The sequence below is a fragment of the Pseudomonas sp. JAI111 genome (genome assembly GCF_024809425.1).
Classification (GTDB): domain Bacteria; phylum Pseudomonadota; class Gammaproteobacteria; order Pseudomonadales; family Pseudomonadaceae; genus Aquipseudomonas.
In genome coordinates this window covers 1-54,438 of sequence record NZ_JANUCB010000012.1, presented here as the reverse complement: position 1 = coordinate 54,438, position 54,438 = coordinate 1, and the positions used below count along the sequence as shown (strand labels likewise).

Here is a 54,438-nt window from a genome sequence, read left to right as displayed (position 1 = left end):
GGCCTGTAAACACATTGATCGTTCCCACGCTCCGCGTGGGAATGCCTCACTGGACGCTCCGCGTCCGCTCTTGGGACGCGGAGCGTCCCCGGCTGCATTCCTACGCGGAGCGTGGGAACGATCAGTGAAAGGACGAAATATCGATTGTTATCGGGTTTAAGTGCTTAATTTTAGACGGTAGGCGTGGTTATCGCTTTTAAAGTCGATTTTTATCGGCTATAAAGTCGCCATTGCTCGCGGCGTGACTCATCACGCCTGTGCTACCCGTTCTGTCATTGGTCGATGTCACCTTCGACCTGAAAGCACTTGCCCGGAGATGATTCATGAGTCGTATCGTTACCGTTGCCGCCACTCAGATGGCCTGTTCCTGGGACCTCGAAGCCAATATCGAGACCGCTGAAAGACTGGTCCGAGAGGCAGCAGCCAAAGGCGCGCAGATCATCCTGATCCAGGAGCTGTTCGAGGCCCCGTACTTCTGCCAGAAGCCGAACCCGGATTACCTGCAGTTGGCCACGACGGTGGAAGACAACGTCGCCATCAAGCATTTCCAGAAAGTCGCCAAAGAACTGCAAGTCGTGCTGCCGATCAGCTTTTACGAGCTGGCCGGTCGTGCCCGTTTCAACAGCATCGCGATCATCGATGCCGATGGCAGCAACCTCGGGATTTATCGTAAAAGCCACATCCCTGACGGCCCTGGCTATCACGAGAAGTATTATTTCAACCCAGGCGATACCGGCTTCAAAGTCTGGAACACCCGTTACGCGAAAATCGGCGTGGGTATCTGCTGGGACCAGTGGTTCCCTGAATGCGCCCGCAGCATGGCGTTGCTCGGCGCGGAAATCCTCTTCTACCCGACTGCGATCGGCAGCGAGCCGCACGACAAGACCATTTCGTCCCGTGACCACTGGCAGCGCGTACAACAAGGCCATGCCGGCGCCAATTTGATGCCGCTGGTCGCCAGCAATCGCATCGGCAATGAAGAGCAGGACGGCTACGACATCACGTTCTACGGCTCGTCGTTCATCGCCAACCAGTTCGGCGAGAAAGTCCAGGAGCTCGACAAGACCGAAGAAGGCGTGCTCGTTCAGAGCTTCGACCTCGACGAACTGGAGCACATTCGCAGCGCGTGGGGTTCGTTCCGCGATCGTCGCCCGAACCTGTATGGCACACTAAAGACCCTCGACGGTTCCCTGGAGTCCTGACCGCATGACCACTTTAAACAGCACCCCTCGCGCCGACGGCTTCTACATGCCCGCCGAGTGGGCAGCGCAAACCCAGACCTGGATGGTCTGGCCCGAGCGTCCGGACAACTGGCGCCTGGGTGGCAAACCCGCGCAAGCCGCTCACGTGGCGGTGGCCAAGGCCATCGCGCGTTTCGAGCCGGTGACCGTGGCGGTTTCCGCCGGCCAGTACGAAAACGCTCGCGCCCGTCTCGACGTGCCGAATATTCGTGTGGTTGAAATGTCCAGCGACGATGCCTGGGTTCGCGACACCGGCCCGACCTTCGTCATCAATAACAGTGGCGAAGTCCGTGGCGTGAATTGGGACTTCAACGCGTGGGGCGGTTTTGACGGCGGCTTGTATTCGCCGTGGAATCGCGACTCGCAAGTGGGCGGCAAGATCCTTGAGATCGAACGCAGCCCGCGCTATCGCACCGAGGGTTTTGTGCTCGAAGGCGGTTCGATTCACGTCGACGGTGAAGGCACCTTGATCACCACCGAAGAATGCCTGCTCAACCGCAATCGCAACCCGCACATGAACCGTGCAGAAATCGAAGCGGTGCTCAGCGCGAATCTGGCTGTGGATAAAATCATCTGGCTGCCGGACGGTTTGTTCAACGACGAAACCGACGGTCATGTGGATAACTTCTGCTGCTACGTGCGCCCAGGCGAAGTATTACTGGCCTGGACCGATGACCCACAAGACCCGAACTACCCGCGCTGCCAGGCCGCGATGAAGGTGCTGGAAAGCAGCACCGACGCCAAGGGTCGCCCATTTACGGTGCACAAAATGCCGATTCCGGGTCCGCTGTACGCGACCGAGGAAGAGTGCGCCGGTGTCGATCCGGTGGACGGCACTCAGGAGCGCAATCCGAGCGTTCGTCTGGCCGGTTCCTACGTGAACTTCCTGATCGTCAACGGCGGCATCATCGCGCCGAGTTTTGATGATCCGATGGACGGTCCAGCCAAGGAAATTTTGCAGACGCTTTTCCCGCAGCACGAGGTGGTGATGGTGCCGGGCCGCGAACTGTTACTGGGCGGCGGTAACATCCACTGCCTTACCCAACAACAGCCAGCACCGCACAAGGAGTGAGTGGGGTTGTAACAGCTTGAGTCGATTGAAAAACCGCTCACAGACAGCTTAAGCAACGGCGTTCATCAGCAAGCCCGCAGCCCGAAAGGACTGCGGGCTTCTTTGTATCCACTTGTCGACACCTCAGAAACATTGGCACAGCTCTTGTATCTCCCACGATGTGAAACAGGGAGGGGGAGAACTGCGATGTTCTGTCATAAACCTTGGATAAGTTAGCCGCTCACGAACCAGGAGAGAGCGCTGAAATGAACGCCGAAATGAACGTAGTGAGCGAGCGGGCGTTGCATCCCCTGGCAATTAATAGCGAATCGCTCCAGGTTCTGGCGCACTGGTTGAAGTCCAATGGAACGCGTCAGATCAGAAAACCTGATCCGCGCCGGATGATGATCGAGCGCTACCCTGCTGGTTTATTCAGCGAGGCAGAACTGGACGCGTTGTGGGATGTGATGGAAGGATAAGAAGAATAAACAAAGGATTGCTAAAAGCGCTGCCGGGAAGGCGGCGCTTTTTTATGGGCGAAGGTTTTTAGTGATCACCGCAGATTACTTTGTGGGAGTGAACTCGGTATTTCTGGCCGCGCCAGGTCTGCGATATTCAGAGTCTGCAGGTCGCCGTCTATAGGCCATTCATCAAATTGACACAGTGTTCGAGGCGCGGCTACGATCGCGCCCAACGCCTGTGGCTAACCGCCATGACTGACAAAACAATAAGAAGGCCGCCCCGATTTACTCGTGGGCGGCCTTTTTGTTTTGGGGTGAAAAAAGAGTGCGATAGCGCCGTTTCAGCCGTTCGACACAGCGCGTATCAATCGGTCTTAAGGAAAAAAAACAAAATGTTGAACAAGCGAATCAGCCTGATCGCTCTGGGGATGTTGAGCGCTACACAGGCCTTGGCGGACGATCAGTCCCAATCCAAGGGCTTCGTTGAAGACAGCAGCCTCAACGTGCTGCTGCGCAATGCCTACATTAATCGTGACTACAAAGACGGTCGTGCGGACAAAGCCGAGTGGGGCCAAGCGGCCATCGGCACGTTCTCGTCCGGCTTCACCCAAGGCACCGTCGGTGTGGGTGTGGGCGCCTTCGGTCTGTACGCGCTGCGCCTGGATGGCGGCAAAGGTCGCACCGGCGCTCAAGGTATCGATTTCTTTAAAAAGGGCGACAGCGGTAACGCAGCTGACGACCTGTCCAAGGGCGGCGCAGCGGTCAAATTCCGTCTCTCCAGCACCACGCTGACCTACGGCGACCAGATGCCGGTCCTGCCGGTTCTGAACTACGACAACTCGCGCCTGTTGCCGGAAAGCTACACCGGCACATTGATCACCTCCCGGGAGATCAAAGGCCTGGAACTGAATGCCGGTCGCTTCACCGCCGAATCGCGCAAAAGCGCTGAAGGCCGTGACAGCGGTGGCCTGAAGTCGATCAACGTGTTGGGCGGCAGCTACCAGTTCACCGAACAGTTCAAGGCTGCGCTGTACGCCTCCGATGTCGAAGACGTGCTGAAGAAGCAATACGTGAACGCCAACTACGTGTTCCCGATCGACAAGGATCAATCCCTGACCCTGGACTTCAACGGCTACCGCACCAAGCTGGACGATTCCTACGTCCGCGAGAGCGGCGCGACCGGTGACGACAACAAGATCTGGAGCCTGGCAGCAACCTTCGTCACCGGCCCGCACTCGTTCACGCTCGCTCACCAGCGCAGCACCGGCGACAGCAACCTGGGCTACCCGTATGGCGGTTACCAGAAAGACCAAGGCCGCGTCGGCGACGGTGGCAATACGATCTTGCTGGCGAACTCCTACTGGTCCGACTTCAACGCCGAAGACGAACGCAGCTGGCAACTGGGCTACGGCCTGGACTTCGGCACCTTCGGTGTTCCAGGGTTGAGCTATAACGTCGCCTACGTGCGCGGTGACAACATCACCACCTCCACCAGCGACGGTGGCACCGAGCGCGAAATCTTCAACCAGTTCAAGTACGTCGTTCAGAGCGGTCCTGCCAAAGACCTGAGCGTGAAACTGCGCAGCTCGATCCTGCGCGTGTCGCAGAAATCCAGCGAGTACAACGTCAGCGGTAATGAAGTGCGTGTGTTCGTGGATTACCCGATCAACATCTTCTGATGATCGATTGAGTTTTTCACTCAAAAAACCCCGACTGGTTCGGGGTTTTTTTTTGACTGAGAACCGTCGAAAAACGCATAAAACGGCCATTTTCGATCATGAAAAGTCGAATTCGAGCAACGTCATGCTCCGTTTCAAGCAGCGCTTGATATGCCTCAAATTCTTTCTCATGGACGTAAATCCTGTGCTCTCTAGATTAGGCAGCTAAATGCACGGAGATTTTTAAAATGATCGTTTTGAACAAAGAAGTGGGCGAATTTCTACGGCGTGACAAATATGCCAATGTCCGGGGTGCTGACTTCAATCTTTACGGTCATTTCAATGATTTCGTCAGACTGACCAGAAGTTGGGAAAACATGGAGCCGGACAGCTACTACGGTCAGTCCGAGGCGGGCATGCGCTATCGCCGCTACAGCGATTTTGAATACAACCCGGTCACCCGCGACCTGAAGCAACTTGAGCACCGCGCCTATATCCAGTCCAAAGCCAACAACAGCTACGTTGGCGGAATGGTTCGGCACTTCCAGGACTTCTCCGAAGAAATCATTAATTCGCCGGTGATGCGCAGCCTGATCGACACGGATTTCGAAGTGTACAAAAACGTCTTGCCGCCGGAGTTGCACGACGAAATCTGGCAATGCCAGATTCATCAGATCCGCATCGAGATCAAGCCAGGCAAACAAGTGGAAATCACCCCGGAAGGGATTCACTGCGACGGTTATCCGTTCAGCGGCGTGCACTTCTGGGGACGCAATAACGTTGACGGCGCGGAGAGTCGTTTGTACGACACCGATAATCAAGAGCACCTGGCCTCGACGACTTATCAGGAAATCCTCGACACCACCTACTTTCTCGATCGCGACATGCGTCACTACGTGACCCCTGCCCGCAATACCCATTCTCACGACATGGCGTACCGGCAGATTCTGGCGATCTCTTTCTCGCGGCCCGGGACCGCTTTCGACATTGTTCGCTGAACAGTACAACACCGTGACCAGCCTCGCCGAGTGCCCCGCACCGGTGATGCTGCGGCGCACCACGGCAAAGGATGCACAGCGCCTGGAACGCTTCTTTCGGCAATTCGAAGAAGTCTCTTTCTGTGAATGGCAGGACGCCAAATGCCTGCGCGGTGTGCTGGTGCAGAAGACCACCACCGCGTTTATCGCACTGGATGTCAGTGGCGAAATCGTCGGCGCGGTGCTGGGCGGAATGCTCGGCAGCCGCGGCACGATCAACCACTTGGCAGTGAGCCCCGAGTATCGCAGCCAGGGCGTTGGTCAACGACTGGTCGAAGCCGCCTCGGCCGACATGAAACGCGTGGGCGTGCTGCGCATGTTCCTGTTTGTCGACGATGCCAACCTTGCCGGCCAACGCTTTTGGAGTGCCCAGGGTTTTTGCGAACCGCGCGGCGAAAGAACATTTGAGAGGGACCTATGAATGAGACGTCCAGCAGCCCGCCGCTGATGGTCGAGCCGCACGCTTCGCGCACCTTCGCCGAAGCAAGCCCTGTGGTTGCGGGATACTTTACGGTGTCGTTTGTCTTCGGTTTGATGGCGGTGAATGCCGGGTTGCCCGTGTGGCTTCCCGTTGCCATGTGCCTGTTTGTCTACGCCGGCGCTTCGCAGTTCGCCGCCCTGGCACTGATTTCCAGTGGTGCTTCGCTGACCACCATCATCCTCACCACGTTTCTGATCAACGCGCGGCACATGCTGATGTCGGTCTACATGGCCAAGGCGTTGCAGGCGATGGGGCTCAGCCGGCTTGAGCGCTGGTGTTACGCGGGCGGGCTGACCGATGAATCGTTCGCTTTCCACAGCGTCAAACTGGGCAAGGGCGCGCCGGTCAACGTGCGTTACCTGATCGGTTTCAATCTGTATTGCCACACCTCGTGGGTGCTCGGCGGTTTGCTGGGAGCGATTTGCGCGCAGTACGCGGCGCACTTGATCAAATATCAACTCGACTATGCGCTGACCGCGATGATGCTCTACGTGCTGGTGTCGCTGTGCAACACGCGCAACAAACTCATCGCCGCACTGGCCGCCGTCGCCTGCATGGGTGCGCTGAGCCTGGTCGGCAGTTCGCCGTTTAACGTGTTTACCGCCACTTTCGTCGGCTGTGGAGTGGGCGTATGCCTGACCAAACGTTCCTGATTCTGGTCGTCGTGCTGATGATGGCGGTGACCTTCTTGCCGCGCGCATTGCCGCTGCAAGTGAACACCGACCATTGGCCGCCCTTCGTCGCCCGGGCGCTGGAATACCTGCCGGTGGCGATCGTCGCTGCAATCAGCGTCACGCCGTTGTTGATCAAGGATCAGCACGTGCAGCTCGATCGCCCGGAATTCTATGCCGCGATTCCGACGTTGTTATGTGCGTATTTCAGCAAAAACCTCTTTCTCTCCGTTGCGCTGGGAACGGCTGCGTACATTGCGCTCGGCTCGTTCATGTAGCGGCAGGTCGACCACATCGTGCAAGGCCTGGCCCGACAACTCAGGATTATTGATCGCCAGCCGAACTTCGAGGGCATCCTCGAAACCGGGGAAAATGGTCAAGCCGTTACGTTGTGCCGCATCACGCGAGACCATGCCGAGGCCATCCATTTGCGTAATCAACGACAATGTCAGGGTTTCGCTGCAGGAATAGACCATCCGCTTGCCCGACTCGTAATTGCCAAGACCGGCGTCGAGAAAGCGCAAGAAGCTGTGGGAATACGGACAATCGTCTGCCGGACGCACCTGAAACTTGTTGCCAAGCAACACCAGCGGGTCATTTTCCTGACCGCAATGCGCACCGACAACCTGCACCTGGACCTCGGGCAGGATAATGCTCGGCAACCCCGGCTGCTGCGGGCCGATCAACACGGCCAGGTCGAAGTCTTCGTTCTTCAGCTTGCTGAGGTTCTCCATCGACTCGGCGTAGCTGAATTCCAGCTGATAGTCGGGAAACACCTCGATCAGGCGTCCGATCATGCGTCGATTGAAGTCTCCCGACAGCGTGGTGTTCAGCGCCACCTTGAGCGTGCGCTGCCCAGGCACCTTCAACGCCGCCACTTTTTCCTCAAGTTGCCGCGTGGCAACCAACACCTTGTCCATATAAGGCGTGAGTTCCGTGCCTTGCGTGGTCAAGGTCAATCCCTTGTTGGAGCGACGAAATAACCTGAAACCAAACTGTTCTTCGACCTTGTTCAACTGTGCAGCCAATGCCTGCACGGTTAAACACGAATGCTCTGCTGCCGCCGACAAGGAGCCGGTTTGAACAATGCGCATAAGGTTGCGTAGGGTTCTGCTATCCATTGGGTAATGCCCTCTAATGTGGGCTGGCTATTGTTGAGTACCTGACCGCCGGTTGGGCGATACGTGCTGGCTATAATCCTGCACATGAACACGCTTGTCCCGAGTTTAGTAGCGAAATGATTCTGCGTCCGATGGCTGGAGGCTGACATAGAGTCGGGGTTTTTCGGGAAGGGTGGGTGATCAGGGTCAAAAAAATGCTCGGACCGAGAGGTTTGGGCATTTTTTTTGGGGTTCGAAACTCACAGCGCAGGGGATTATTTCCTGCGTTGTCTTCGGACGTATCTCTAAAAAAATGGGGATCGGGCTGATAGTTAGCCTCTGCGGAAACAGCTGAAATAGCACATGACAATCCAGTCTATAACTCCGCTTATCAACTCGACATTGACCGAAAACGGTACGCTCGACCACAATGCAGAGGTAGCGCCAATGTAGCTACAAAATCACGGTGAGGACGTTTTTATGGGTGTATTGCTGAAAACCACTGATGTGCGTTGCCGCATTGATGAGGATTTGAAGATGCGTGCAACTGAAGTCTTGAGCGCGTGCGGCCTGAGCATCAGTGATGCCATGCGTCTCTTTCTCCGTCAGGTTGTTGCGACTCAGGGGCTCCCTTTTGAGGTACGCGTCCCATCGGAGAAGACAGCCCGCGCCATGATGGAAGCACGAAATATTCGCCAGCAGTTCGATTCGATAGACGAAATGCTGAGGGATGCTGATGGCGAAACCGGCGAACAAGCAAAAGCGCGCTGAACTACCTAAACAATGTGCACAAACATCGGTATTTAAGAAGTCGTGGGAACGTTACAAGCGAGCTGGACGTCGTGATATGAATGAGGTCCGGCAAGTGATGATCATGCTGTTTCTGGGGGAGGCTTTACCTCCCGAGTACCTTGACCATGCTTTGACGGGTGATTGGATCGGTTTCCGAGAATGTCATATTGGCGGTGATTTTTTGATGATCTATGAGCACACACGTTCCGACCTGATCACATTTGTTGATCTCGGAAGTCATTCAGAACTATTCAAGTAGAGCGCTCTAGGCGTTTGCAGCGTCCTTGTAGATGACGCTGGCAACATACAGAAAAAGCCCCGACTGATTGGGGCTTTTTTTCGCCAATAAAAAAGCAGCCTTAAAGGCTGCTTTTCAAAGAGGTCTCACCCTAGCGCTGATATTCAAGTCATCAACGAGGTCCCTAACGCCGACTTTCGCCACCTGAAGGCAGTCGGTTTCGCGCTCTTGGGTCGATTCTCTGTATCGATGATGCTTGTTTCAATGCGCTTCCTATAAAGGGAGGGAATGAGCAGCTTGTCACATTAGTTCTTCCACAAATGATCAAAACGATCATTTGAATGATTGATTTGCGCAATTCGTAACCAGGGCCTAAGATAAATTTGACTGAATCAATCACGAAATGATCGGTTCAGTCAGTTTCGAGGTGACAAACGTCTTACCAAACAATTATAAAAGGAGACCCTCGTGGCCCAGATCCCTATCAAGCGCACCATTGAACGCATCCCTGGCGGGATGATGATTGTCCCGCTGCTGATCGGTTCGCTGGTGGCTACCTTCCTTCCCGACACACCAAAGTTTTTCGGCTCTTTCACCAATGCACTGTTCACCGGGGCATTACCTATCCTCGCGGTGTTCTATGTCTGCATGGGCGCGAGCATCAATATCAAGGCCACGCCTTACCTGCTCAAGAAGGGCGGCACACTGTTGGCGACGAAGGTAGGCATCGCCGTTCTGATTGGTATTGTGCTTGGGCACTTTTTGGGCGAGCAGCCGATTTCGTCGGGCCTCTTCGCCGGTGTATCGACCCTGGCGGTTGTTGCCGCGATGAACGACACCAACGGCGGCTTGTACATGGCGCTGATGGGGCAATACGGTCGATCCGAAGACGTCGGCGCCTATTCGGTGATGTCGCTGGAGTCCGGGCCCTTTCTGACGATGGTCACCCTGGGTATCGCCGGCCTGTCGGCGTTCCCGTGGCCGACGCTGGTGGGCAGTATCCTGCCGCTTGCCTTCGGCATGCTGTTGGGCAATCTCGACCGTGACATGCGCGATTTCCTGGCCAAGGCTGTTCCGGTCATGATTCCGTTTTTCGCCCTGGCATTGGGCGCCAGCCTGGATCTGCATAATGTCTGGCAGGCCGGTTTGCTGGGTCTGGGCATGGGCGTGGCGGTGGTCGTAGTGACCGGTATCCCGCTGTTCTTCGCTGACCGCCTGACCGGTGGCACGGGCGTCGCCGGTGTTGCCGCAGCCACTACCGCCGGGAACGCGGCCGCCGTGCCCGCGCTGATCGCCGCAGCCAACCCGGTGTACGCCGAAGCGGCCAAGAGCGCGACCATTCTGGTGGCCGCCTGCGTCGTGGTCACCGCGATTCTCGCGCCGCTGCTCACAGCCGCCGTCGCCAAGCGCGTGCAGCAGCGCAAGTCTGTCGTCATCCCTGATCCCGCGCTCGAACCAAAGCAGGAGATCTTGCGATGAGGCTGCTGATCATCGCCGACGATCTGTCCGGCGCAGCGGATTGCGCCATCGGCTTTGCCAGCATGGGCATGGAAACCGTCGTCACCCTCGACCCCTTGAATGACAAGGCTGACGCCCAAGTGATTGCCGCCGACACGGACACCCGGCGCCTTTCACCGGCGCGGGCCGCCGAACGTACCGTCGCCGCGTTCAAAGTGCTGCATCAACCCGGGCAACGGCTGTACAAAAAAATCGATTCGACGCTGCGCGGCAATTGGGCGGCTGAAGTCGCCGCTCTGCAACCGCTGGCGGGCCTGGCTATCGTTGCCCCGGCGTTTCCCGCCACCGGGCGTACGTTGCTCGGTGGCCGGGTGTTTGTGAACGGTCAACCGCTGGAAACCACCGATACCTGGAAACTGGAAAACGCCGACCGCCCGGCCGATGTTGAAGCGATGCTGGTCGCTGCAGGCCTGAGCACGGCGAAACTGAACCTCGACACCCTGCGCGGCGATGAACATGCCTTGACCCGACACATTGCCGAAGTCGCCCGCAGCGGCACGCAAGCGTTGATCGTCGATGCACAAACAGAAGACGACCTGCTGACTCTCGCTCGCCTGACCGCGTCGATGGATCAGCCGCTGTTCTGGATCGGCTCAGGTGGCCTTGCACGGGAAATCGCCAGTCTTCCGGACTTCTGCGAAGCACGGTTCACGGCCGTCGAACCCGCAGCCCTGGAAAAAAGCCAGGCGCCGATCCTGATTCTCGTCGGCAGCCTTTCCGGTGTCTGCGAGCGCCAGTGCGCGTTGCTCAAAGAACGTGGCGGCGTCAGCGAATTGGTTGTCCCGCCAGAAGTCCTTCGCCAGGGCACAACCCATGGCGATTGGTCGATGTGGCAATCACGCATCGGCGAACAACTGGACGGCTGGAGTGATCTGCTGTTGCGCATCGGCCGCGATGAAGCGTTCGATCCCCAGGAAGGCGCGCAACTCTCGACCATGCTGGCTGTGCTGGTCGAACCGCACTTCGCCAAGGTCGGCGGCCTGATCGCCACCGGCGGCGAAACCGCGCGAGCAATATTGACTACCGTCGGCATCGACAGCCTGCAACTGCTCACGGAAATCGAAGCCGGCGTCGCCTTCGCCCGCCCGACCGTTTCCCGGCAGGGGCATCGTCCCGGCATCGTTACCAAGGCAGGCGCGTTCGGCACCGATCACGCCTTGTATGCGGCATGGCAACACCTGAGCGACTGCGCCGATCGCTCCCCGCCCACACGCACACGAATCCAAGGACTCCAATGAACACTATGACTAACTACCTGCCCATCATCGGCATCACCATGGGCGACGCCACCGGTGTTGGCCCGGAAATCATCGTCAAGAGCCTCACTCATGACATCGTCTACCAACAATGCCGGCCACTGGTGATCGGCGATGCCCGTCGCCTCGAACAAGCCAACGTCATCGTCGGCGGCAGCGCCAAAGTGCGCCGCATTGAAGACGCCTCCCAAGCCTTGTACGAAGCCGGCACCATTGACTGCATCGACCTCGATCTGATTCCCGACGACCTGCCGTTCGGCGTGCTGTCGCCCATCGCCGGCGACGCTGCTTATCAATACATCGCCCGCGCCGTGCAACTCGCCGAGGCTGGCCAGATCGATGCGATCTGCACCGCGCCGCTGAACAAGGAAGCGCTGCACGCCGGCGGCCACAAATACCCCGGCCACACCGAAATGCTCGCGCACCTGACCAACGTCGATGAAGTCTCAATGATGCTCGTGGCGCCGCAACTGCGCGTTATTCACGTTACGACTCACATCGGCATCATCGACGCGATCCGCAAGATCGAGCCGGGCCTGGTCCAGCGCACCATCGAGCGCGGCAACGAGACACTGATCAAGGCTGGCATCGCCAAGCCACGTATCGGCGTGTGCGGGATCAATCCGCATGCCGGTGAAAACGGCTTGTTCGGTTATGGCGAAGAAGAAGAAAAAATCATCCCGGCGGTGAAGCTGTTGCAGGAACGCGGCCTCGACGTCACCGGCCCATTGCCTGCCGACACGCTGTTCTTCCGCGCCGGACGCGGCGACTTCGATCTGGTGGTGGCGATGTATCACGACCAGGGTCACGGCCCGGTCAAAGTGCTCGGTCTGGAAGCGGGCGTAAACGTCACCGTGGGTCTGGACGTGATCCGCACCTCGGTCGACCACGGCACTGCATTTGATATCGCCGGCAAAGGCATCGCCGATGAACGCAGCCTGCTCGAAGCACTGCGCCAGGGCGCCGAGCTTGCCACGCGACGGGGATGAGGCGCAGGCGCGTGGTCGTGTAAGATCGACCACCGTCCACACAACGAGACCCGCCATGAAAGCCTCCGAACGCCACCGCGCCATCCTCGATCTCGTACGCATTGGCGATGCCAACGTCGAGCAATTGAGCGCGGCGCTCGGAGTCTCGGAAGCCACGGTACGGCGCGACCTGACCATGCTCGCCAAACAGCGGCACCTGGTGCGCACCTATGGCGGCGCGACTGCGGTGATCGGCGTACATGAGCCGGAAGCCTCGCTCGAAGAACGCAAAACGTCCCAGTGGGAACAGAAAGACGCCATCGCCCTGGCGGCGGCGGCGCACGTCCAGGACGGCGATACCGTCCTGCTCGACGGCGGCACCACATGCGCTGCGCTGGCCCATCATTTGTGCTCGCGACAAGACGTGCATGTGGTGACCAACAACCTGCTGGCCGTAATGACCCTGGCCAATGCGCCGGGTATTCGGTTGACGTTGATCGGCGGCGACTTGCGCGGTTCGAGCATGAGCACGCTGGGACCGTTGGCGGAACTGACGTTGAGCCGGTTGAGTGTCGACAAGGCCTTTTTGGGTGCGGATGGTGTTGTTGCGGAGTTTGGTTTGTGTGAAGCGAGTGCGCAGCAGGCTTATCTCAAGGAATGCATCATCAAGCGAGCGGCGCAGATTGTTGTGCTTGCTGACACTGACAAGCTGGGGCGTGCAAGGCAACAGCATTGGACGCCGATTGAGCGGGAGTGGCGGTTGATTACCGGTGCTTCGGCGGATGAGGCAGCGCTTGCGCCGTTTTATGCGCTGAAACAGATCACTGTGGAAACGGTGAGCGTCGATAACGCTTAAGGTTGTGATCGTTTTTGTGCAAAAGGCCCATTTAATGATCGTTTTTATGCACGTGGATTCGTTTTTGCGCACAAGGCATATGCCAACGCCCTCTCATTGATGCAAAAAGCCCCGATTGATTCGGGGCTTTTTCATGCGTGCGATTCAGATCACGGTACGACGTTAGTGGCTTGGTTGTTACACGGTGCATCGAGCACCTTCACCACATCATCGATGATCGCCTTGCTCATATCCTGCAAATAATGCGATGCCCAGGCATGCCGGTCGGTGTCGCGAACCATGGCCGCGTCTGAGGCGAGCAGTTTGGCGACGTGGAGCAGATCGGAGGCGTGGGACAGGGCTTCGATCACCGGGACGCCGGCGTTGATGCGGAAGAGCGGTTCGTTGGCGTGGTAGGAGAAGGGAGTGAGGCCGATGGTTTTGAGGTCTTTGGGGTTGGTCATTGGGCACCTCCGGTTTTTGGGCGGTGGTGGGCGTGGAGCGGGGGAGACGTAGCGCAAATTTTGAACGGAACGATAGCGGGCATCAGCAAAAACTCCTGAATCAAGTTAGAGCTACCACGTTCGTTCTCAGGCGAATGGGTGGCAGCTATGCGCGGGCTGAGAAACCGGAGATACAGGAACCCGGCAGACCCGAAGGTCTCCCACGCACAGCCGCCATTACACGGAAATGCAGGCACAAAAAAACGCCAACAATCGTGATTATGGGCGCTTGTGCGCCTGTATCTTACTCGGGTTCTCAGGCCCGGTCGCTGAATTGGCAGCGACGGTCTGAAGGTAGCTTGAGGGCGGCGGATGCGCAATCGTGGCTAGGTGGTGGCGTGGGGGGAGAACTTCAGTGATTCACTGGTCTTGAGGTTTGGGAATCCGTGAGTGACCCACATCCCAACTGCCAGCCTCATTCTCTTCGACGCCAGGCTTTTGGGGGCAATCAGTGACTATCGACAGCTCCACGTCCCCTACCATTTTGTTGGCGATTTCCTCATCGTGCGTGACATGGAACGGACTGTCGAAAAATTGAATTGTCATGAATGTTGCTCCATTTTTTGGCGGTATCTAAACGTTGCGGTAAATGGGAGTTGGCCGATCATTCATTTTTGATGCAAACAGTTTTAGTGCCTTCCCAGCGAGGAAATCATTACACCAAGTAACTAATGATGTTCCCGCCCCCACCTTTATCCCCTCCAGCGAACTCCCTACATTGAGCTCCAACGCCGACCCATTCATTCCGAAGGGAAGGTCACTTGGAGATTCCTCATGCCTTTCGTAAGCGTACGCATCACCCGCGATGGCGTTACCTCTGAGCAGAAAGCTCAGGTGATCGCCGAAATCACTGAAACCCTGGAACGCGTCCTGAAGAAGGATCCGCACCTGACCCACATCGTGATCGAAGAAGTCGACACCGATAACTGGGGCTACGCCGGCATCACCACCACCAAGTACCGCAAGCAGCTGGCAGAGGCGGAGGGCAAGTCATGACCGCGTCCGTCTCCATCGATTTCATCTCCGACGTGGTGTGCCCGTGGTGCGCATTGGGCGCGACGGCGTTGGAGCAAGCGATCGAGAACGTGGCTGGCGAAATTTCGGTGGAGCTGACCTACAAGCCTTTCGAGTTGAACCCGGACATGCCGGCGGTCGGTGAGAAAGCGGTCGAGCATTTGATGCGCAAATATGGACGAACCGCCCAAGACGTCGCCGCCGGCAAAGCGATGCAGATCGAACGTGGCGCGGCCATCGGTTTCAAGTTCGATCTGGAGAAGCGCACCCACTTCTACAACACGTTTGATGCGCATCGGCTGCTGTTGTGGGCGTTGCAGGAAGGGCGGCAGGTCGCTCTCAAGAAAATCCTGCTCCGCGCTTACTTCACCGACGGCCAGAACCCGAGCGATCGCGAGACGCTGGTTCGTCTGGCGGCTGAAGCGGGATTGGATGCGGCGGCTGCTCAAGAGGTGTTGGCGTCCGGCGCGTTTGCCAAAGAAGTGCGTGAGCTTGAAGAGTTTTACCGCCAGCGCGGCATCAATTCGGTCCCGGCCATGGTGCTGAACGGTCGCCACCTGGTGTCCGGTTCGCAGTCGGTCGAGTACTACGAGCAAATGTTGAGACAAATGGCCGCGGCCCCCGCCGAAGCCTGATTAATTACTTTTTCAAACCATTCTTAATTAGTAGAGGTTCATCATGAGCAATTCGAAAAAAGTCATCGTTATCACTGGCGCATCCCAAGGCCTCGGCGCCGGCATGGTCAAAGCCTTCCGCGAGCTGGATTACAAAGTTGTCGCCACTTCGCGTTCGATCAAACCGTCCACCGACCCGGACATCCTCACCGTGGCGGGCGACATCGGCAACCCGGAAGTCGCACAGCAAGTCATCCGTGAAGCCATCGCACGTTTTGGCCGCATCGACACCCTGGTCAACAACGCCGGTATCTTCATCGCCAAACCGTTCACCGCGTATACCGCCGAGGACTACGCCAACGTGCTGTCGGTGAACCTGAACGGCTTCTTCTACATCACCCAACTCGCGATCAACGAGATGGAAAAACAAGGCAAAGGCCACGTCGTCAACATCACCACCAGCCTGACAGACCACGCAATTGACGGTGTGCCGTCGGTACTGGCCTCGCTGACCAAAGGTGGTTTGAACGCAGCGACCAAATCCCTGGCGATTGAGTACGCCAAGCGCGGGATTCGGGTGAACGCGGTTTCCCCTGGCATCATCAAGACCCCGATGCACGGCGAAGAAACCCACGCAGCGCTGGGCAACCTGCACCCGGTCGGCCACATGGGCGAAATCAGCGACATCGCTCAGGCGGTTGTGTATCTGGACAACGCCAACTTCGTCACCGGCGAAATTCTGCACGTCGACGGCGGCCAGAGCGCCGGTCACTAAGACAAGAGTTAGCTTGTCCACAACGCCGTCGATCACTATCGACGGCGTTTTTATTGGAGAACGCAGCATGAACACCCACGTTCACAAGGTTTTCCTGATCACCGGCGTCAGTTCAGGTTTCGGCCTGGCCTTTTCTCAAGCAGCGCTGGCGGCAGGGCACACGGTGGTTGGCACGGTGCGGCGCGAATCCGAACGTGCCGCATTCGAAGCGCTGGACGCCCGTCGTGCTAAAGCGTTCGTGCTCGACGTCACCGATTTCCCGGCAATCGAACCGCTGGTGGCTGACATCCTGCGCGAAGTGGGGCAGATCGACGTACTGGTGAACAACGCCGGCTATGGTCACGAAGGCATTCTCGAGGAATCGCCGCTGGCTGAAATGCAGCACCAGTTCGACGTCAACGTGTTTGGCGCGGTGGCAATGATCAAAGCAGTGTTGCCCGGCATGCGTGAACGGCGCAGCGGGCATATCGTCAACATCACCTCCATGGCCGGCTTCATCACCTTACCGGGCATCGCTTACTACAGCGGCAGCAAATTCGCCCTGGAAGGCATCAGCGAAGCGCTGGCCAAAGAAGTCGAAAACCTGGGCATCCATGTGACCGCCGTGGCACCGGGCTCATTTCGTACCGAATGGGCGGGGCGCTCGATGATCCGCTCCGGCCGCACCTTGGGTGACTATGATGCGGTGTTCGATCCAGTGCGCAAGGCGCGGGAAGAGAAGAGTGGCAGGCAGGCTGGAGATCCGCACAAGGCTGCGCAGGCGTTGCTGACTCTGGTGGCTGCGGAAGAGCCGCCGGTTCATTTGTTGCTGGGTGAGGATGCGGTGAGGTTGGTGCGGGAGAAGATTGCGCGGTTGCAGGGGGAGATTGGTGCTTGGGAGGGGCTTTCGGGTTCTACGGGGTTTGATTGATTGCTCCCTGCTTTATAAAAAAGCAAAACACAGGAAACAACAAAGCCCTCATATTTTTACGAGGGCATTGTTTTATTGCGCCGGCACCGGCAGTCGACACCCGTAAAAATAAATCTGTCCCCTTTTTTACTTGCAGTTCCGGCAGTCGCGATAAGGGTAGAGCGGGGCGATGTACCACCCGCGGGGCTTTGATCGAGCCTTCGAGATCGTAAGCAGGGTTTATGGTGATAAGCCGGAGGCGCTTTGCCTCGCGCATGATGCTCTGCAGGTAGTTTTGTACCCTTAAAGCAACGTCGATCGTTCCGCGCTTCTTGATCGCTTCCAAGGGCTGCATAAGGTCATGGGTGTCGAGATCAACAATGGCGCTTGCGCCGATCAGCGGGAATACGTGGGTTTTGAGGCGGCTCATCACTGTCTTGGAATGGCCTGGTGCCCACTTGGCCGACATTTCCGTATGCCAGTCGAGCGCAACGCTTTCAAAGGTTCTGCCTTTGATTACGGCTTCCGCCTTGGCTTGGTGCTTGGTCTCTATAGGATCAACGCCATCCGCCAGCATTCGCTTAACTTCCAAGCGCTTGCGGCGCGCATCGGCGAGGCCAATGACGGGGTAGTTGCCGAACGAGGTCAGTCCTTCGCGTCCGTCAGGTTTGACGTAACGGAGCCGCCAGCCTTTGCGGCCATTGGGTTGGACTAGGAGGTAGAGGCCATCGCCGTCGAAAAGCTTGTAGGCGCGGTCTGTAGGTTTTGCCAAGCGGCAAGCTGCGTCGGAGAGCGGAGCTGTGGTGCGCGACATAAGGGTACTCCCTTTTATCGAAGTGACCTGTATCCCAAACTCTACCCTTAAAACGGTTGGAATCCACCAGTTTCTGACGGAAACCGATGGAACGCTAAAACGAAAAAACCCGCCAGAAGGCGGGTTTTTCGGGGGTTCCAGAGATTTTGAAAGCCTTCTCTGGAACCTTGTATGGTGCCGGCACCAGGAGTCGAACCCGGGACCTACTGATTACAAGTCAGTTGCTCTACCAACTGAGCTATACCGGCGTGTTAGGGCGACGATTATAGCGATTGGATTGGTTCTGTAAACCCCTGAATTCAGACTATTTTTACGCAGCCTTCAAGTCAGGCGCCAAGCAGGGTTTTCTTGAGTTTCTGGATGGCTTTCCAGGCTCGGCTATTTTGCATCGCGCGCAGCTGCGCTTCGGCCTGTTCGGCGCGTTGCAGGGCGGCGGCGAGCTGGTGTTCGGCGTCGCTGACGGGGTGACTGAAGTTGTGGCCTTTGCAGAACTGGAACTCGTCCAGGTTGCACGGCGGGATGTCGAAGGCGGGTTTGAGGTTCAGGTGTTCTTCGGCGAGGTAGTAGGTGTTGATGCCGTCGAACAGGATGGAGTGGTAGCCGGCACCGGTGACGAGGGTTTCCCAGGTCTGGTCGCGGTCCCATGGGGTTTCGATGAGGATGACCCACGGTCGCCACTGGGTGAAGTCCATGCCGCGCAGCACGGTTTCTTCGTGGCCTTCGACGTCGATTTTCAGAAAATGAATCGGGCGGCCCTGGGCGTGTTCTTCGCAGATGGAGGTCAGGGTGCGGGACTGGACGGTTTGGCTGCGCACGTCCATGCCGGCGTCTTTGTGCATTTGCGCAATTGCCGGGTCGAGCGTTGAGAGGCCGGTGCCGGCGATGCCGTAGAAGGTCAGGTCGTTGGCGCTTGCGCCAGCCACGCATTGCAGGTTGGTGTCTTTGGGACGTTCCTGGCGCAGGGCTTCGTAGTAATTGGGCATCGGTTCGACGTTGATGCCGGTCCAGCCACGGTCGTAGAAGGCTTTGGTCACGGAGTCGTGGGTGGGGTGGTTGGCGCCGACGTCGATATAGAAGCCGTTTTCAACGGTTTTGAGGGCGCGCCACAGGCGTATGTCTTCGAAATTCTGTGCGTAGGAAATAAACGTCACTGTCGCATCCTGTCGGTCGGATTTTCTTGTTCGTGGCCGCGCTGTCGGCGCCGTTGGCTGTTTGTATAACAAGAGTGGGGAAGCGGCGCAATTTTCCGCCAGTGACGTCCCGGATTAGGCACTTATGTCCTTTGCAATGAATGCTTATGCACAACAGGTGCGGTGGCTTGCTGCCTTCATTAGGCTTTTTGTGGACCCGTTCTCATTTATCCGCAAATACCTGTTTTTTCGGTTTTTTTAACGAGTGTACGAAAATTGAACAGTTGCGTTTCAGCCTTGAAACAGGCGGCTATATTGGATCCACGATAATTTCATCAACAGACTTATCCACAGGCTGAGACTGTTTAAGGACGTTCCGCCAGCAGCAGGAAATTGCGCGGCGTGAGCGGGGTTTCGCAGAAGGTGCCGAGACGAACGGTATAGCCCTGGTCACTTAGGAAAAGTGCCCGATCAAGCACTAGCCAAAGCTCCAGCGGGCGTCGGAAAAGGCCACGCAACAGCTCCAGATTGCGCACTTCGGCCAGGCGTTGCCAGCCAGCGGCTTCCAGTCCTGACCAATCTTGCGGGCCGATTGTGGATAACTCTTTGAGTGCGGCCAGATGATGGCAGTAATCGGCAAAGGATTTATCCAGCCAGGCGCTGGGCAGGGAAGGGGTTGGCAGATATTCGTCAATGCCGCGCAGTTGCCGTTGCAGCAGGTCGAAACCCAGGCGCCGGGCCATGGAGCTGTCGCGCTGACGTCTGACACGTGCACCGGCGGTGACGGTTTCGCTCATCGGCAGTGAGAGATCGTCGAGGGATAGTTGTAGGTCGGATCGCGAACCGACCGAGGAAAGTGGCTGGTAAGCAGCAAGACTGATTCGGTTATAGCAACACGGCGCGATGGCCAGTTGTTTACAACCTACTGCGCTGGCGAGCTGGATCAACCGTACGTGCAAATCTCCACAGGCATGCAGTGCAACGGGGGTGTGATCAGCCTTCAATAAAGAAGCTGCGTCAGGTGCGAGCACATCCTGTTCGACATGCAGCGCATGAAGGTGATGGCGTTGGCTGAGTGCTTCGCCGCTGGAAACCAGCGCCGGGTCGTATTCGAGGCAGGTCAGTTGTTGCCCTGTTTGCAGCAGGCGTCGGCCCAAGTGTCCCTTGCCCGAGCACCAATCCAGCCAATGCTTCGGTGGCGCGGTAAATGACAGGCGACTGGCGAAGGCTTCGATCTGCTGCCACTTACGGCCGGGCACATCGACATTTAATCGGTGTCCGGCGGCTTCCAGCGCGTGTGCTGGCAGTGCCCCCACCGCACTCAACTCAAGGGACATCGCCGCCAACGATGCAAACGGCTGCGGCGCATCGAGCAAACAAGGTTGGTTATGACTGCTTTCCGCGTCCTCAAGCGACCGACCGCGTAGCCAAAGCGCCAACTCCGGGTAGGACGCTTCCCAAGGAAGGTGCAGATAAGTAAACGGTCGAGGTTTCCACAGCGCCTGATGCTCAATCAGAAAAGCATCCAGCGCAGCGAAGCGGGCGAGTAGGGCCTCGCCCGTCAGCACGTGGGAATCAGCGCCCTTGGCAGGCATCGACGCGCAACCAGCGCTCCAGCAGCTTGAAGCCGCGCACCAGCACGTAAGCCATCAGCAGATAGAACATGCCCGCGGCGAAGAAGATCTCCACTGGCAGGTAGGTCCGGGCAATGATGGTGCGAGCCATGCCGGTGAGTTCCAGCAGGGTCACGGTGCTGGCCAGAGCGCTGGCCTTGAGCATCAGGATCACTTCGTTGCTGTAGGCCGGCAGGCCGATGCGCGCCGCACGCGGCAGGATAATGTAGAACAGCGCTTTGGCCCGGGACATGCCCAGCGCCCGCGCCGCTTCGATTTCACCCGGTGGAATCGCCTGGATCGCGCCGCGCAGGATCTCGGCGATGTAGGCCGCGGTGTGCAGGGTCATGGTCGCGGTGGCGCACCAGAACGGATCGCGCAGGTACGGCCACATCGAGCTGTTACGGATCGCATCGAACTGCGCCAGGCCGTAGTAGACCAGGAACAGTTGAACCAGCAACGGCGTGCCACGGAAAAAAAAGATGTAGCCGTAGGGAAATGCCCGCACCCACCACAGGCGCGACGAGCGCGCGATGCCCAGTGGAATCGCCAGCAACAAACCGGCGATTACGGCGATGGCCACCAGTTCCAGGGTCAGCGTTGCACCTTGGGCCAGTTTCGGCAGCCATTTGATGATGATTTCCCAGTTCATTGGGTGCTCCTCGCGAAGCCGCGAGCGGCGCGTTTTTCCATCAAGTGCATGCCGCTCATGGCGAGTACGGTCAGGCCCAGGTACATGAACGCGGCCACCATATAGAAGGTGAACGGTTGCTTGGACACGGTCACGCCGATTTGCGCGTGACGCATGATTTCTTCCAGGCCGATCACCGACACCAGCGCGGTGTCCTTCATCAGGATCATGAACAGGTTACCGAGGCCCGGCAGGGCGATGCGCCACATCTGCGGCATGATCAGTCGGGTGAAAATGCGAAATTTCGACAAGCCCAGGGCCACGCCGGCTTCACGGTGACCTTTGGGAATCGCCAGAATCGCGCCACGAAACACTTCCGTGGCGTACGCGCCAAAGCACAGCCCCAGCGCAATCACGCCGGCGGCGAAAGCATTCAGTTCGAGGTCGGGATTGCCGAAGAACTCGCCCAGGGCACGCATCAGGTTGACCGTGCCGAAGTAGATCAACAGCACCCAGAGCAACTCGGGGATACCGCGAACCAATGTCGAATAAGTGCCGCCAAGCCATTGCAACGGCTTGTACGGGGAGGTCTTGGCCAAGGCGCCGAGCAGACCGAGCACCAGCCCCAGGCACAGGGCCGAGAGTGCCAGTTTCACAGTCATCAGCGCGCCAGCGGCGAGCGCCGGGCCGAATCCGTAGAGATCGATAGTCATGGATTTCTTTTCAATCGCGGCAGGCAATGCCGGGGACTGGCGCCGTTAAAGTACGGCGCCGGTCCGGCAGGTCAGAATCAATAGATGCTGAACGGGAAGTACTTGTCGTTGATCTTCTTGTAAGTGCCGTCTTCAACGATTTCTTTCAGGGCCAGGTTCAGCTTCGTACGCAGGGTGTCGCCTTTACGTACAGCGATACCGATCTTGTCGCTTTCTTCCACCGGGTCGCCCTTGAACTCATACGAACGACCCGCGTCGCTTTTCAGCCACTCGTAGTTGACGTATTTGTCCGCCAGGATGCCGTCCAGACGACCGGAGGTCAGGTCCAGATAAGCGTTTTCCTGGGTGTCGTAGAGTTTGACTTCAACGCCAGGCATGTGGTCTTCCATCCAGGTGCCGGCGAGGGTCGCACGTTGTGCGCCAATCACTTTGCCTTGCAGGGATTCCTTGTCGGTCTTGAACTCTTTGTCCTTCGGCGCGATGAATTGCAGCTTGTTGGAGTAGTACGGGTCGGTGAAGTCCACCGCTTGCTTGCGCTCGTCGGTGATCGACATCGAGGAGATCAGGAAATCGAACTTCTTGGCGTTCAGGGCCGGGATGATGCCGTCCCAGTCAGACGTGACCACGGTGCACTCGACTTTCATCTTGGCGCAGAGGGCGTCGCCGATTTCTTTGTCGAAGCCGACGACATTGCCACTGGCATCTTTGTTGTTGAACGGCGGGTAGGCCGCTTCGATGCCCATCTTCAAGGTTTCGGCCATGGCACCGGCGCTGAAGGCCAGGGTGACGGCGGCGGCCAGGAAGACCTTTTTGTAGTTCTGCATGCGGTTAGCTCCGTTAGCGGTTGCTGGACATGAATTGTTTGCAGCGCGCCGAAAGCGGGTTGTCGAACACCTGCTGTGGCGATCCTTGCTCTTCTACCAGGCCCTGGTGGAGGAACACCACCTCGCTGGAGACCTGACGGGCAAAACCCATTTCATGGGTGACCAGCAGCATGGTGCGGCCTTCTTCGGCCAGTGCGCGGATGACATTAAGTACTTCCTGGACCATTTCCGGGTCAAGGGCGGAGGTGGGTTCGTCGAACAGGATCACCTTGGGCTGCATCGCCAGTGTGCGGGCGATGGCGGCGCGTTGCTGCTGGCCGCCGGACAGTTGCGCCGGATAGGCGTGGCGTTTGTCAGCGATGCCGACCTTGGCCAGCAAGGCTTCGGCGACTTCGATGGCTTCGGCTTTGCTTTGACCGAGTACGCGGCGCGGCGCTTCGATGATGTTGTCGAGCACGCTCATGTGCGGCCAGAGATTGAAGTTTTGAAATACAAAACCGATCTCGCTGCGCAGGCGATTGATCTGCTTGCCGTCGGCTGCGACCAGTTCGCCGTTCTTGGCGGCTTTGAGCTTGAGTTCTTCGCCGGCCACCAGGATCTGGCCCTGATGCGGATTTTCCAGCAGGTTGATGCAACGCAGGAACGTGGACTTGCCGGAACCGGAAGAACCCAGGATCGAGATCACGTCGCCGTCGCGGGCGGTCAGCGAGATGCCTTTGAGCACCTCAAGCTGTCCGTAGCGTTTGTGCAAGTTGCGGATTTCAAGCGCGGGCGTGGCCTCAGCCATGTGCGTTCCTCATAGTGTTTCGCTCCTGCTGTTGGTGGCCTTCCTGGCGAGGCGGCCAAGCTAGCATAGCGTCTGAATGGCAGCCAACAGCGCTTCGGGCGGTAAACGGGTGGCGTGTGGCAGGTTGTCGCATCGGTACAGCAGACTGTCGCGCTGCTATCAACCGAACAGCCGTTTGAACCCTGCCTGTTGATAAAAAGGGCGGGGCTGTCCCAAAAAAGGGCGCGATGTTGCCAGCTTTGGCGGGGTGTTGGAAGCGCTAACCGGCCAAACGTTCCTCTTGCGCACTTTTATTGTGCGTCAGCAGATTTTCAGGTGTGTTTCCGGTGCGCCGGCTCTTCTTTAAAGTGGGTCGCAGGGTAACGCTCTGGCGAATTGCCAGTATTCTCAATGACTTGCGATGACTGTCCGGTCAAGACGAGATCACCGAGGTAGAGGGTTTTGAAACATTTTGGCGCAAATATTGCGTGCAGATTTCGAAACGCCCCGTTGGTTTCTTTTTACGAGAAGGATCACCGAGCGGGATGGATGCAAATCGCTTTCCCTTACAAAGGTAGTTTCAATGAGCAGTATCCAAAGCTCTAATGGCCTCGAACAGGGGCTCAAACCGCGTCATGTGACCATGTTGTCGATCGCCGGGGTTATCGGCGCCGGCCTGTTCGTCGGCTCTGGCCACGCTATCGCCGCCGCAGGCCCAGCCGTGCTGTTGGCTTACGCTGCCGCCGGTGCCCTGGTAGTGCTGGTAATGCGCATGCTCGGCGAAATGGCCGTAGCTTCGCCGGACACCGGCTCCTTCTCGACCTACGCCGATCGCGCGATCGGTCACTGGGCCGGCTTTACCATTGGCTGGCTCTACTGGTGGTTCTGGGTTCTGGTCATCCCGCTGGAGGCCAACGCCGCCGCGACTATCCTGCATGCCTGGTTCCCGAACGTGGCCATCTGGGCATTCACGTTGATCATTACTTTGCTGCTGACGGTGACCAACCTGTTCAGCGTGAAAAACTACGGTGAGTTCGAATTCTGGTTCGCCCTGGTCAAAGTCATCGCGATTATCGGTTTCATCGGCCTGGGCATCATGGCGATCTTCGGCTTCCTGCCGAACAGCCAGGTCAGCGGCGTTTCGCATCTGTTCGACACCCAGGGCTTCCTGCCAAACGGCATGGGCGCGGTGTTGGGCGCGATCCTGACGACCATGTTCTCTTTCATGGGCACCGAGATCGTGACCATCGCGGCCGCCGAATCGAAGAACCCTGGCCAGCAAATCTCCAAGGCCACCAACTCGGTGATCTGGCGGATCGGCTTGTTCTACCTCGTGTCGATCTTCATCGTTGTGGCCCTGGTGCCATGGAACGACCCGATTCTGGCCAGCGTCGGTTCGTACCAGACCGTGCTTGAGCGCATGGGCATCCCGAACGCCAAGCTGATCGTCGACATCGTCGTTCTCGTTGCTGTGACCAGCTGCCTGAACTCGGCGCTGTACACCGCTTCGCGCATGATGTTCTCCCTGGGTAAGCGCGGTGATGCACCGGCCATTTCCCAACGCACCAACAACAGCGGCACGCCGTACTGGGCCGTCATGTTGTCCACCGGCGCAGCCTTCCTGGCCGTGTTTGCGAACTACGTGGCCCCGGCTGCCGTGTTCGAATTCCTGCTGGCCAGCTCCGGCGCAATCGCGCTGCTGGTGTACCTGGTGATCGCCTTCTCGCAACTGCGCATGCGCAAGCAGCGTATGGCGCGCGGCGAGAAAATCGCCTTCAGCATGTGGCTGTTCCCGGGCCTGACCTATGCGGTGATCGTGTTCATCGTTGGCGCACTGACCATCATGCTGTTCCAGGAGGCCCATCGCGTGGAAATCCTCGCGACCGGCCTGCTGAGCTTGCTGGTCGTGGCTGCGGGCTTGTTTGTCGCCCGCCGTCGTCGCAACGAACAGTTGATCGCAGCGGTAGTTCGCTGAGTGATCTGACACAGGCCCAATGCGGGTGAAACATCAAAAACGACCGCCTTCAGCAATGATCGCGGTCGTTTTTGCTTTCATTCAGTCGATTGATCGTCTGGCGATCTGATGGACACGATGATGGCGAGATAGTAGCCTTCTCGTCGAATGTGTATCTCGCTGTTGCGGGATGCGATGGAGTTTCAGGACATGGATTGTTCGACACCACCAGCCTTTCCTGGCTAAAGCCCTCGACCCTTCCTTGCCTGCTCCTCTCATCTGACGTCAGTCACGATGCATTTGCGTGTGTTTGCCGTTTAAAGAGCTGCATGGAGCTAGCCCGGTCATTCAGCCAACCCATCGGGGCATCAAGGAGTCAGGCATGGCGTTTACATCGGTTGTATTCAAAAACCCTCAAACCGGAGCCATGAAAGAAGCGCCAATCGGCTTCTCGTGGACCGTGTTTTTCTTCGGCTTTTTCCCGGCATTGTTCCGTGGTGACATCAAGTGGGCGGCGATCATGTTCGTCATTGCCTGCTTCACGTTCAGCCTCAGCAATCTCGTTTTCATGTTCATCTACAACAGGCTGTATGTGCAGGACCTGATCGCTGCAGGCTTCAAGGCTCAGTCCATCGCCAAAGGCGAGCTGGGTTATGCCAGCGCCAAACTGGGTTTTGAAATCCCGCGCCTGGAAGGTGTTGCTGCCTGATTGTGGTGTTAAAAGAAAAAAAACGGCCGCTGTCAGTGATGACTAGCGGCCGTTTTTGTTTGTGAAGGCGATTATTTACTCGGCCTTTTCTTCCTGCGCATCCAGCGCCTGGCGATAGCTGTCCAGCGCATCGCCGAAGTCGGTGATGAATTGTGGATCGGTCAGCCAGGCCTGTGCGGTATCGCGGTCCATGCCATCGGTCCACATGCGGTAGTCGATCAGCATGTCGGCGGCCAGGTGAGTGGCGGCCATGGCTTCGTTGTCGGCATTTTCCATGTCCAGCAGTTCCGGATGGTCGCTGATGATCCCGGCGAGGTCCGACAGCAGGATATTCAGCATGTCGCCACGGCTGGTGGCTTCCGCGTCGCGCATTTTGCTGAACATCGCCAGGGTGTATTCCGGGATCGGCTCGCCGATTTCCCCCAGGTCATCGTCCAGTGCGGCAGGTTTGCGGCCGTGGATATTGATTTGCTTGGCTTTGATCTTGGCGCGTTTGGCGCGTTTTTGCTGTTTGTTCAGGGAGGCCATGGGAACTCAGTTCGGTTTCTGTTGGGTTTGGGCTGCGATGGCGTCGGACGCCGCCACGTAGTCAGCCTGGAAGGCTGGTGATTCGATCCACGCCAGGGCGCCGGCTTCGTCGACTTCGGTGGACCATTGGCGATATTCGATCAGCGCCGCGAGGATGAAGTCCATCGCACCTTCTTCTCCTTCCTGTTCGTACACCAGTTCCAGCAGCGGATCTTCGAGGAAGGCCACGCACATCGCTTGCTGGCTGGTTTTTTCGGCGTCGATCATTATCTTGAACAGTTCGGTCAGGTCCACCGATTCGAAGTCGATGCGATCATCGTTCGGATCCAGCTCGACCGGTGCGGCAGCCCGTTGGGTGCGGTTCTGCTTGGCCTTGGCTTTGGCGCGGGTGGCGCGTTTGTTCTGCTTGTTGGCGGAGGCCATGAGCGTCGTTCCGTAATTCGTTGAGTGGGCACAGCGTCAGCTGCGTGGCACTCGCCGCCCGGGTGTATCGGGGGCCAGTTCGCCGGTCTGCAGCCAGGACAATGCAATGGGCCATAGTGTGGCTTGGTATGCGCTGCGAAAAAAGGCGAAATGTCCGACTTCTTGTTCGCCGATGTCCTGCGGCTCGATTCGCAAGTGTGTGTTTGTGCTGTGGGTGAAGTAGCCAAGCAGGCGTTCGATGGCCGCAATGGTGCCGTAAGGATCGTCGCTAATGCTGATGGCGAGGGTTTTTGCGCTGACCCTGGCGAACGGCAGTTGGCCGTGTGTTGCGTGGGCTACGCGCCCGCTGGGGCGCTTCTCGTAGCGATCGGTGGGCGTGCTCCAGTCACGGACGACGCCAGCGGGCGTATCTTCCAGCCAGCCGAGGCGTTTGCCGGGGAAATAGCCATAGATCATCGTGACGAGCGGCATTACCAGGTGCCATTTGCCAAACATTCGCCAGCGATGGGCGGGCGCATAGTCGCGCCAGTAAGCGAACTGAGCACCCACGGTGACCAAATGCCGGATCACATGCCCGGAGGCTCCCAGGCCTGCTGCGCAGCCGCCAAAGCTGTGGCCGACGACATCGATGGGTTGTCCGGGGAATTCACGCTGAGCGCGTCTGAGCATCGCTTCAAAGTCCAGCGATCCCCAGTCGGTCCATGAGGCGTCGAGTTCCTTGAGCGATGCCGGGCGTGATTCACCGATGCCTCGGTAGTCAAACGTGATCACGTCGAAGCCGTTGGCAAACAGGTAATCAGCGAAGCGCGAGTAGTGACGGCAACGCACGGAAGTGGCGGCGTTGATGATGACTACCGGGCGGGTTGTGTCCGGCAAGACGTGCTGCCAGGTAAAACCGCCAAGGATGAAACCGTCAGCGGCCGCTTCCTTGAAGGGTTCGCCGGGAGTGGCCGTAGGCAATGGCGACTCGATCTGAGCGGACGGCAGTGCGGACGTGTCCTGCAGATTCATCTTTTTCGGACCTTTGCGGGTAGCTGCTAACGATAGTCTTCGCCTCGCTAATGGACAATTCTCGCGTATTCATCGGAGCTTCTGATTCGACAGTCGCTCCTCTAAAGCTGCTCGTTCCCGATCCAATTCCGCACGAAGTTCTTCCTCGCTCGGTAGCACCAGTTTGTATTTGCTGGCGAACAGCTGTTCATTCCCCTCTAGCACCGAATACCGCACCACGGAGTCGTCCTTCTGCGCACAAAGGATGATGCCGACGGTCGGGCCATCTTCCGGCCCGCGTTTGAGGTCGTCGTACATGCGCACGTACATGTCCATCTGCCCTACATCCTGGTGAGTCAGTTCGCCGCGTTTGAGATCGAAGATGACGAAGCATTTGAGCAGGTAGTTGTAGAACACCAGGTCGATGTAGAAATCTTTGCTTTCGGTGCTGATGCGTTGTTGGCGGGCAATGAAGGCGAAGCCTTTGCCCAGTTCAAGCAGGAACGCTTGAAGCTGATGGATCAGTGCTTGTTCGAGATCGGTTTCCTGGGTCAGTCCCGCATTGGGTAATCCAAGAAACTCCAGCATCACCGGATCCCTGATGAAGTCCCGAGGATGCGCGTTGATGTTTTGAAGGTTGGTTGCCGCTTCCTGTTTGACAGCGGGGCGATCACGACTTGCCAGCAGGCGTTCGTAATACAAGGTATTGATCTGGCGCTCCAGGGCGCGGCTTGACCAGTTCTGGATGGCTGATTCGTTCATGTACCAGTGACGTGCGTGTTCGTTATCGACACGCAGTAGCCTGCGGTAGTGGGTCCAGCTCAATTCGTGACGCAGTGCGTCACACTTTGGGAATGCTTGATAGAACAGGCGCATGTAACGAAGGTTGGATGCGTCAAAGCCTTTCCCAAATTCCGCCGTCAATACTTTCGCTAACGTCGGCAGTAACTGCTTGCCGTACTCGGCCCGCCGAGCCCCCTCCTGCTCGAATTCGACAATATGTCGCCCGATCTGCCAGCAGGTGTGCACTTGAGCGGTATCAACCGCTCGCAGCACCGTAAGACGTGCCTGGCGTATCAGTTCGCCGAGATTGCCCACCAGTGAAGTGAGTTGTGGATCTTGAGTGTTATCGGGTTTGACGAGGCTCATGAGGTCTTCCGCAGCTGGGGAGTCAGGCGAAAGAGAATGACAAGTGAGCACTCGTCGGCGATGCAGGGCGCTGCTGGAAAAGCGGAAGGAATTAACGGATTCGTTTTGCAGGAACCAACCCACTGCAGCACGTGATTCAGGAATACAACGTGTAGTCCGATTCGCAGTCAGCCCAAGCACCAATCAATCTAAAACTTGAGCATTCAACAAGAAATCTAAATGGATTAAAGATTGGGTTCCGTGGAGCCCGGGAGTCGCCATCATGAAGTCCATCCATTCCCTCATTGTGCCCATCGCCGCCGTCGGTGTGCTGATGTTTCCCGCCATGACCTGGCCCGCCAGTCTCGAGCCCGTCGACAGCACAGGCGTGCAAATTCAGCGGCAGGAACAGAACGGGATTGCCTATCTGTCCGGCGGTATTGGCGAGGATGAAGCGAAGGCCATTCAGCAAACGACCGGCTACAACCTGCACATGACTTTTTCCATTGGGCCCGAAGGCAAATATGTGCCGGATGTCGAATTGGTTATCCAGAGTACTCAAGGTCAATCAGTGCTGACACTCAGTCAGGCAGGGCCTCTGGTTTATGTCCAGTTACCTGCTGGCAAGTACACCGTGGTCGCCACCCGTCACGGTGAGGCAAAGCGCGACACGACAGATGTCGGCAAGGATAACGTGCGTAATCTGGTGTTCAACTGGAAGGGAGATCAGTGACGGTGGCAGTCCGTCGGGACTGCCTCTGGCCAGTTGATCAGGCTTGCGTCGTTTGGCCATGCAGCATGAGTTGCCTCTAGGCGCGTTCCCTTTGGAATACATCGTGTAGTCCTATTCGCGGCTCATCACAGTACTAATCGATATAAAACTTGAGCGTCCCGTCAGAAATCTAAATGACGTAACGAAAGGGTTCTGTAGAACCCGGGAGTCGTCATCATGAAACACATCCATTCATTGATGCTGCCCATCGCTGCTGTCGGTGTGTTGATGTTTCCCGCCATGGCTCATGCAATAACTCCGGGACCTGTCGACACAGCCGGTGTGCAGATTCAGCCAGAACAGCAGAATGGAATCAGATACCTGTCAGGAGGCATTGGTGAGGATGAGGCACGCTTTGTTCAACAATCTCATGGGTACAACTTGCACATGAGTTTCTCTATCGGACCTGCAAACGAATTTCTGCCCGACGTGAATGTGGTCGTTCAGAACGCACAAGGACATCCTGTGTTCAGCCTGGATCAGGCCGGTCCCTTGGTGTACGTGCAACTTCCTCCGGGCAAGTACACGGTAGTCACCACGCGTAACGGCCAGGAACGGCGCAATACCGTGGACATCGGAAGCGGTCCAGCCCGTGACCTGAACCTTCACTGGACAGGCCAGCAATATGTCTCGGGCTAATAACTTCAAAAATGCAGTCATACAAAAAAACCGCAGGAAGCGGTTTTTTTTGTAGGTGTCAGATGCGTCTGCCGATTTCCGCAGGGGATGGCGGTTCGGCGCAAAACCCGGGCCCCATCAAATCCCGGGCATAAAAAAACCCTGAATCTTGCGATTCAGGGTTTTCGGTATTTGGTGCCCAGAGACGGAATCGAACCGCCGACACGGGGATTTTCAATCCCCTGCTCTACCGACTGAGCTATCTGGGCAACGGGGCGCATTAAACGGGTTTTTCAGGGGGTCGTCAAGCAAGTTTTCAAAAAATATTTAATTATTACCGTCGCTTACGTGTCGACCCCGGATTTTGATCAATTATTGAGCAGGTGGAACGTAGCCGTCAGCCTTGGCGTAATCCTCGCCGGAAAAGAACTTGTCCATCTCGCCCTGAAGGTATTTGCGGTCTTCGGCGTTCATCATGTTCAGGCGTTTTTCGTTGATCAGCAGGGTCTGGTGCTTTTGCCAGTCTGCCCAGGCCTTGGCCGAGACATGGTCAAAAATGTCCTGACCTTTTGCGCCCGGGAAGGGGGCTTTCTCCAGAGCGGGCAATTCTTCTTTGTACTTGCGGCACATGATGGTGCGGGTCATGACGACTCTCCTGCGTTCAATACGGCGGCCGCGCGTTCGAGCAAGGTTTTGACCGGGGCGGCAAGGCCCAGGCGCGGCGGGGTGGCGAGGTTATACCAGAGCCAGTCGGCCTCGGCCACGTGATGGCCGGCCTCCTGGACCTGAACCAGCCAGGGTTCGATGGATAACTGAAAATGGCTGAAGGTGTGCACCAGGCTTGGCAGTGCCTGTTGGGTGCCCAGTTCGAGCGAGTGCTGGGAGGCCAGGTGTTGCAGATCGTCGAGGTCGTCGAGCTCCGGCAAGCTCCAGAGACCGCCCCACAAGCCCGTGGAAGGGCGACGGTAAAGCAGAATCGCGCCTTCGCCGTTGGCAAGCATGGGCATCAGCGTGCGCTTCTGTGGCACTGCTTTGCGTGGCTTGGGGATCGGGTAGCGGGTTTCCAGGCCGAGCGTGTGCGCCTCGCAGCCCTTTTGCAGCGGGCAGAGCAGGCAGCTCGGTTTGCTGCGGGTGCAGAGCGTGGCGCCCAGGTCCATCATCGCCTGGGTGTAGGCGTTGACCCGATCATGCGGCGTAAAGCGCTCAGCGTTCGCCCATAGCTGTTTGGCGACCTTCGGCTCGCCTGGATAACCCTCTTGCGCCGTAAACCGCGCCAGCACCCGTTTGACGTTGCCGTCGAGGATCGGCGCCCGCAGGCCCATGCTCAGGCTGGCGATCGCGCCCGCCGTGGACAAGCCAATGCCCGGCAGCTCAACCAGCTTTTCAACATCGCGCGGAAACTCGCCACCGTGCTCGGCTACAACAATCTTCGCGGTCTTCTGCAAATTGCGCGCGCGAGTGTAATAACCCAGGCCGGTCCACAGGTGCAGCACTTCGTCTTCCGGTGCGGCGGCCAGGGCTTCGACCGTTGGCAGCGAAGCCATGAAACGGTCGAAGTAGTTCAGCACGGTGCTTACCTGGGTTTGCTGCAGCATGATTTCCGAGACCCACACCCGATACGGCGTGATCCCCTGTTGCCAGGGCAAATCGTGGCGGCCGTGGCGGTCGTACCAGTCCAGCACCGCCGATGAAAACTGCTCGGCTTTCATCGCTTGAACAACCCCTTCAACGCGTTTTTCAGTTCAGGGCTGACTTTGTCGCCAAGCTTCTCGTCGATTTTGTCACTGAGCTTTTCTCCAGCCAGTTTGGCGGCGACCTGGCCCATGCGTTCGTTGTCCACGCGGCAGGCCTTGGCACCCAGTTCCAGCGGACCACGGCAGCGCAGCGGCCACTCGATGCCGACGTACTTTTCACCCACCTGGCATGCCGGATCGGGCATGGCGCTGGTGTCGCCTTCGACGACGATGCCCACGCGATAATCCATACCCAGCACTCGCAGGTCGACGTCGCCATTGCCGTTGACGGTCATGCCCGGGATGCGCACTTTCAGGTCCGGGTTGCTGGCCACGCCGTTATGCAAGGTCAGGTTGCCTTTGAGTTCCTGGAAGGGAGTGTCCTTGCCCTTCGGCTCGCCGCTGAGGGTTTTACGGTTCAGGGTGGCGATGCCTTTGCACAGTTGTTGCTCAAGGTTGGCGTTGAGCAATACGCCATTGTTGATGACAAAACCGGCGTTGCCGTTGAGGCTGTCGATCAGCGCTTTCTGGCTATTGCCGCTGGCGGTCAAAGCACTGTTGAGCGTCACCAGGCCCTTGACCGGTGGCTTCTTGCCTTGGCTTTCGAGGATTTGTTCCACCGGCACCCGGGTGATACGCGTCTGCATGGCCAGCGCCGGCACTTCCTGACGCACGTCCAGGGTGCCCTTGGTTTCGAAGTTGCCGTCGTACAGGTCGCCGCGCAGGTTCTCCAGCGTCAGCAAGCCGCCCTGGCCGGTGGCCTTGAGCGCTGCGTTGTGGATCGGCAGTTTGTCGAGGGTCAACTCGCCGAAGGTCAGGTCAGCGTCCACGTCGAGTTTGCTCAAGCGTTCTACCGGCAACAGGCGTTCGGTGCTCCACGCGGTTTTGGTCGGTGCGTCGGGCAGCGGCGTGCTGCCGGCACCGGCCATGGCGCTGGCTTCGGTGTTGGCCACTTCAGCCTGACGCACCTGCGTTGCGCTGTTGGCTTCGGCGGATTTTGGTGGCAGGTAGCGGTCGGCGTTGAAGGTGTCAGCCTTGAGCACTGCGCGCAGTGATTGCTTGGCGAAATCCTCGACGGCGATGCGGCCACTGAAGCTGCTGTCATCGACTTTCAGGTTGATATTGTCGAAGGACACGCTCGTCGGCGTACCCGCCACGCGGCTGACCAGCTCGACTTTGCTCAGGCTGCCTTCGGCCATGGCCGGGAGTTTCTGGCCGATGCTGTCGACGAATTTTGCCAGGTCGAATTGGGCAATCGAGATGGCGCCGTTGATCTGCGGCGTCTTGTCGAGGTCGTTGACCTTCAACTCACCCAGCGCTCGCAACTGGTTGGCGGAAATCTTGATGCCGGTCCACTCGGCGACGTTCGCGGCTTTGTCCAGCAGCAACTGGCCCTGCGCGGCGAAGGTCATGGTTTTGCCTTGCAATGGATCGCCGGCGACTTCGCCGGAGAGTTTCATGTCTTCGAATTTGTAGCGTTGCAGTGCGCGCTCGAAGCGCAACTCGCCGTTGAGCTCGGTACGGACACGCAAGACTGGCTGATTAGTGCCCAGGAACGCGGTGAGCTTGACCGGGATGTTGGTCGAGTCATGGACCGGGCCGGTGCTCAACTGGATGCTTTCGGCGCTGAACTGCTTGCCGGTTTTCTCATCGTTGTATTCAACACGGGCGTTGTTTACGGTCAGGCTGTCGATGTCCAGGCGCGCCGGCTGCGGTGGCTTTTCTACCTGGACGGTGGTTTGCGGGGCCGGGGCCGACAGGTCAGAGGTGACTGGTGGTGTGGCCGGCGCTGCGGAAGGGACCTTGCCAATGTCTTCCCAGTTGCCATGACCGTCCTTGTCGCGGTTCAGGCGCAGGTTCAGGCCTTCGACGCGCACATCGCTCATCTGCACCTCACGGCGCAGCAGCGGCAAAACCCGGACAGAGAGACCCAGCATCTGCAGGTCAGCGAACGGCTCGGTGGGCTTGGCCAGGGTCGCGACACTGGCTTCGTGCAGTTCAAGGCCCAGCCACGGGAACAGGCTCCAGCCGATATCGCCATTGAGCGTCAGCTCGATGTGGGCCTTGTCGCGGGCAATCTGGCGAATCTCGTCTTTGTAGTCGTTGGGATCGAAGAGGTGGGTCAGGGCGAAGCCCAGCGCCACAATGATCAGCAACAGCCCGAGAAGTACCAGACCCAGGATTTTGCCGAACGCTTTCATGGGCGAGTCCTTGTATTTAGTCGAATTCGAAATTTAGCCGGGGAGTATAGCGCTCCAAAGTGCACGACCGGTCAGCGATCACGCCGGCAATTCATCGAGCGCCACCTTCAGCTTGGCGGCCAGCGCTTGTGCTTCAAGATGCCCCGCCGGTGCCAGCAAACGCAGGACCGCGCCCGATTGCGCCGCCATTTTCTGTGCTTCATTCACCAGGCGCTCAGCCACACCGCGACGACGGGTGATTTTTCGTACGCATATTTGGGACAAGTGCCAGACACCAGGGTGCCGTTGCAAACGAGCCGCGCCGAGCAGTCGATCATTGAAGCGTCCGGCGATCAGCGAACCGTCGCGCAGGCAGCCTTCAATCAGCTGCACGTCCCCTGAAAACGGGGCAAACAGCCAATCCGGGGCATCGCGATAGATCTTCTGCAGATCTTGCTGGTCCTGATAAGTGGCTTCGTTCAGCGGCTCGACAATGATCGGCATGGTGGTTCCTTCAGTGGTACGAGAACAGATGACAGACAAAAGGTGATATCACTTTGGTTTTTCTGTCACGTACAGATGTTAACCTCTGTCAGTTCGTCCGTCCTTCTGCGGCGTGATGTCGCACCAAAAGGGAGCTTCCCCTAAAAAACAGCCATGCGTGCGCATAAAGGCTGAGGGGGAAGAATGGCTGGCGAACTCTACTAATAATTGGGGGATACATAATGACAACGAGCATCACGGCGGACGGCCTCAGCGCCGATCAGCCCGCGTTCCTGTCCAAGGAACGTATCATCGCCAAGCCCGGTTTCAACCGTTGGCTGGTGCCACCGGCCGCGTTGGCCATCCACCTCTGCATCGGCATGGCCTATGGCTTTTCGGTGTTCTGGTTGCCACTGTCCAAAGCGCTGGGTGTGACCGCTCCAGTGGCTTGCGCGCCGGACATGAGCTTCATCTCGCAGGTTTTCTCGTCGCAATGCGACTGGCCGATCTCGATGCTCGGCTGGATTTACACCCTGTTTTTCATCTTCCTCGGCTGCTCGGCAGCGATCTGGGGCGGTTGGCTGGAACATGCCGGGCCGCGCAAGGCTGGCGTTGTGTCGGCGCTGTGCTGGTGTGGCGGTCTGCTGATATCCGCGCTGGGGGTGTATACCCACCAGATCTGGCTGATGTGGATCGGCTCCGGGGTCATTGGCGGTATCGGCCTGGGCCTGGGTTACATCTCGCCGGTCTCGACCTTGATCAAGTGGTTCCCAGACAAGCGTGGCATGGCCACCGGCATGGCGATCATGGGGTTTGGTGGTGGCGCGATGGTCGGTGCTCCGCTGGCCGCTGCCCTGATGGGCCACTTCGCTTCGCCAACCAGCGTCGGCGTGTGGCAGAGCTTCCTGGTGATGGCCGCGATCTACTTCGTGTTCATGATCGGTGGCGCACTGTCGTACCGCGTTCCGCCTACCGGCTGGAAGCCTGAAGGCTGGACCGCCCCGGCGAAAAAAGCTTCGAACGCGATGATTACTCATCGTCACGTCCACGTGAATGTGGCGTGGAAAACCCCGCAATTCCGTCTGGTGTGGCTGGTGTTGTGCCTGAACGTATCCGCCGGTATCGGCATCCTTGGCATGGCGTCGCCGCTGTTGCAGGAAGTGTTTGCTGGCAAATTGCTGGGCAACAACCTTACGTTCGGTCAGCTGGACGCTTCGCAACTGGCCTCGATTGCGGCGATTGCTGCCGGTTTCACCGGTTTGCTGAGCCTGTTCAACATCGGTGGCCGGTTCTTCTGGGCTTCGTTCTCGGACTACCTGGGTCGCAAAAACACCTACTTCGTGTTCTTCGCCCTCGGCTTCGCGCTGTATGCGCTGATCCCGAACCTCGGTCACCTGGGCAACGTTGCGCTGTTCGTGGCGGCGTTCTGCATCATCCTGTCGATGTACGGCGGTGGTTTTGCGACGGTGCCGGCTTACCTGGCGGACCTGTTCGGTACGCAAATGGTCGGCGCGATCCACGGTCGTCTGTTGACCGCGTGGGCTGCGGCGGGCGTGTTGGGTCCGGTGTTGGTGAACTACCTGCGTGAATATCAGCTGAGCATCGGCGTTGAACGTGCCGCGGCTTATGACATCACCTTGTACATCCTCGCTGGCCTGCTGGTGCTGGGTTTCCTGTGCAACCTGATGGTGCGTCCGGTAGCCGACAAGTACTTCATGACCGACGCCGAACTCGCTGCCGAACAGGCGCTGGGTCACGACAAAGGTGCCGATGCGACCACCGTTCTTGAATGGAAAGCCGCGCCGGGCACCAAGCCGCTTGCGATCGCTGCGTGGTTGGTGGTGGGCATTCCGTTGGCTTGGGGTGTTTGGGTGACCCTGCAGAAAACGGCTGTCCTGTTCCACTGAGTTAAGTAAACGCAGTACCCCTGTGGGAGCGAGCCTGCTCGCGATGATGGAGTGTCAGCCAACATTTATGTGGCTGACACACTGCTATCGCGAGCAGGCTCGCTCCCACATTTGTTTTGTGTTCCCTTCCCGCGGCTTGTATGGACATGTCTATCCCCGACAGCACGGAATTCACTCCGTCAGTCATATCGCCTCCCGTGTTTCTGTTTCGCGCCCGCGCCCCTATAATGGTTGCCTTTTTCGCCCAATGATTTTGCGGAGCTGGTGATGGCCGAACGTAAGGCGTCAGTCGAGCGCGACACTCTGGAAACCCAGATCAAAGCCTCGATCAACCTGGATGGCACCGGAAAGGCCCGATTTGATATCGGTGTTCCTTTTCTTGAGCACATGCTGGACCAGATCGCCCGTCACGGGCTGATCGACCTGGATATTGTCAGCAAGGGCGACCTGCATATCGACGACCACCACACCGTGGAAGACGTCGGTATCACCCTGGGTCAGGCCTTTGCCAAAGCCATCGGCGACAAAAAAGGCATCCGTCGATACGGTCACGCCTATGTGCCGCTCGATGAAGCGCTGTCGCGCGTAGTGATCGACTTCTCCGGCCGTCCAGGCCTGCAGATGCATGTTCCCTACACCCGCGCCACCGTTGGCGGCTTCGACGTTGACCTGTTCCAGGAATTCTTCCAGGGCTTCGTCAACCACGCACTCGTCAGCCTGCACATCGACAACCTGCGCGGCACCAACACCCACCACCAGATCGAAACCGTGTTCAAGGCTTTCGGCCGCGCCCTGCGCATGGCCGTCGAGCTCGATGACCGCATGGCCGGTCAGATGCCGTCGACCAAAGGCGTTCTGTAATGCAGACGGTCGCGGTTATCGATTACGGCATGGGCAACCTGCACTCGGTGGCCAAGGCCCTCGAGCATGTCGGTGCCGGCAAGGTCCTGATCACCAGCGATGCCGACGTGATTCGCGAAGCCGATCGGGTGGTTTTCCCCGGCGTCGGCGCGATTCGCGATTGCATGGCGGAGATCCGTCGCCTGGGCTTCGATTCGCTGGTGCGCGAAGTCAGCCAGGATCGTCCGTTCCTCGGCATTTGCGTCGGCATGCAAGCCTTGCTCGACAGCAGTGAAGAGAACGATGGCGTCGACTGCATCGGCCTGTTCCCGGGCGCGGTGAAGTTCTTCGGCAAAGACCTGCATGAAGACGGCGAACACCTGAAAGTCCCGCACATGGGCTGGAACGAGGTGAAACAGACGGTGAGTCACCCGCTGTGGCACAACATTCCGGACCTGGCGCGTTTCTACTTCGTGCACAGTTACTACATCGCCGCCGGCAATGCGCGGCAGGTGGTGGGTGGCGGTCACTATGGTGTTGATTTCGCCGCAGCGCTGGCCGATGGCTCGCGTTTCGCCGTGCAGTTCCACCCGGAGAAGAGCCATACCCATGGCCTGCAATTGCTGCAGAACTTCGCCGCGTGGGATGGTCGCTGGTAAATGGCCAAGAAGAAGCCACCGATCCTGACCCTCACTCCCGAACAGGAGAACGAGGCGAACCAGAAGATCAAACGCTTCATGGAAGATCGCTTCGAACTGGACCTGGGTTCGTTCGAAGCGGCTGAAATCCTTGAGCTGTTTACCCGTGAAATTGCGCCGCATTATTACAACAGGGCGATTTTCGATGTGCAGACGCACCTCAAAGAGAGGTTCGAAAGCATCGAAAGCGACTTGTGGGCGCTCGAGAAAGAATAGAAGCAGCTGTAAGCCGAAAGCTTCAAGCTGCAAGAATTGGTCGCCGCACGCTTGCAGCTTGTCGCTTGCAACTTGCAGCTCTTTGACGAAGGAAAAGCATGCTTATTATTCCCGCTATCGATCTCAAGGACGGTGCCTGTGTTCGTCTGCGCCAGGGCCGCATGGAAGATTCCACAGTGTTCTCCGATGACCCGGTGAGCATGGCTGCCAAGTGGGTGGAAGGCGGTTGCCGCCGTCTGCATCTGGTCGACCTGAACGGTGCTTTCGAAGGCCAGCCGGTCAACGGCGAAGTCGTTACCGCGATTGCCAAGCGCTACCCGAACCTGCCGATCCAGATCGGCGGCGGTATCCGCTCCCTGGAAACCATCGAGCACTACGTCAAAGCGGGCGTGAGCTACGTCATCATCGGCACCAAAGCCGTGAAAGATCCGGCCTTCGTAGCCGAAGCCTGCCGCGCGTTCCCGGGCAAAGTGATCGTTGGCCTGGACGCCAAGGACGGCTTCGTCGCCACCGACGGCTGGGCTGAAATCAGCACCGTTCAGGTGATCGACCTGGCCAAGCAATTCGAAGCCGACGGCGTGTCTGCGATCGTTTATACCGACATCGCCAAAGACGGCATGATGCAGGGCTGCAACGTTCCGTTCACGGCTGCGCTGGCTGCTGCCACGCGCATTCCGGTGATCGCTTCCGGCGGTATCCACAATCTGGGTGACATCAAGTCGCTGCTCGACGCCAAGGCGCCAGGCATCATCGGCGCAATCACGGGCCGCGCGATTTATGAGGGCACGCTGGATGTGGCAGAAGCTCAGGCTTTCTGCGATAGCTACGCGACCAGCTCCAAGCTGTAAGCTACAAGCTGCAAGTTAGAAGCGTGACTGCGGTCCGCTCTTTCTTGCAGCTTGAAGCTTGAAGCTTGCAACTCTTAATCGGAGATTAAGCATGGCCCTGGCCAAACGCATCATCCCTTGCCTGGACGTGGACAACGGCCGGGTGGTCAAGGGCGTCAAGTTCGAGAATATTCGTGATGCCGGCGACCCGGTGGAAATTGCCCGTCGCTACGACGAGCAAGGTGCCGACGAGATTACCTTCCTCGACATCACCGCCAGCGTCGACGGTCGCGACACCACGCTGCATACCGTCGAGCGCATGGCCAGCCAGGTGTTCATCCCGCTGACCGTGGGCGGCGGCGTACGCACCGTGCAGGATATCCGTAACCTGCTCAATGCCGGCGCGGACAAGGTCTCGATCAACACCGCGGCGGTGTTCAACCCGGAATTCGTTGGCGAGGCTGCCCAGCATTTCGGCTCGCAGTGCATCGTCGTCGCCATCGACGCGAAGAAGGTCTCGGGACCGGGTGAAACCCCGCGCTGGGAGATCTTCACGCACGGCGGTCGCAAACCTACCGGCCTCGATGCCGTTGAGTGGGCGAAGAAAATGGAAGGCCTCGGTGCCGGCGAAATCCTGCTGACCAGCATGGACCAGGACGGCATGAAAAACGGCTTCGACCTGGGTGTCACCCGCGCCATCAGCGACGCGCTGGGCATCCCGGTGATTGCCTCTGGCGGCGTCGGCAACCTGCAGCACTTGGCCGACGGCATTCTCGAAGGCCACGCCAGCGCGGTGTTGGCGGCGAGCATTTTCCACTTCGGCGAATACACCGTGCAGGAAGCCAAGGCCTACATGGCGCATCGCGGCATCGTCATGCGATAACGTTGTCAACGAGCCGCGTCGGCCCCGGCTGATGTGGCTTGTTGCGCCTCAATCACGCGGCTGAGCACGTCAATCCTGGGTTCGGACGCTTGTCCCGACTTGTCATAAGCGATGCGGTGCAGTTGCCAGGCGACCGACTGCTTGCGAGGTGCCTCTGAATACGTGACTGGAAAACCAGGCTGTTGCCGGTCATCACTAATTAATCAGGGGCAGGGTGGGGAGTGGCGGTAACTATTTACCTCAGCGAAGCTCTTGTGCTCTGCAGTTCGGATAGCAGTGTTATCAAAGTGCCAGTAGACATCATCGCAGGCTCAAGGCACTCTTGGGCACGCCATGGATTCCGGTAGCCTGACATGATCAAACGCCTGCTTCTTGCCCTCGCCAGCGCTTCGCTATTGCTCATCAATGGCGTGCACGCCGAAGAAAGTCCCTCCACCGACCTGGTGTTGCTGACAGAAAATTTCCCGCCGTACAACATGGCGAAGAACGGCAAGAATTTCGCTCAGGACGAGAACATCAACGGCATCGCCGTCGACATTGTCCGTGCGATGTTCAAGCGCGCCGAAGTCTCCTACAGCTTGACGCTGCGTTTCCCTTGGGAGCGAATCTACAAACTCGCCCTTGAAAAACCCGGTTACGGCGTGTTCGTGATGGCGCGCTTGCCGGATCGCGAAAAGCTCTTCAAGTGGGTCGGCCCGATTGGCCCGGATGACTGGATCATGCTGGCCAAGGACGACAGCAAGATCAGCATCGAGTCGCTCGATCAGGCGCGCAAATACAAGATCGGCGCGTACAAGGGTGACGCAATCGCCGAGACGCTGGCCAAGCAAGGGTTGAATCCGATTGTGGTGCTGCGCGATCAGGACAACGCGAAAAAGCTGGAGAGTGGCCAGATTGATTTGTGGGCGACAGGTGATCCGGCCGGTCGTTATCTGGCGCGCCAGGAAGGGGTTAACGGCCTCAAGACGGTGTTGCGCTTCAACAGCGCGGAGTTGTACCTGGCTTTGAACAAGGATGTACCGGATGACGTGGTCGCCAGGCTACAGGCGGCACTGGATCAACTGCGCAAGGAAGGCGTCGTGGATGAAATCATGGCGCGGTATCTCTAACGGCCAGCACTGGATTTGTGCCATGCACAATCAAATGTGGGAGCGGGCTTGCTCGCGAATGCGGTGTATCAGGCAGCAATGATGTTGACTGACACATCGCATTCGCGAGCAAGCCCGCTCCCACAGTGGTTTTGTGTTGTTGCGGATTAGCGGTACACGCCGTCCTTTCCATGCGCAGCCGTCGCGCGATTGCTGCGCACGCTGATCATCTGCTTGATGTCGATCCACTCAATCCCTTGAGCTTTCAGCCTGGGCAACTCGCGCTCCAGCACGGCCAGTGTCTGCGGGTACGGATGCCCGATCATCACCGCCGAGCCCTGCTTGTGCGCCAAACTGATCGCCGTCTGCAACTGCGTCAGGATCGCCGCTTCAGTTCGCTCATCGTCCAGAAACACATCCCGTGAAACGCTCGCCAATCCGATCTTCTGTGCCTCGGCAGCCCCGACTGTCTGCGCGCTGGTGCGGCTGTCGACAAAGAACTTGTGCCGGCGCTGCAAATCCGCCATCAACCAGGCCATGGCGGCCGGTTGTGCCGTCATGCGACTGCCCATGTGATTGTTGATGCCCGCGGTGTAGGGCACGACCTTGAACGCTGCGTTCAGGCGTTTTTCCAGCTCGTCGATGGGCAAGTCGGGGTGCCAGGCGAATGGGCCGGTGGCCGGGTCCATGGGCATGTGCAGAATGACGATCTTGCCGGCGCGATAGGCCTCGCGGGCAAATTCGGTGGCATGGGGAGTGTCGGGCATGATTGCCGTGGTCACAGGGCCAGGCAGGGCCAGCACACGGCGATCCCGGGGCAGGTTCTGCCCCAGGTCATCAATGATCAGAGTGATGTAGGCCTTTTGAGGGGCGGGCGCTGCATGAGCAGCTCCCGCCAGACAACACAACAGACCGATCAGCAACCGCAGGCGCATCTCAGCGGCCGGAGGTGATGCTCAGCCCTTTGAGCAGGCTCAACGCCTGAGCCAGTTGGTAGTCATCATCCTGGGGCATGGCCTTGGCTTTGCTGCCGGAGCTGGTCGGCTTGTCGGCACCGCCGTTGCCATTGCCCAGGTGACCTTGCAGATCGGCTTCCTTGAAGTACTCGCCGTCCTGTTCGCTGGTGATCTTGGCCTTGCGCACTTCGATGTCCGGGACGATGCCCTGAGCCTGGATCGAGCGGCCGTTCGGCGTGTAGTACAGCGCCGTGGTGATCTTCAGTGCGCGGTCGTTGTTCAGCGGCAGCACGGTTTGCACCGAGCCCTTGCCGAAACTGGTGGTGCCCATGACGACTGCGCGTTTCTGATCCTGCAAGGCACCGGCAACAATTTCCGAGGCCGAGGCGCTGCCGCCGTTGATCAGCGCAACCATCGGCACGGCTTCGCTTTCGTCTTTGCCAGTGGCGGAGAAGCGCAGCTCGGAGTTGGCGATGCGGCCCTTGGTGTAAACGATCAGGCCCTTGGTGATGAAATGGTCGACCACTTCCACCGCCGCTTGCAGGACGCCTCCCGGGTTGTTGCGCAGGTCGAGAATGATGCCGTTGAGCTTCTTGCCGTTGTCCTTGCGCAACTTGGCCAGGGCCTTGGAGACCTCTTCGCCGGTCTTGACCTGGAACTGGGTGATGCGGATGTAGCCGTAGCCCGACTCCAGCAGCTGGGCCTTCACGCTCTTCACCTGAATGATCGCGCGAGTCAGGACTACGTCGAACGGCGTGCCACCGTCGCGAACCAGAGTCAGGGTGATTTTCTGGCCGATCTTGCCGCGCATCTTGTCCACGGCTTCGGTCATGCTCTGGCCGCGAGTCGGCTGGCCGTTGATCTTGACGATGAAGTCGCCCGCCTGAATGCCAGCCTTGGAGGCCGGGGTGTCATCGATGGGCGAAACCACTTTGATGAAGCCGTCTTCGGCGCCGACTTCGATGCCCAGGCCGCCGAATTCGCCGCTGGTGCTTTCCTGCAATTCAGCAAAGTCTTCCGGGCCCAGGTAGGCGGAGTGTGGATCGAGATTGCTGAGCATGCCCTTGATGGCGTTTTCCAGCAGGGTCTTGTCGTCCACCGGTTCGACATAGGCTGCCTTGATCCGATCCATGACCTCGGCAAAGGTGCGCAACTCTTCCAGAGGCAATGGCGCCTTGGTGGTCGCAGCGGTGCCCGCAGGCGCGACAGCCGGGGCAGGTTGAGCGGCGAACGCCAGAGGCGCGCCGATCACCAGGGCGATCGTCAGGGCCAGCGAGGTAAGGCGGGACAAATGCAGCATGTCGAACGAACTCCTAATGTAGGTGACTCAACGCCTATCCTTGCGCGCGGCACCATTGCGCCGGATCACTCGGGTGACCCTGCTGACGAATAGCGAAATACAGCGCTGGCGTGTCCTGCCCGCCACTGTTGCCGACAGTGGAGATGGACTCACCGGCTTTTACCACGTCACCCGCAGACTTGAGCAGCGTCTGGTTGTGACCATAAAGACTCAAAAATCCGTTGCCGTGGTCGAGGATCACCAGCAGCCCGGCACCACGCAACCAATCGGCAAACACCACACGACCGCCATGCACGGCATGGACCTGGCTACCGGCGGGAGCGCTGATCATCACGCCGTCCCACTTGGTCCGGGAATCGTCGCCACGGGTTTCGCCAAAGCGTGCCAACAGTCGACCATCAACAGGCCAGGGAAGTTTTCCCCGGGAGGACGCAAAAGGACCGCCAAAGGTTTCGCCTGAACTTGAAACCAGCGCGCCAGGTGTCGATTTAACAGGTTTGCGTGGGGCGTCGGTGGTCTCTGCGTCTGCAGCCGCCTGGGCCTCACGTAAACGCTTTTTTTCGGCTTCCTGCTGGGCGATCAGCGCTTTTTGTCGCGCTTCTTCAGCCTCTCGAGCCTGGCGAGCCAGGGTTTCTTCGATGGTTTTAAGGACTTTAGACAGGTCTGCCTGATCTTGCTCGCGGGCGGCGAGTTTCTGATCGCGCGCCTTCACGTCATCGCTGAGCTTGGCCAGGACTTGCTGGCGCTCCTTGCGAACCTTGTCGAGTTCATCGCGCTGGCTGTCCAGGCTGCTTTTCTGCACCAGCAATTGCGCCTGTTGCAGGTTGATGTCTTTTTCTACATTGGCCAGCTGGCGCAAGGTTTCGTTGAAATTCTTCAGCTGCTCCAGGCGAGCCTGGCTCAGGTAATCGTAATAGGTGAGGGTGCGGGCGAATTTTTCCGGATTCTGCTGGTTGAGCAGCAGCTTCAAGTACTCCTGGCGGCCGTTCTGATAGGCCGCGCGGGCCTGAATGGCGATCAGTCGTTGCTGTTCAACGCGTGCGCTCTGGAGTTTTTTTTTCTCACCATCGAGTCGCTGCAGCTCGGATTCACTTTTCTTCAGCTCTTTTTGCAGGGTTTCGACCTGCTTCTCGAGCTTGCCCATCTCGGTCTCGGTGCCCTTGAGGTCCTTCTGCACACCGGATTTTTCTTCCTGCAGCTTGCCCAGCATTTTTTTCAGCTCGGCAATGTCCTGACGCGTAGCGTCCAACTGTTGTTGGGTTTGCGCGCGCTCGTCAGCAAAGGCCGGTTGGAGCAGGCAGGTCAGAGCGAGGGCTATCAGGACGCGAAGCATAGAGGCGGGTGATACCAGGGAAAGGGACGGCCTAGTATGCCCGCCAAGCGCCGCAAAAAAAATGCCCAATTGGGGCTGTGTGATGACTGGAAGAAGGGACAGTAGGTTTTAGTCCTCAAAAACCCCACAAACCAATGTGGGAGCGAGCTTGCTCGCGATGGCGTCTTAACATTCAACACTGATGTTGACTGTCAGGATGCTATCGCGAGCAAGCTCGCTCCCACAGGGTTTGGTGGTGTTTGAGGTAATCTCTTACACCAGAATCGACGTACCAGTCATTTCCGCCGGTTTCTCCAAGCCCATCAACATCAGCATGGTCGGCGCGACATCCGCCAGTACGCCGCCATCGCGCACCTTGAAATCACGTTTGCCGACATAAATGAACGGCACCGGCTCGGTGGTGTGGGCGGTGTGGGCCTGACCGGTGGAGGCGTCGGACATTTGCTCGACGTTGCCGTGGTCGGCGGTGATCAGCGCTTCGCCGCCAACCTTTTCCAGGGCCTCGACAATGCGGCCGACGCACAGATCCAGGCATTCAACGGCTTTGACCGCGGCATCGAACACACCGCTGTGGCCGACCATGTCGCCGTTGGCGTAGTTGACCACGATCACGTCGTAGCGCTGGTTTTCAATGGCGTCGACGATGCGGTCAGTGACTTCCGGGGCGCTCATCTCGGGCTGCAAGTCATAGGTGGCGACTTTTGGCGACGGGATCAGGATGCGCTCTTCGCCCGGGAACGGTTCTTCACGACCGCCGGAGAAGAAGAAGGTCACGTGGGCATATTTCTCGGTTTCGGCGATGCGCAGTTGGGTCTTGCCGTTCTTCGCCAGGTAATCGCCCAGCACATTTTCCAGGCTGCCCGCAGCGAAGGCCGATGGCGCAGGAATGCTGGCGGCGTATTGGGTCAGCATGACGAAGCCGGCCAGTTTCGGCTGGCGTGCACGCTCGAATTCCTTGAAGTCGTCTTCGACGAACACACGGGTCAGCTCGCGGGCGCGGTCGGCGCGGAAGTTCATGAACACCACGGCGTCACCGTCTTCGACTTTCACCGGTTCGCCGATGGAAGTGGCTTTGACGAATTCGTCGCTCTCGCCACGCTCGTACGCGGCTTGCAGGCCTTCCTGTGCGGTGGCGGCGTTGAATTCACCGTTGCCATCGACAATCAGGTTGTAGGCCTGGGCAACGCGATCCCAACGGTTGTCGCGGTCCATGGCGAAATAACGGCCGATGATGCTGGCGATTCGGCCTTTGCCTAGCGCCTGGAAGGTCGCGTCGAGCAGTTCGATGGACGACTGCGCGCTTTTGGGCGGCGTGTCACGGCCATCGAGGAAGGCGTGCAGGTAGATTTTTTCAGCGCCGCGCTTGAAAGCCAGTTCGGCCATGGCCACCAGGTGGTCCTGGTGACTGTGAACGCCGCCATCGGACAGCAGGCCCATGAAGTGCACGGCTTTACCGGCGGCGACGGCTTTATCGACGGCTGCGCAGATGGTCGGGTTCTCGAAAAACTCACCGTCGCGGATCGATTTGGTCACGCGTGTGAAGTCCTGATACACCACGCGGCCGGCGCCGAGGTTCATGTGGCCGACTTCGGAGTTGCCCATCTGGCCGTCCGGCAAGCCGACGTCCATGCCGCTGCCCGAGATCAGGCCGTTCGGCACAGTGGCCCACAAGCGGTCCAGTACGGGCTTCTTCGCCGCAAATACGGCATTGGATTCAGGGCTCTCACTGTGACCGAAGCCGTCGAGAATAATCAGGACCAAAGGTTTAGGCGTGGTAGTCATGGATTCCACTCGTGGCTGAATTAAAAGAGGGCGATGGAAAAGGGAGTGGCAGTTTAAAGCGAAGTTCCTGCGGCGTCACCGCCGGACGGGGTTTGGCCCACCATAGGGGCTGTGTATACTGGCCGACATTTTAACGCCCTGGAACCTCCTTCGATGGTTGCTCACCTGATTGAATTTGCCACTAACCACTATCTGCTCGTCGGTATCTTCGTCGTACTGCTGGCGTTGCTGATCGCTTATCAGATGCAAGGCGGCGGCCGCAGCCTGAGTACCGGTGAGCTGACCGGCCTGGTCAACAAGGACGCGGGCATCGTGGTTGATATTCGTTCGGTCAAGGATTTCGCCGCCGGTCACATTGTTGGCGCGTTGAACATTCCGCACGACAAACTGGCGGCGCGCATCGGCGAACTGGAAAAGCACAAGGCCAAGACCATCATCCTGGTCGACGCCCTGGGCCAGACCGCCGGCACCCACGCCCGCGAACTGATGAAATCCGGCTTCACTGCCGCCAAGCTGTCCGGCGGTATTTCCAGCTGGAAAGGCGACAACCTGCCGTTGGTGAAGTGATATGAGCAACGTCATCGTCTATTCCAGCGATTACTGCCCTTACTGCTCGCGAGCCAAGTACCTGCTCGAGAACAAAGGCGTGGCCTTCGAAGAGATCAAGGTCGATGGCAAGCCGCAGGTGCGTGCCGCCATGGCCCAGAAGGCCGGACGTACGTCCGTGCCGCAAATCTGGATCGGCGAACGCCACATTGGCGGTTGTGATGATTTGTTTGCGCTTGAGCGCGCCGGTAAGCTCGACGCCATGCTCAAGGCCTGAGCGCCTTCCCTATAAGACCCCAAGATCAGAAAGGATCTGAGATGACTGACCAACAGAACACTGCAGCTAGCGAAGAAGAAACCGCACCGCAATTCTCCTTGCAGCGCATCTACGTACGTGACTTGTCCTTCGAAGCCCCAAAAAGCCCGGCAATCTTCCGCCAGCAGTGGGAACCGAGCGTCGGTCTGGATCTGAACACCCGCCAGAAGGCGCTGGAAAGCGACTTCCACGAAGTGGTGCTGACTTTGTCCGTGACCGTGAAAAACGGCGACGAAGTGGCGTTCATCGCTGAAGTGCAACAGGCCGGGATCTTCCTGATCAAGAACCTGGACGACGCTTCGATGAGCCACACCCTCGGCGCGTTCTGCCCGAACATTCTGTTCCCGTACGCTCGCGAGACCCTGGACAGCCTGGTGACCCGCGGTTCGTTCCCGGCCCTGATGCTGGCTCCGGTGAACTTCGACGCGCTGTACGCACAAGAACTGCAGCGCATGCAGGCCGCGGGCGAGACCCCGACCGTTCAATAAGCGTTCGATGCAGTAACAAAAAAAGCGCCGTAACGGGCGCTTTTTTCTTGGGCGGGAGATGATCGTTCCTACGCTCTGCGTGGGAATGCCTCTAGGGACGCTCCGCGTCCAGTGACGCGGAGCGTCACGGGCTGCATTCCCACGCAGAGCGTGGGAACGATCAGGCCTCGAGGTTATTTGAACCCGAGCTGGCGCCAGCCTTCGTACACGGCAACCGCCACGGTGTTCGACAGGTTCAGGCTGCGGCAGCCTTCGCGCATCGGCAGGCGCAGGCGTTGTTCGCCGGGCAGGGCATCGAGTACCTCGGCTGGCAAGCCACGGCTTTCCGGGCCGAACAGGAAGGCGTCACCCTCGGCAAAACTGGCATCGTGGAACGGACGCGAGCCTTTGGTGGTGAACGCGAACACGCGAGGATGGCCAAGGCTCTCCAGGCAACTGGCAAGGTCGGCATGGCGTTGCAAGGTGGCATACTCGTGGTAATCGAGGCCGGCCCGGCGCAGACGCTTGTCGTCCATCTCGAAGCCCAGCGGTTCGATCAAATGCAGGTGGCAGCCACTGTTGGCGCACAGCCTGATAACGTTGCCGGTATTCGGCGGAATTTCTGGTTGGAAAAGGATGACGTGAAACATGCACGGCTCCGAAGGTAAAGATGAGCGGCATTCTACGCCGCCAGCCGATACACGTTCGAAACTATTACCGCGCGTGATGGCTTCACTGGCGATTGTCGGACTGATGGTGGGTTTGATGATCGGCCGTCTGACGACGCCCGACCCCAGCGAACTGCAACAGGTCGAGGTCTCGGGCGATGGGCTGGTGGTGTGGTTCAACAACGAACCCAAGTCCCACGGCGAGTTTGTGGACGGCAGCCTCGGGCTGCTGTTCGAGGCTGAAGGCAAGGCGCAGAAAGGTCAGCTCAAAATCAACGACAAGGTCTTGAACTGGCGGACGCGCTTGAGTGATGGAGGGTTGTTGCTGACGGTGGTGGCGGCCCGGCCACTGCAGGGCGATTGGGCCGGTAGCGAGGTCGATGGCCGCTGGCGGCTGGAGATCCATCTCCGAGAGCAATAAAAGAGGGAATCCCCGGCCTGCCTGTACCAAGGTTCCCAAAACGGCGGGGCTTGCGCATTGCGTCGCAAGCCCGGTGTAAAGAAGGAACCCCTGACCTGCCTGTATCAAGGGCCCCAAAACTGTTTGGGCTCGTCGCAAGTGCGTTGTGAGCCCGATGTAAAGAGGGGAATCCCCGGCCTGCCTGTACCAAGGTCCCCGAAACCGGGTAGTGAACTGAATCACTGAATGGACTATTGCAGGGGGCGTGCCAGGTTTTAACAAGTTGAAACAGAAAGCCGCGCTGAAACGCTGAAAGCCCCGTAATACGGGGCTTTCGTGTTTATTTCATACGGGTTTGATTGCGAAAGCTGGCGGGATTCAGGGGCTGTTGCCGTGCTCGATTGCGGTTCACGGTGCATTGCTGCGGTGCACGGAAGGCTGTTGATCGTTCCCACGCTCCCGCGTGGGAATGCCTCAATGGACGCTCTGCGTCCGCTTCGGCAGGGACGCGGAGCGTCCCGGGCTGCATTCCCACGCAGAGCATGGGAACGATCGGTAAAAGTTAACCCTCTTCCCCCTCATCCTCATCCGCGCCATCGACCTTCATCCCCAATTCCTTGATCTTGCGCGTCAGGGTATTGCGTCCCCAACCCAGCAGCACGGCGGCATCGCGGCGGCGGCCGGCGGTGTGTTTGAGGGCGGTTTCGATCATGATTCGCTCGAATGCCGGCACGGCGCTGTCGAGCAGACTCGATTGACCGCGAGCCAACGCCTGGTCAGCCCACTGGCGCAGCGCTTGCTCCCAGTTGGTCACTGGCGCCGAATCCTGCGGCAGGTTCAACAGCTCTGGCGGCAGGTCGCTGATGTGCACTTCGCGACCCGATGCCATCACCGTGATCCAGCGGCAGGTGTTTTCCAGCTGGCGAACGTTGCCGCCCCACGGCAAGTTCTTCAGGTATTCCTCGGTTTCGCTTTTGAGCAGCTTCGGCTCCACCGCCAGCTCTTGCGCCGCGCGGCTGAGGAAGTGCTTGGCGAGGGTCGGGATGTCTTCGCGACGGTCCGACAGCCTTGGAATATGAATGCGGATCACATTGAGGCGGTGGAACAAGTCCTCACGGAATTTCCCGGCGTGTACCAGGGTTTCCAGATTCTGGTGGGTTGCGGCGATGATTCGCACATCGACCTTCACCGGTACATGACCCCCGACGCGGTAGAACTCGCCATCGGCCAGTACGCGCAGCAAACGGGTCTGGGTATCGGCCGGCATGTCACCGATTTCATCGAGGAACAGGGTGCCGCCGTCCGCCTGCTCAAAGCGACCGCGACGCAGGTTCGCCGCACCGGTGAACGCGCCTTTTTCATGGCCGAACAACTCGGATTCCATCAGGTCCTTGGGGATCGCCGCCATGTTCAGCGCAATAAAAGGCGACGCCGCACGGGGGCTGTGGCGGTGCAGGGCGTGGGCCACCAGCTCTTTACCGGTCCCGGACTCGCCGTTGATCAGCACGGTGATGTTGGAGTGGCTCAAGCGCCCGATGGCACGAAACACTTCCTGCATTGCCGGTGCTTCACCGATGATTTCCGGGGTGCGGGTCAGGGCGACCGGGACTTCCAGGCCTTGCTGCTCCTGGGCGTGCTGGTTGGCGCGCTTGACCAGGGAGACTGCTTCGTCAACGTCGAATGGCTTCGGCAGGTATTCAAACGCGCCGCCCTGATAGGACGCGACAGCGCTGTCCAGGTCGGAGTGCGCGGTCATGATGATCACCGGCAGCCGTGGGTGTTGCTCGCGAATCCGTGCCAGAAGGTCCAGACCGCTGGCGCCGGGCATGCGGATGTCGGAGATGATCACGTCCGGCTGCTGGCGCGCCAGGCGGCTCATCACGCCATCGGCGCTGTCGAAGCTTTGCGTGGTCATGCCTTCTTGCTGCAAGGCTTTTTCCAGGACCCAACGGATAGAACGGTCGTCATCGACGATCCACACGGTTTCACTACGGCTCATGTCGATGTGGCTCCTTGTTCCAGTGGCAGAAAGATCGAGAAGGTGGTGTGGCCTGGGTGGCTGTCACACTCGATCAAGCCCTGGTGCTGGCTGATGATGTTCTGGGTAATGGCCAGGCCCAGCCCGGTACCGTCCGGGCGGCCGCTGACCATGGGGAAGAAGATGGTTTCTTGCAGGTCCGCGGGAATGCCGGGGCCGTTGTCGATGATTTCGATCTTGGTCACCAGGCGATGGCGCACGTGGCCGATGGTGAACTGGCGCATGGCGCGGGTGCGCAAGCTGATGCGGCCCAGACGCAGCTCGTTCTGGCTGCTGATGGCTTGCATCGCGTTGCGCACGATGTTCAGGACCGCCTGGATCATTTGTTCGCGATCGATCAATACGTCGGGAATGCTTGGGTCGTAGTCGCGCACCAGCGTGATGCAGCCCTGGCTTTCGGCTTCCACCAGATGAGAGACGCGTTCCAGCACTTCGTGGATGTTGCACATGGCCAGCGACGGCAGCTTGTTGGAGCCGAGCATGCGGTCAACGAGATTACGCAGGCGGTCGGCCTCTTCAATGATCACGTTGGTGTAATCGCGCAGGCTTTCTTCGGGCAGCTCACGGGCGAGCAATTGCGCTGCCCCGCGAATGCCGCCCAGTGGATTCTTGATTTCGTGGGCGAGGCCGCGCACCAGCATCTTGCTGGTTTCCTGCTTGGACAGCTGCGCCTCTTCCTTGGTGATCCGCAGCAAGCGGTCACGGGGATGGACTTCGAGCAGCAGCATGGTGTCGCCGTTGGCGAGGATTGGCGTCACCGCATAGTCGACCGTCAGTGTCTGGCCGGTGAGGGCAGTGAGCATCGCTTCGCGCTTGGTAAAGGGGTGCGCCTGCTCCACCGCCTGGCGCAAGGAATTCAGCGCTTCGGTGGATTCGGTGAACAACTCACTGATGAACTGCCCATGGCTGCGCTGGCCGCTGATGGCCAGGAGCATTTCCGCCGCCGGGTTCATGTACTCGAGGCGCAGGTCGGCGTCGAGCAGGATGGTGGCGGTGGTCAGGTTGTCGAGTAGCAGTCGATGCAGTGCGTCGCTAATGGTCATCAGGACCTCTTTTGGAGCAGGGCATGCGCATGAATAACGCGCCGATACGAGGAAAATGCAAAAACCAAACCAAGGCTCCGAAAAGAAGCGTTTAAGGCCTGAAACGGGCGTTTGACGCTCGTTTGCGTGGCGTTCTGCCAGCTTTTGCGGGTAGTTTCGAACCAAAATGGGATGCGATGTGAGTACGGTGCAATCTATTGCACCAATATAGTGCGCAAACCTGAACGAGGTTAGAAGAAACGCAAGAAGGGATTTTTTTCTTCTTCAGGTTTGTCCTTGAGCGGACATTCCGGTCGTTGGCCGTAGTCGGCGAGGACGCAGGGTTTGACTTGGCGTTTTTGCGCCAGGGAGATACGCAGCAAGTGGAAGGGCTGGTTGGCGGTGCGTTCGACAGTGCGGCCTTGCTCGTCGAGGATTTCCACTGAGAGATTGTGGCTGCCACGGTCGATGTTATTCAGGGCGAATACCGGGCTCGGCCCTGGTTCGGCGGTGGGTTGACCATCGAGCAGCAAACGGTAGCGATGCCCGTGTTGCAGACCGGGTTCGCTGGTGACACTGACGATCAGCTCGCCGGCGTTGTTGCGGACCGTGGCGTCGGGCTCTGGCACCAGTATTCTGAGCATGTCGTAGTGAAACAGCGGCGTTGTGTCCGTCTTCTTGCCAGCGATCACCGGTGCTACGCCGCCGGGTTTGGCGGACATGCGGTTGCTTGTTGCCAGCGGTACGCATTTGGCGCTGCCGGAGCCTGGCTGGTCGGTGTAGACACGATTGCCTTGGGCGTCGACGTAGGTGAAAACCTCGGCCGCCGCTGGCAGGGCACACAAGCAGGCGAGCAGAAGCCATAGCCTCACGGCTTGTGCACCCGTTGCACGGTGAAGGTCACGCTGGAACTTTGCTGCACGATGTTTTCTCCGTCGATGACCTGCACTGCAAGGCTGTGCGTGCCGCGATCAATATTGACCAGTTGCAGGATCGGCACATTGCTCGCTTGGCCGTAAGGCTGATCATCAAGCAGCAGCCTCAGCAGGTGCGGCGCTTGAAGCCGCGGTTTGATCATGACGCTGACGGTGAAAGTGCCGTTATTGGCGCGCAACGCCTCATCTGTGGGCAAGCCAGTGAGCTCCAGCACCTCGTAAGCGCTATGAGGCTGTTGGCTGCTCAAGGCTTCGCTGGGCGGCGCAGAAGAGCGCTGGGGCTCGACGCTGTTAAGCGGAGGCAAGTCGACCGCCTGCGCCGCGACGCCATCAGGCGGCTGATTGCTATAGGCGGTGTTGCCGTCGGCATCGGTGTATTTGTAAATCTGGGCCATTACGGGAAAAGCCAAAGACAGCAGCATAAACATTAAAAATGGCCGCATTCAGACTCCCTGTGGGCAGCGAGGATTACTCCGATAATGGAATGCCCTCGCTGCCAGCATAGAACACAATAAGTTCGACCGGCTCGTCACCGGTTTTCCCGCGATGAGTAATGTTGACCATTTCGGCCAATGCCTCGCCTTGCTTGTAGCGTCGAGTCTGACCGCTGTCCCTGCTTTCAATGGTCAGCTCGCCGGCAAGAATGTACGCCGCGTTGGGGATGGGGTGAGTGTGCCATTGAAGTTCGGTGTTGGCCGGTATCTTGAGTTTGAGCAGGGACAGTTCTGGCGCGGTGTCGGGGTAGTGAACGTAACGCGTGCCGTCCCAGGAAGTGCTGCTTTGAAGCAGCAGGCTGCGTTCTATCCCTGTCGGCGCAGAGGGTGTGGTGCATGCCTGCAGGGTCAGGGGCAAAAGAGCGAGAAGTAATGCCTTGAGCGAATAGTGGTTCATTGTCCAATCCTTTGAGTGAAAGCAGTGCCAAGGCTACGAGCAACTCAAAGAGGTTTATGCCGGACGATGCTGTGAATGCCCGAGGAGATGGGGAAAGCCGTTGTCGGAAATTGCCCCAAAAAAAAGGTTCTTCACGAAATCCCGGGAAACACAGAAACAAGAACGCCGATTTGATTGATGATGTTCGTGCGAGCAAACACATCTAAAAAACCGG

61 protein-coding genes, 2 tRNA genes and 1 pseudogene (1 of these 64 only partly in view) are annotated in these 54,438 nt (G+C 58.5%); 34 read left to right on the top strand and 30 right to left on the bottom strand.

All coding sequences use genetic code 11. The features are described 5' to 3' along the window. From HNR03_RS28005 to HNR03_RS27965, 9 genes are all read left to right on the top strand, one after another. Positions 1-9, top strand: the 3' end of a protein-coding gene (locus HNR03_RS28005; protein WP_259157301.1) for an aminotransferase. 2,904 nt of this gene lie to the left of the window's left edge; only the last 9 of its 2,913 coding nucleotides appear in the window; its start codon lies off the left edge, out of view; it ends in the stop codon at positions 7-9. A 314-nt stretch (positions 10-323) separates the two neighbouring features. Continuing rightward, positions 324-1,202, top strand: a complete 879-nt coding sequence (aguB, locus tag HNR03_RS28000; protein ID WP_090176886.1) for an N-carbamoylputrescine amidase — start codon at positions 324-326, stop codon at positions 1,200-1,202. Positions 1,203-1,206: 4 nt separating this feature from the next. Beyond that, entirely contained in the window at positions 1,207-2,313 is a 1,107-nt protein-coding gene (gene aguA, locus HNR03_RS27995; protein ID WP_259157296.1) for an agmatine deiminase, read from the top strand. Between the two features lie 245 nt (positions 2,314-2,558). Beyond that, positions 2,559-2,771: a hypothetical protein gene (locus tag HNR03_RS27990; protein WP_222589352.1), complete on the top strand. Its 213-nt coding sequence runs from the start codon at positions 2,559-2,561 to the stop codon at positions 2,769-2,771. A gap of 374 nt (positions 2,772-3,145) precedes the next feature. Further along, positions 3,146-4,432, top strand: a complete 1,287-nt coding sequence (locus HNR03_RS27985) for an OprD family porin (protein ID WP_259157291.1) — start codon at positions 3,146-3,148, stop codon at positions 4,430-4,432. Positions 4,433-4,659: 227 nt separating this feature from the next. Next, on the top strand, positions 4,660-5,409 hold the full coding sequence (locus HNR03_RS27980) for a 2OG-Fe dioxygenase family protein (RefSeq protein ID WP_222589354.1): 750 nt from the start codon (positions 4,660-4,662) through the stop codon (positions 5,407-5,409). A gap of 46 nt (positions 5,410-5,455) precedes the next feature. After that, positions 5,456-5,869 (top strand): GNAT family N-acetyltransferase, encoded by a 414-nt coding sequence (locus HNR03_RS27975; RefSeq protein ID WP_259157498.1) that lies wholly within the window; start codon positions 5,456-5,458, stop codon positions 5,867-5,869. After that, positions 5,866-6,582 (top strand): AzlC family ABC transporter permease, encoded by a 717-nt coding sequence (locus HNR03_RS27970; RefSeq protein WP_259157287.1) that lies wholly within the window; start codon positions 5,866-5,868, stop codon positions 6,580-6,582. Before HNR03_RS27975 ends, HNR03_RS27970 begins: the two co-directional genes overlap by 4 nt. Continuing rightward, positions 6,561-6,878, top strand: a complete 318-nt coding sequence (locus HNR03_RS27965; protein WP_259157284.1) for an AzlD domain-containing protein — start codon at positions 6,561-6,563, stop codon at positions 6,876-6,878. Before HNR03_RS27970 ends, HNR03_RS27965 begins: the two co-directional genes overlap by 22 nt. Here HNR03_RS27965 and HNR03_RS27960 read toward each other — a convergent pair. Then, the gene (locus HNR03_RS27960) at positions 6,795-7,721 is read right to left on the bottom strand and encodes a LysR family transcriptional regulator (protein ID WP_090176870.1); all 927 of its coding nucleotides are present in this window, start codon (positions 7,719-7,721) and stop codon (positions 6,795-6,797) included. The genes HNR03_RS27965 and HNR03_RS27960 overlap by 84 nt on opposite strands. 459 nt (positions 7,722-8,180) lie before the next feature. On the opposite strand from HNR03_RS27960, the gene HNR03_RS27955 reads away from it, so the two are divergent. The 6 genes from HNR03_RS27955 (at position 8,181) to HNR03_RS27930 (ending at position 13,328) form a co-directional block, all read left to right on the top strand. Continuing rightward, positions 8,181-8,471, top strand: a complete 291-nt coding sequence (locus HNR03_RS27955) for a type II toxin-antitoxin system RelB/DinJ family antitoxin (RefSeq protein WP_090176867.1) — start codon at positions 8,181-8,183, stop codon at positions 8,469-8,471. Beyond that, the gene (locus tag HNR03_RS27950) at positions 8,431-8,751 is read left to right on the top strand and encodes a type II toxin-antitoxin system YafQ family toxin (RefSeq protein WP_310504660.1); all 321 of its coding nucleotides are present in this window, start codon (positions 8,431-8,433) and stop codon (positions 8,749-8,751) included. Before HNR03_RS27955 ends, HNR03_RS27950 begins: the two co-directional genes overlap by 41 nt. 447 nt (positions 8,752-9,198) lie before the next feature. Beyond that, positions 9,199-10,209 (top strand): 2-keto-3-deoxygluconate permease, encoded by a 1,011-nt coding sequence (locus tag HNR03_RS27945; protein ID WP_310504659.1) that lies wholly within the window; start codon positions 9,199-9,201, stop codon positions 10,207-10,209. Then, positions 10,206-11,486, top strand: a complete 1,281-nt coding sequence (locus HNR03_RS27940) for a four-carbon acid sugar kinase family protein (protein ID WP_259157278.1) — start codon at positions 10,206-10,208, stop codon at positions 11,484-11,486. Before HNR03_RS27945 ends, HNR03_RS27940 begins: the two co-directional genes overlap by 4 nt. Positions 11,487-11,491: 5 nt before the next feature. Beyond that, complete coding sequence (gene pdxA, locus HNR03_RS27935; protein WP_090188354.1) at positions 11,492-12,493, top strand: 4-hydroxythreonine-4-phosphate dehydrogenase PdxA; 1,002 nt, start codon at positions 11,492-11,494, stop codon at positions 12,491-12,493. A 55-nt stretch (positions 12,494-12,548) separates the two neighbouring features. Continuing rightward, positions 12,549-13,328 (top strand): DeoR/GlpR family DNA-binding transcription regulator, encoded by a 780-nt coding sequence (locus HNR03_RS27930; protein WP_259157277.1) that lies wholly within the window; start codon positions 12,549-12,551, stop codon positions 13,326-13,328. Between the two features lie 149 nt (positions 13,329-13,477). On the opposite strand, the gene HNR03_RS27925 is transcribed toward HNR03_RS27930, so the two are convergent. Beyond that, a complete protein-coding gene (locus HNR03_RS27925) occupies positions 13,478-13,771 on the bottom strand; it encodes a DUF3077 domain-containing protein (RefSeq protein WP_259157274.1) in 294 nt (97 codons plus the stop codon). Positions 13,772-14,170: 399 nt separating this feature from the next. Next, positions 14,171-14,356 (bottom strand): hypothetical protein, encoded by a 186-nt coding sequence (locus tag HNR03_RS27920; RefSeq protein ID WP_259157273.1) that lies wholly within the window; start codon positions 14,354-14,356, stop codon positions 14,171-14,173. A gap of 228 nt (positions 14,357-14,584) precedes the next feature. Here HNR03_RS27920 and HNR03_RS27915 point away from each other — a divergent pair, with 228 nt between their 5' ends. The 4 genes from HNR03_RS27915 (at position 14,585) to HNR03_RS27900 (ending at position 17,123) form a co-directional block, all read left to right on the top strand. Next, complete coding sequence (locus tag HNR03_RS27915; protein ID WP_027922199.1) at positions 14,585-14,806, top strand: 4-oxalocrotonate tautomerase family protein; 222 nt, start codon at positions 14,585-14,587, stop codon at positions 14,804-14,806. Continuing rightward, complete coding sequence (locus tag HNR03_RS27910; RefSeq protein ID WP_259157271.1) at positions 14,803-15,459, top strand: DsbA family oxidoreductase; 657 nt, start codon at positions 14,803-14,805, stop codon at positions 15,457-15,459. The genes HNR03_RS27915 and HNR03_RS27910 overlap by 4 nt, the downstream gene beginning before the upstream one ends. Positions 15,460-15,502: 43 nt before the next feature. Continuing rightward, on the top strand, positions 15,503-16,213 hold the full coding sequence (locus HNR03_RS27905) for an SDR family NAD(P)-dependent oxidoreductase (protein WP_259157268.1): 711 nt from the start codon (positions 15,503-15,505) through the stop codon (positions 16,211-16,213). A gap of 67 nt (positions 16,214-16,280) precedes the next feature. After that, entirely contained in the window at positions 16,281-17,123 is an 843-nt protein-coding gene (locus HNR03_RS27900; RefSeq protein ID WP_259157267.1) for an oxidoreductase, read from the top strand. Positions 17,124-17,238: 115 nt separating this feature from the next. Here the strand turns inward: HNR03_RS27900 and HNR03_RS27895 are convergent. The 8 genes and pseudogenes from HNR03_RS27895 to HNR03_RS27860 form a co-directional block, all read right to left on the bottom strand. Then, a pseudogene (locus HNR03_RS27895) lies at positions 17,239-17,916 on the bottom strand (tyrosine-type recombinase/integrase); the annotation flags it as partial. 172 nt (positions 17,917-18,088) lie between these two features. After that, a tRNA-Thr gene (locus HNR03_RS27890) sits at positions 18,089-18,164 on the bottom strand. A 78-nt stretch (positions 18,165-18,242) separates the two neighbouring features. Further along, positions 18,243-19,067 (bottom strand): FkbM family methyltransferase, encoded by an 825-nt coding sequence (locus HNR03_RS27885; RefSeq protein WP_259157266.1) that lies wholly within the window; start codon positions 19,065-19,067, stop codon positions 18,243-18,245. Positions 19,068-19,411: 344 nt separating this feature from the next. Then, on the bottom strand, positions 19,412-20,641 hold the full coding sequence (locus HNR03_RS27880) for an SAM-dependent methyltransferase (protein ID WP_259157265.1): 1,230 nt from the start codon (positions 20,639-20,641) through the stop codon (positions 19,412-19,414). Beyond that, entirely contained in the window at positions 20,622-21,311 is a 690-nt protein-coding gene (locus HNR03_RS27875; protein ID WP_208670505.1) for an ABC transporter permease, read from the bottom strand. Before HNR03_RS27875 ends, HNR03_RS27880 begins: the two co-directional genes overlap by 20 nt. Next, entirely contained in the window at positions 21,308-22,003 is a 696-nt protein-coding gene (locus HNR03_RS27870) for an ABC transporter permease (protein WP_090176818.1), read from the bottom strand. The genes HNR03_RS27875 and HNR03_RS27870 overlap by 4 nt, the downstream gene beginning before the upstream one ends. Positions 22,004-22,080: 77 nt before the next feature. After that, positions 22,081-22,827, bottom strand: coding sequence for an ABC transporter substrate-binding protein (locus HNR03_RS27865; RefSeq protein ID WP_222589371.1), 747 nt, complete (start codon positions 22,825-22,827; stop codon positions 22,081-22,083). A 13-nt stretch (positions 22,828-22,840) separates the two neighbouring features. After that, positions 22,841-23,614 (bottom strand): ABC transporter ATP-binding protein, encoded by a 774-nt coding sequence (locus tag HNR03_RS27860; protein ID WP_027922189.1) that lies wholly within the window; start codon positions 23,612-23,614, stop codon positions 22,841-22,843. A 562-nt stretch (positions 23,615-24,176) separates the two neighbouring features. On the opposite strand from HNR03_RS27860, the gene gabP reads away from it, so the two are divergent. Continuing rightward, positions 24,177-25,568 carry a GABA permease gene (gene gabP / locus HNR03_RS27855; RefSeq protein WP_222589372.1) on the top strand — a complete coding sequence of 464 codons (1,392 nt, stop codon included), beginning with the start codon at positions 24,177-24,179 and terminating at the stop codon, positions 25,566-25,568. Between the two features lie 361 nt (positions 25,569-25,929). Then, positions 25,930-26,256, top strand: coding sequence for a hypothetical protein (locus HNR03_RS27850; RefSeq protein ID WP_090176809.1), 327 nt, complete (start codon positions 25,930-25,932; stop codon positions 26,254-26,256). A 75-nt stretch (positions 26,257-26,331) separates the two neighbouring features. Here the strand turns inward: HNR03_RS27850 and HNR03_RS27845 are convergent, their stop codons facing one another. From HNR03_RS27845 to HNR03_RS27830, 4 genes are all read right to left on the bottom strand, one after another. After that, complete coding sequence (locus HNR03_RS27845; RefSeq protein ID WP_259157264.1) at positions 26,332-26,784, bottom strand: hypothetical protein; 453 nt, start codon at positions 26,782-26,784, stop codon at positions 26,332-26,334. A 6-nt stretch (positions 26,785-26,790) separates the two neighbouring features. Then, the gene (locus HNR03_RS27840) at positions 26,791-27,207 is read right to left on the bottom strand and encodes a hypothetical protein (RefSeq protein WP_259157263.1); all 417 of its coding nucleotides are present in this window, start codon (positions 27,205-27,207) and stop codon (positions 26,791-26,793) included. Positions 27,208-27,243: 36 nt separating this feature from the next. Then, positions 27,244-28,218: an alpha/beta fold hydrolase gene (locus tag HNR03_RS27835; RefSeq protein WP_259157262.1), complete on the bottom strand. Its 975-nt coding sequence runs from the start codon at positions 28,216-28,218 to the stop codon at positions 27,244-27,246. A 69-nt stretch (positions 28,219-28,287) separates the two neighbouring features. Continuing rightward, the gene (locus HNR03_RS27830) at positions 28,288-29,346 is read right to left on the bottom strand and encodes a YhcG family protein (protein ID WP_259157495.1); all 1,059 of its coding nucleotides are present in this window, start codon (positions 29,344-29,346) and stop codon (positions 28,288-28,290) included. Between the two features lie 262 nt (positions 29,347-29,608). Between HNR03_RS27830 and HNR03_RS27825 the strand changes: the two genes are divergently transcribed. Both HNR03_RS27825 and HNR03_RS27820 read left to right on the top strand, forming a co-directional pair. Then, positions 29,609-30,058, top strand: a complete 450-nt coding sequence (locus HNR03_RS27825) for a carboxypeptidase regulatory-like domain-containing protein (RefSeq protein WP_259157261.1) — start codon at positions 29,609-29,611, stop codon at positions 30,056-30,058. 216 nt (positions 30,059-30,274) lie between these two features. Next, positions 30,275-30,736 (top strand): carboxypeptidase regulatory-like domain-containing protein, encoded by a 462-nt coding sequence (locus tag HNR03_RS27820; RefSeq protein ID WP_222589377.1) that lies wholly within the window; start codon positions 30,275-30,277, stop codon positions 30,734-30,736. A gap of 172 nt (positions 30,737-30,908) precedes the next feature. Here HNR03_RS27820 and HNR03_RS27815 read toward each other — a convergent pair. From HNR03_RS27815 to HNR03_RS27795, 5 genes are all read right to left on the bottom strand, one after another. Further along, positions 30,909-30,984: transfer RNA gene (locus HNR03_RS27815), tRNA-Phe, on the bottom strand. A 103-nt stretch (positions 30,985-31,087) separates the two neighbouring features. Then, positions 31,088-31,360, bottom strand: coding sequence for an oxidative damage protection protein (locus HNR03_RS27810; protein WP_222589378.1), 273 nt, complete (start codon positions 31,358-31,360; stop codon positions 31,088-31,090). Beyond that, positions 31,357-32,424: an A/G-specific adenine glycosylase gene (gene mutY, locus HNR03_RS27805; protein WP_259157260.1), complete on the bottom strand. Its 1,068-nt coding sequence runs from the start codon at positions 32,422-32,424 to the stop codon at positions 31,357-31,359. The genes HNR03_RS27810 and mutY overlap by 4 nt, the downstream gene beginning before the upstream one ends. Beyond that, positions 32,421-34,649 (bottom strand): AsmA family protein, encoded by a 2,229-nt coding sequence (locus tag HNR03_RS27800; RefSeq protein ID WP_259157259.1) that lies wholly within the window; start codon positions 34,647-34,649, stop codon positions 32,421-32,423. The genes mutY and HNR03_RS27800 overlap by 4 nt, the downstream gene beginning before the upstream one ends. A 78-nt stretch (positions 34,650-34,727) precedes the next feature. Next, positions 34,728-35,132, bottom strand: coding sequence for a PanM family protein (locus tag HNR03_RS27795; RefSeq protein WP_259157258.1), 405 nt, complete (start codon positions 35,130-35,132; stop codon positions 34,728-34,730). A 221-nt stretch (positions 35,133-35,353) separates the two neighbouring features. Here HNR03_RS27795 and HNR03_RS27790 point away from each other — a divergent pair, with 221 nt between their 5' ends. From HNR03_RS27790 to HNR03_RS27760, 7 genes are all read left to right on the top strand, one after another. Continuing rightward, on the top strand, positions 35,354-37,018 hold the full coding sequence (locus HNR03_RS27790; protein ID WP_259157257.1) for an OFA family MFS transporter: 1,665 nt from the start codon (positions 35,354-35,356) through the stop codon (positions 37,016-37,018). A gap of 267 nt (positions 37,019-37,285) precedes the next feature. Then, positions 37,286-37,879: an imidazoleglycerol-phosphate dehydratase HisB gene (gene hisB / locus HNR03_RS27785; protein WP_003218037.1), complete on the top strand. Its 594-nt coding sequence runs from the start codon at positions 37,286-37,288 to the stop codon at positions 37,877-37,879. Continuing rightward, a complete protein-coding gene (hisH, locus tag HNR03_RS27780; RefSeq protein WP_090176778.1) occupies positions 37,879-38,517 on the top strand; it encodes an imidazole glycerol phosphate synthase subunit HisH in 639 nt (212 codons plus the stop codon). Before hisB ends, hisH begins: the two co-directional genes overlap by 1 nt. Then, entirely contained in the window at positions 38,518-38,772 is a 255-nt protein-coding gene (locus HNR03_RS27775) for a DUF2164 domain-containing protein (protein ID WP_222589383.1), read from the top strand. It begins immediately after the preceding gene. Between the two features lie 98 nt (positions 38,773-38,870). Beyond that, complete coding sequence (gene hisA / locus HNR03_RS27770) at positions 38,871-39,620, top strand: 1-(5-phosphoribosyl)-5-[(5-phosphoribosylamino)methylideneamino]imidazole-4-carboxamide isomerase (RefSeq protein WP_259157256.1); 750 nt, start codon at positions 38,871-38,873, stop codon at positions 39,618-39,620. Between the two features lie 91 nt (positions 39,621-39,711). Beyond that, positions 39,712-40,482: an imidazole glycerol phosphate synthase subunit HisF gene (gene hisF / locus HNR03_RS27765; RefSeq protein ID WP_007897430.1), complete on the top strand. Its 771-nt coding sequence runs from the start codon at positions 39,712-39,714 to the stop codon at positions 40,480-40,482. Between the two features lie 353 nt (positions 40,483-40,835). After that, on the top strand, positions 40,836-41,591 hold the full coding sequence (locus tag HNR03_RS27760; protein WP_259157255.1) for an ABC transporter substrate-binding protein: 756 nt from the start codon (positions 40,836-40,838) through the stop codon (positions 41,589-41,591). Positions 41,592-41,737: 146 nt separating this feature from the next. Here the strand turns inward: HNR03_RS27760 and HNR03_RS27755 are convergent, their stop codons facing one another. From HNR03_RS27755 to gpmI, 4 genes are all read right to left on the bottom strand, one after another. Further along, positions 41,738-42,505: a divergent polysaccharide deacetylase family protein gene (locus HNR03_RS27755; RefSeq protein ID WP_259157254.1), complete on the bottom strand. Its 768-nt coding sequence runs from the start codon at positions 42,503-42,505 to the stop codon at positions 41,738-41,740. A gap of 1 nt (position 42,506) precedes the next feature. Further along, positions 42,507-43,826, bottom strand: a complete 1,320-nt coding sequence (locus tag HNR03_RS27750; protein ID WP_259157253.1) for a S41 family peptidase — start codon at positions 43,824-43,826, stop codon at positions 42,507-42,509. Positions 43,827-43,860: 34 nt separating this feature from the next. Beyond that, positions 43,861-45,159, bottom strand: a complete 1,299-nt coding sequence (locus HNR03_RS27745) for a murein hydrolase activator EnvC (protein WP_222589387.1) — start codon at positions 45,157-45,159, stop codon at positions 43,861-43,863. A gap of 252 nt (positions 45,160-45,411) precedes the next feature. Then, positions 45,412-46,941: a 2,3-bisphosphoglycerate-independent phosphoglycerate mutase gene (gpmI, locus tag HNR03_RS27740; protein ID WP_090176754.1), complete on the bottom strand. Its 1,530-nt coding sequence runs from the start codon at positions 46,939-46,941 to the stop codon at positions 45,412-45,414. A gap of 153 nt (positions 46,942-47,094) precedes the next feature. Here gpmI and HNR03_RS27735 point away from each other — a divergent pair, with 153 nt between their 5' ends. The 3 genes from HNR03_RS27735 to secB are packed head-to-tail and all read left to right on the top strand — an operon-like array spanning position 47,095 to position 48,291. Beyond that, positions 47,095-47,508 carry a rhodanese-like domain-containing protein gene (locus HNR03_RS27735; RefSeq protein WP_259157252.1) on the top strand — a complete coding sequence of 138 codons (414 nt, stop codon included), beginning with the start codon at positions 47,095-47,097 and terminating at the stop codon, positions 47,506-47,508. Position 47,509: 1 nt separating this feature from the next. Further along, on the top strand, positions 47,510-47,764 hold the full coding sequence (gene grxC, locus HNR03_RS27730; protein WP_222589389.1) for a glutaredoxin 3: 255 nt from the start codon (positions 47,510-47,512) through the stop codon (positions 47,762-47,764). A 41-nt stretch (positions 47,765-47,805) separates the two neighbouring features. Continuing rightward, positions 47,806-48,291 (top strand): protein-export chaperone SecB, encoded by a 486-nt coding sequence (secB, locus tag HNR03_RS27725; RefSeq protein WP_150702707.1) that lies wholly within the window; start codon positions 47,806-47,808, stop codon positions 48,289-48,291. A 173-nt stretch (positions 48,292-48,464) separates the two neighbouring features. Here the strand turns inward: secB and HNR03_RS27720 are convergent, their stop codons facing one another. Then, a complete protein-coding gene (locus HNR03_RS27720; protein WP_008024914.1) occupies positions 48,465-48,920 on the bottom strand; it encodes a tRNA (cytidine(34)-2'-O)-methyltransferase in 456 nt (151 codons plus the stop codon). Between HNR03_RS27720 and HNR03_RS27715 the strand changes: the two genes are divergently transcribed. After that, positions 48,919-49,359 (top strand): hypothetical protein, encoded by a 441-nt coding sequence (locus HNR03_RS27715; protein WP_259157251.1) that lies wholly within the window; start codon positions 48,919-48,921, stop codon positions 49,357-49,359. The genes HNR03_RS27720 and HNR03_RS27715 overlap by 2 nt on opposite strands. A 541-nt stretch (positions 49,360-49,900) precedes the next feature. Here HNR03_RS27715 and ntrC read toward each other — a convergent pair. The 5 genes from ntrC to HNR03_RS27690 form a co-directional block, all read right to left on the bottom strand. After that, on the bottom strand, positions 49,901-51,337 hold the full coding sequence (ntrC, locus tag HNR03_RS27710; RefSeq protein ID WP_208670482.1) for a nitrogen regulation protein NR(I): 1,437 nt from the start codon (positions 51,335-51,337) through the stop codon (positions 49,901-49,903). Continuing rightward, complete coding sequence (gene glnL / locus HNR03_RS27705) at positions 51,334-52,419, bottom strand: nitrogen regulation protein NR(II) (RefSeq protein ID WP_222589391.1); 1,086 nt, start codon at positions 52,417-52,419, stop codon at positions 51,334-51,336. The genes ntrC and glnL overlap by 4 nt, the downstream gene beginning before the upstream one ends. Positions 52,420-52,649: 230 nt before the next feature. Then, a complete protein-coding gene (locus tag HNR03_RS27700) occupies positions 52,650-53,270 on the bottom strand; it encodes a DUF4124 domain-containing protein (RefSeq protein ID WP_259157250.1) in 621 nt (206 codons plus the stop codon). Further along, the gene (locus HNR03_RS27695) at positions 53,267-53,776 is read right to left on the bottom strand and encodes a DUF4124 domain-containing protein (protein WP_259157249.1); all 510 of its coding nucleotides are present in this window, start codon (positions 53,774-53,776) and stop codon (positions 53,267-53,269) included. Before HNR03_RS27695 ends, HNR03_RS27700 begins: the two co-directional genes overlap by 4 nt. Before the next feature lie 25 nt (positions 53,777-53,801). After that, entirely contained in the window at positions 53,802-54,224 is a 423-nt protein-coding gene (locus tag HNR03_RS27690) for a cupin domain-containing protein (protein WP_259157248.1), read from the bottom strand. Positions 54,225-54,438 lie beyond the last annotated feature (214 nt).

Bases quoted from the DNA above. Each gene is read 5' to 3' on its own strand.
- HNR03_RS27745 (WP_222589387.1), bottom strand. From the start codon at position 45,159: ATGCTTCGCGTCCTGATAGCCCTCGCTCTGACCTGCCTGCTCCAACCG.
- HNR03_RS27965 (WP_259157284.1), top strand. From the start codon at position 6,561: ATGCCTGACCAAACGTTCCTGATTCTGGTCGTCGTGCTGATGATGGCG.
- HNR03_RS27875 (WP_208670505.1), bottom strand. From the start codon at position 21,311: ATGAACTGGGAAATCATCATCAAATGGCTGCCGAAACTGGCCCAAGGT.
- gabP (WP_222589372.1), top strand. From the start codon at position 24,177: ATGAGCAGTATCCAAAGCTCTAATGGCCTCGAACAGGGGCTCAAACCG.
- HNR03_RS27840 (WP_259157263.1), bottom strand. From the start codon at position 27,207: ATGGCCTCCGCCAACAAGCAGAACAAACGCGCCACCCGCGCCAAAGCC.
- HNR03_RS27955 (WP_090176867.1), top strand. From the start codon at position 8,181: ATGGGTGTATTGCTGAAAACCACTGATGTGCGTTGCCGCATTGATGAG.
- hisB (WP_003218037.1), top strand. From the start codon at position 37,286: ATGGCCGAACGTAAGGCGTCAGTCGAGCGCGACACTCTGGAAACCCAG.
- HNR03_RS27880 (WP_259157265.1), bottom strand. From the start codon at position 20,641: ATGCCTGCCAAGGGCGCTGATTCCCACGTGCTGACGGGCGAGGCCCTA.
- hisH (WP_090176778.1), top strand. From the start codon at position 37,879: ATGCAGACGGTCGCGGTTATCGATTACGGCATGGGCAACCTGCACTCG.
- mutY (WP_259157260.1), bottom strand. From the start codon at position 32,424: ATGAAAGCCGAGCAGTTTTCATCGGCGGTGCTGGACTGGTACGACCGC.
- glnL (WP_222589391.1), bottom strand. From the start codon at position 52,419: ATGACCATTAGCGACGCACTGCATCGACTGCTACTCGACAACCTGACC.
- HNR03_RS27800 (WP_259157259.1), bottom strand. From the start codon at position 34,649: ATGAAAGCGTTCGGCAAAATCCTGGGTCTGGTACTTCTCGGGCTGTTG.
- HNR03_RS27820 (WP_222589377.1), top strand. From the start codon at position 30,275: ATGAAACACATCCATTCATTGATGCTGCCCATCGCTGCTGTCGGTGTG.
- HNR03_RS27915 (WP_027922199.1), top strand. From the start codon at position 14,585: ATGCCTTTCGTAAGCGTACGCATCACCCGCGATGGCGTTACCTCTGAG.
- HNR03_RS27825 (WP_259157261.1), top strand. From the start codon at position 29,609: ATGAAGTCCATCCATTCCCTCATTGTGCCCATCGCCGCCGTCGGTGTG.
- HNR03_RS27795 (WP_259157258.1), bottom strand. From the start codon at position 35,132: ATGCCGATCATTGTCGAGCCGCTGAACGAAGCCACTTATCAGGACCAG.
- HNR03_RS27830 (WP_259157495.1), bottom strand. From the start codon at position 29,346: ATGAGCCTCGTCAAACCCGATAACACTCAAGATCCACAACTCACTTCA.
- HNR03_RS27860 (WP_027922189.1), bottom strand. From the start codon at position 23,614: ATGGCTGAGGCCACGCCCGCGCTTGAAATCCGCAACTTGCACAAACGC.
- HNR03_RS27870 (WP_090176818.1), bottom strand. From the start codon at position 22,003: ATGACTATCGATCTCTACGGATTCGGCCCGGCGCTCGCCGCTGGCGCG.
- HNR03_RS27690 (WP_259157248.1), bottom strand. From the start codon at position 54,224: ATGAACCACTATTCGCTCAAGGCATTACTTCTCGCTCTTTTGCCCCTG.
- aguA (WP_259157296.1), top strand. From the start codon at position 1,207: ATGACCACTTTAAACAGCACCCCTCGCGCCGACGGCTTCTACATGCCC.
- HNR03_RS27695 (WP_259157249.1), bottom strand. From the start codon at position 53,776: ATGCGGCCATTTTTAATGTTTATGCTGCTGTCTTTGGCTTTTCCCGTA.
- HNR03_RS27975 (WP_259157498.1), top strand. From the start codon at position 5,456: ATGCTGCGGCGCACCACGGCAAAGGATGCACAGCGCCTGGAACGCTTC.
- HNR03_RS27835 (WP_259157262.1), bottom strand. From the start codon at position 28,218: ATGAATCTGCAGGACACGTCCGCACTGCCGTCCGCTCAGATCGAGTCG.
- HNR03_RS27950 (WP_310504660.1), top strand. From the start codon at position 8,431: ATGCTGATGGCGAAACCGGCGAACAAGCAAAAGCGCGCTGAACTACCT.
- HNR03_RS27810 (WP_222589378.1), bottom strand. From the start codon at position 31,360: ATGACCCGCACCATCATGTGCCGCAAGTACAAAGAAGAATTGCCCGCT.
- HNR03_RS27720 (WP_008024914.1), bottom strand. From the start codon at position 48,920: ATGTTTCACGTCATCCTTTTCCAACCAGAAATTCCGCCGAATACCGGC.
- hisA (WP_259157256.1), top strand. From the start codon at position 38,871: ATGCTTATTATTCCCGCTATCGATCTCAAGGACGGTGCCTGTGTTCGT.
- HNR03_RS27850 (WP_090176809.1), top strand. From the start codon at position 25,930: ATGGCGTTTACATCGGTTGTATTCAAAAACCCTCAAACCGGAGCCATG.
- HNR03_RS27920 (WP_259157273.1), bottom strand. From the start codon at position 14,356: ATGACAATTCAATTTTTCGACAGTCCGTTCCATGTCACGCACGATGAG.
- HNR03_RS27900 (WP_259157267.1), top strand. From the start codon at position 16,281: ATGAACACCCACGTTCACAAGGTTTTCCTGATCACCGGCGTCAGTTCA.
- HNR03_RS27980 (WP_222589354.1), top strand. From the start codon at position 4,660: ATGATCGTTTTGAACAAAGAAGTGGGCGAATTTCTACGGCGTGACAAA.
- HNR03_RS27760 (WP_259157255.1), top strand. From the start codon at position 40,836: ATGATCAAACGCCTGCTTCTTGCCCTCGCCAGCGCTTCGCTATTGCTC.
- HNR03_RS27990 (WP_222589352.1), top strand. From the start codon at position 2,559: ATGAACGCCGAAATGAACGTAGTGAGCGAGCGGGCGTTGCATCCCCTG.
- HNR03_RS27750 (WP_259157253.1), bottom strand. From the start codon at position 43,826: ATGCTGCATTTGTCCCGCCTTACCTCGCTGGCCCTGACGATCGCCCTG.
- HNR03_RS27930 (WP_259157277.1), top strand. From the start codon at position 12,549: ATGAAAGCCTCCGAACGCCACCGCGCCATCCTCGATCTCGTACGCATT.
- HNR03_RS27735 (WP_259157252.1), top strand. From the start codon at position 47,095: ATGGTTGCTCACCTGATTGAATTTGCCACTAACCACTATCTGCTCGTC.
- HNR03_RS27775 (WP_222589383.1), top strand. From the start codon at position 38,518: ATGGCCAAGAAGAAGCCACCGATCCTGACCCTCACTCCCGAACAGGAG.
- HNR03_RS27925 (WP_259157274.1), bottom strand. From the start codon at position 13,771: ATGACCAACCCCAAAGACCTCAAAACCATCGGCCTCACTCCCTTCTCC.
- HNR03_RS27960 (WP_090176870.1), bottom strand. From the start codon at position 7,721: ATGGATAGCAGAACCCTACGCAACCTTATGCGCATTGTTCAAACCGGC.
- HNR03_RS27755 (WP_259157254.1), bottom strand. From the start codon at position 42,505: ATGCGCCTGCGGTTGCTGATCGGTCTGTTGTGTTGTCTGGCGGGAGCT.
- secB (WP_150702707.1), top strand. From the start codon at position 47,806: ATGACTGACCAACAGAACACTGCAGCTAGCGAAGAAGAAACCGCACCG.
- ntrC (WP_208670482.1), bottom strand. From the start codon at position 51,337: ATGAGCCGTAGTGAAACCGTGTGGATCGTCGATGACGACCGTTCTATC.
- grxC (WP_222589389.1), top strand. From the start codon at position 47,510: ATGAGCAACGTCATCGTCTATTCCAGCGATTACTGCCCTTACTGCTCG.
- HNR03_RS27910 (WP_259157271.1), top strand. From the start codon at position 14,803: ATGACCGCGTCCGTCTCCATCGATTTCATCTCCGACGTGGTGTGCCCG.
- pdxA (WP_090188354.1), top strand. From the start codon at position 11,492: ATGACTAACTACCTGCCCATCATCGGCATCACCATGGGCGACGCCACC.
- aguB (WP_090176886.1), top strand. From the start codon at position 324: ATGAGTCGTATCGTTACCGTTGCCGCCACTCAGATGGCCTGTTCCTGG.
- hisF (WP_007897430.1), top strand. From the start codon at position 39,712: ATGGCCCTGGCCAAACGCATCATCCCTTGCCTGGACGTGGACAACGGC.
- HNR03_RS27905 (WP_259157268.1), top strand. From the start codon at position 15,503: ATGAGCAATTCGAAAAAAGTCATCGTTATCACTGGCGCATCCCAAGGC.
- gpmI (WP_090176754.1), bottom strand. From the start codon at position 46,941: ATGACTACCACGCCTAAACCTTTGGTCCTGATTATTCTCGACGGCTTC.
- HNR03_RS27715 (WP_259157251.1), top strand. From the start codon at position 48,919: ATGCACGGCTCCGAAGGTAAAGATGAGCGGCATTCTACGCCGCCAGCC.
- HNR03_RS27940 (WP_259157278.1), top strand. From the start codon at position 10,206: ATGAGGCTGCTGATCATCGCCGACGATCTGTCCGGCGCAGCGGATTGC.
- HNR03_RS27845 (WP_259157264.1), bottom strand. From the start codon at position 26,784: ATGGCCTCCCTGAACAAACAGCAAAAACGCGCCAAACGCGCCAAGATC.
- HNR03_RS27865 (WP_222589371.1), bottom strand. From the start codon at position 22,827: ATGCAGAACTACAAAAAGGTCTTCCTGGCCGCCGCCGTCACCCTGGCC.
- HNR03_RS27985 (WP_259157291.1), top strand. From the start codon at position 3,146: ATGTTGAACAAGCGAATCAGCCTGATCGCTCTGGGGATGTTGAGCGCT.
- HNR03_RS27790 (WP_259157257.1), top strand. From the start codon at position 35,354: ATGACAACGAGCATCACGGCGGACGGCCTCAGCGCCGATCAGCCCGCG.
- HNR03_RS27970 (WP_259157287.1), top strand. From the start codon at position 5,866: ATGAATGAGACGTCCAGCAGCCCGCCGCTGATGGTCGAGCCGCACGCT.